Source organism: Ruegeria sp. AO1 (assembly GCF_056535985.1).
In genome coordinates this window covers 2,760,001-2,817,671 of record NZ_JBQFJC010000001.1, presented here as the reverse complement: position 1 = coordinate 2,817,671, position 57,671 = coordinate 2,760,001, and the positions used below count along the sequence as shown (strand labels likewise).

Below are 57,671 nucleotides of genomic sequence, written 5' to 3'. Positions count from 1 at the left end.
TTTAGTCGATATGCAGTATTCGGTATTGAGGGCTCTTTTTCTTCTTTCACCGCATGCTGGCCGAAGGGCCGCTTTACTACTAGATACACAAACGCTGCCTGAGAAAGGCAATCTATCTAGGCGCAGGGTTAAGCTACGTAGCCATTCACATCTAGATCGAGCTATACCTGCGGCGGCGCGCCAAAGGCGCGGATCACGGTACGGGCAGCAGCTTCGACCGGGTCGTGGGTCTCTTTCAGGATGGTCACGCGGTCGAACCGCTCAGGGTCGGCGTTAACGGCGTCGCGAAGAGCGTTGCCAAAGGCCATGCGCAGTTCGGTCCCGATGTTGAATTTGCAGATCGAGGTGCCTTTGGCCAAGCGCGTGCGCTGCTCGACCGGCACGCCCGAGCCTCCGTGGATCACCAGCGGCACCTCGGTCAGCGCGTCGATCCGAGCGATCCGGTCTTCGTCAAGACCGCCTTCTTTGTTCTGCTGCAGGTGGACATTCCCGACCGAGATCGCCATCGCATCCACGCCTGTTTTTCGAGCAAATTGCGCGGCTTCCTCCGGGTCAGTTCCGTTCGAGCCTTCTCCGCCGGAATAGCCGACAAAACCGATCTCACCTTCACAGGAAATCCCAGCCGCATGGGCCATTTCGGCTATGGCGGCGGTCTCGTCGATATTCTGCTGCAGCGGCTTGCGCGACCCGTCGAACATCAGCGACGTAAATCCGCTGTCCAACGCGATCTTGCAGTCCTCATACGTGTAACCATGGTCCAAATGCGCCACCACGGGGACCGAGGCCCCCTCGGCCAGATGGCGGAACATTTTACCAAGGATGGGCAGGGGCGTGTGTTCGCGACAGCTGGGACCGGCTTGCAGGATGATCGGTGCGTTTTCGGCCTCGGCGGCGGCCACATAGGCGCGCATGTCCTCCCAGCCCAGGGTTACCAAACCGCCGACGGCATAGCCCTGTTCATAGGCAGGTTGCAGGACGTCTTTCAGGGTGACGAGGGTCATTTAAACTTCGCGATCATGTCTTTAATGCCCGGAATCGTCTCGACCTGATAGGCATGGGTGGGTTGGAAATACTGCACCAACGATCGCTGCGTCAGCCCGCCGAGGATGGTGAAATAATACATCTCATAACCTGGCAACACGCAGCAGGGATGATAGCCCTTGTCGATACAAACGGTCGAGCCATCGACGATGTGATAGGCATCACCCGGTTCATTGTCTTCGCGCTGCAACATCTGCAGGCCCGAGCCCCAGTTGGGTTTGAAGCGGAAGTTATAAGTCTCGTCGTGGCGCGTCTCGTCCGGCAGGCGGTTGGTGTCGTGTTTGTGGCTGGGAAAGCCTGACCAGCCGCCCTGACCAACGGTGAACAGCTCACTCACCAAAAGGCGGCCGACCTTATCCTGTTGTTTTTGACCCAGGATATGTTTGATCTTGCGATGCGTTTTGGTGTCGTCGCTGCCGTATTGCACAAGGTCATGCTCGCGTACATCGAACGGGTCCAAAACCTTGTCATACTTGGCCCCGGCGATGAAAACCTCGGCCTCGTCCGACAAGCAGACCAGCTGTGTTTTGGCGCCAACCGGGACATAGACGCCCTCTGGCTCACCATCCCAAACGTCCTCGCCCCGGTTGCCCAGTTTGGCGAATTGCACGCCTTCGACGTCAACATCCACGGAGCCGGTGGCGGGGACGATGCAGGTCTCATAGCCCGGCACCTGGTATTCGAACGCCTCGCCGCGCTTGAGTTTGACGATGTTGAAATAGTTCAGCGGAACCAGCGGGTCGTCGACATCGACGATGGCTTTGTTTTGGTTGTCATGGGGCGCGATGTGCATGGGGGCCTCCTATTTGGTCGGGCCGGGGTGGTCGGCCAGAAACGCATCCAGCTCGGGCGTTGTGGGCATGGCGGGGGCGCATCCGGGTTTCGAAACCACAATGGATGCACAGGCCGAGCCGCGCATGACGGCTTCTTCTAGCGAATAGCCAGCAGCGACAGAGGCCAGCAAACCTGCCATAAAGCTGTCCCCTGCTCCGTTGGGTTTGACTGCGGTAACCGGGTAGATGCCCGTGTGAATCTCATGGCCGTCCATCATCGTAACGGCACCTTTTTCACCCATCTTGTATATGACGATGCGGCCCGGCTTTTCGGCCAATTCTTTGGCCTTTGCGAACCCTTTTTCGATACCGCCGGCCATGAAGCCGAATTCCTCGTCATTGCCGACAATCAGGTCGCTGGCCTCTCCGGCCCGGGACAGGACATCGGCCGCCGCTTCGGGCGATGGCCAGCTATAAGGGCGATAGTCGATATCGAAAATTATTGGCAACCCTGCGGCGCGGGCATTGTCAAAAGCCCGAAACGTGGCGCTGCGTGACGGTTCCGCTGCAAAGACAGTTCCGGCGGATATCACGGCTGAGAATGCCGAATAATCGATCCGGTCCATGTCCTCTTCGGTGACTTGGAAATCGACTGCCCCATTGCGGTATATAACGTTCTGAAAATTCTCGATCCGGCTTTCATAAATCGCCAGGGATATGCGGAACTCACCGCCGACAACGCGGATGAAAGAGGTGTCGACACCGTAGTGCTGCAGGCGGTTCAGACAGAATCGACCAACTGCATCGTCCGATACCGAGGTAACCAATGATGCCTGACTGCCGAGCTTGACCAGACCCGCGCAAATATTGGCCGAGGACCCGCCCAGATCGGCATGGAATGTGTCGGCATCCTCGCTTTTGACGCCGATTGGATCGGCAAACATATCCATTCCGGCACGACCGAAAACCGCAAACCGATTTCCTTTGATGCCCTCGACCAAAGCGCTCACGTAATGTTCCTCCGGCGTAACGTCGTCGGCAAAGTTTGGACCTTGCGTTGAATCGATTCACACGATACTGATTTTGCAACCGGTTGCAAATAGTATGTTCGGAGCCGCGACAGATGCCTGAAATCGGAATTGGAATTGTTGGTGGCGGCTATATGGGCAAGGCGCATTCTGTTGCCATGTCCGCCGTGGGCGCTGTGTTCAACACTGATCTGCGTCCGCAGCTCGAGGTGATTTGCGCCTCGTCCACTGAAAGTGCCGAACGATACCGTGCGGCCTATGGGTTCCAGCGCGCGACCGACGATTGGCGCGCTCTGCTTGAGGATCCGAAGGTCGAAGCGATTGTCATCGCATCGCCTCAGGAAACGCACCGCCAGATCGCCGAGGCGGCCTTTGCCATGGGCAAGCCGGTCCTGTGCGAAAAACCCTTGGGCGCATCACTCGAGGACAGTCAGGCAATGACGCGCGCGGCTGAGGCTGCCGGCGTGGTCAACATGGTGGGTTTCAACTATATCCGCACCCCTGCCAGCCAATATGCACGCAAGCTGATTGCAGACGGCGAGATCGGCGACATCACCTGGTTTCGCGGTGAACATACCGAGGATTTCTATGCCGACCCCGACGCCCCCGCCACGTGGCGCACGACCGGCATGGCCAACGGCACGATCGGAGATCTGGCACCGCATATGGTGAACGGCGCGTTGGCACTGATCGGCCCAATTTCGCAGGTTATGGCCGATGTCGAAACCGTTCATCGCACGCGCCCGGGCGGGGAGGTTACTAATGACGACCATGCCCAGATGATGTGCCGCTTTGAAAACGGTGTGATGGGCAACCTCTATTTCAGCCGCGTCGCGACAGGCCGCAAGATGGGTTATGCCTATGAGATCTCGGGCACCAAGGGCGCAATCCGGTTCGATCAGGAAGATCAGAACGCCCTCTGGCTCTATCGCCGCGAAGGGCCGGAAGGGCAGCGTGGCTTCACCAAGATCCTGACCGGCCCTGCCCATCCGGATTATGAGCCCTTCTGCCAGGGCCCCGGTCACGGTACCGGCTATCAGGACCAGATCATCATCGAGGCCAAGGATTTCCTGCAGGCCATTCACACCGGCAATCCGATCTGGCCCACCTTCCGCGATGGGCATGAGGTCAACCGGGTGCTGGCTGCTGCGCTGGCCTCGTCGGACCAGCGCCAGTGGAAAGATATCAGCGATTTCTGATCGCTCTAGCTGCGTAAAATTGAAGAGAGACAAAGACCATGGCAAAGCTGAAATGGGGCATGATTGGCGGCGGCGAAGGCAGCCAGATCGGACCTGCCCATCGGTTGGGCGCGCAGGCGGACGGGATGTTCGAGTTCGCAGCCGGCGCTCTGGATCACCGGCCCGAGGTGGGCCGTGAATATGCTCAGCGGTTGGGTATCAACGCCGACCGCGCCTATGGCAGCTGGCAGGACATGCTGGCAGGCGAAAAAGACCGCCCCGACAGGATTGATCTGGTCACGATTGCCACGCCGAACTCCACCCATTTCGAAATCGCCAAAGCGTTTCTAGAGGCTGGCTTCAATGTCCTGTGCGAAAAGCCCATGACCATGACGGTCGAAGAGGGCGAAGAGATCGTGCGCGTGGCCGAGGCCTCGGGCAAGATATGCGCGGTGAACTACTGCTACTCGGCCTATCCGATGGTCCGGCAGGCCCGTGCGATGGTGCGGGCAGGAGATATCGGCAAGGTGCGGTTGGTCGTGACCAATTTCAGCCATGGCCATCATGGCGATTCGACGGATGCCGATAACCCTCGGGTCCGCTGGCGCTATGATCCCGCGATGGCGGGTGTCTCGGGCCAATTCGCCGATTGCGGCATTCATGCGCTGCATATGGCCAGTTTTGTCTGCGATGATCAGGTGAAATCGCTGTCCGCCGATATGGCCTCGACCATTTCCAGCCGCGAGCTGGAAGATGACGCGATGATCAATTTCCGCACCGAAGGCGGCACGGTTGGTCGCCTGTGGACGTCGTCCGTTGCGATCGGGCGGCAACACGGGTTCGACATTCAAGTGTTTGGCGAAACCGGCGGTCTGCGCTGGGCGTCCGAGCAGCCCAACCAATTGATCTACACCCCAGTCGGAGGGCGCACCCAGATCATCGAAAAGGGCGAAGGTGGTCTGCATGACGAAGTGCAACGACTGTCGCGCGTGGCCATCGCCCACCCCGAGGGCTTCCCTCTAGCCGTGGCCAATATCTATTGCGATCTGGCCGATGCGATCCGGGGTGAGGCCCGCGACGGTCTGCCCGGCGCCTCAGACGGTGTGCGTTCGATCGCCGCCGTTCATGCCGCCGTCGCGTCAGGCAAAGAGGACGGCGCGTGGAAAGACGCTCGTCCGCCAATGTTCCGTTAATCATGGACGTGGTCGCAGCGTGCCTCTCTCGATCACCCGACATGGGAAAATACGGGCCTCAGGGTATCTCTGAGGCTCTTTCAACATCTCCTCGACCAGATCCACCGAGGCGTTGATGATCTGTTTGATCGGCTGGTGAATGGTGGTCAGGTCGACGCTTTCCCAACGGGCCATTTCCATATCGTTCAGGCCGATGACGCCGATGTCGCGCCCTGGCGTCAGCCCATGATCCTTGAGGGCCGACAGCGCGCCAATGGACAGGATGTCATCGCCGCAGAAATACCCCTCGGCCGGGGTTTCCCCCAACAGCCGCAGCATCTCGGCCCTGCCAGCATCGAATGAGTAGTTCTGCGCGAAGGAATAGGATACCTCGAGGTTCGCATATTGCGCGGTTTCCTCGATGAACCCTCGATACCGGTCCATGGCCGAGGTCGCATCCTTCGGCCCCCCAAGATACCCGACGCGTGTGTACTCACGCGCCACCAGTTCTCGCGCAGCCATACGCCCGCATTCCACGTTGTCGATCCCGACCACATGCACCTCGGGCGAGGTGGCCGAGCGGCCAAATGTATGCACCACCGGAACCCCGGCATCGTGGAAAGCCTTGGCAAAGCTCGGCGGCAAGGTCGATGAGGCGACAATGACCGCATCGACCGAGTATTGCCGCAACATCCGGACGGAATTGGCAGGCTCGGTCTCATCAGTCAGGTTCACGATCAAAGGACGCAGCCCTCGTTCTTGCAGAGCGCGGGTGAACTGGTCGAACACCTCCAAAAAGATCGGGTTGTGGAAGTTGTTCGAGATCAGCCCGATCAGCTTGGTCCGCCCGGTTGTCAGCGACGAGGCCAGCGCATTGGGGCTATAGCCCAGCTCTTTCGCGGCTTTTTCCACCTTACTGCGGGTTTTGGCTGAAACCGAAGCCCCTTCGGTAAAAGTGCGCGAAACGGCTGATCGCGACACACCCGCCAGTGCAGCGACATCTTTGAGGGTGACGCTCATGGCAGGTACCTTGCAGGCAATTGGGCGGGGAAGTCGCTGGATAGTATCATGGTGCCCGTATTATGCACCAAGACCGCATTGCTGCAACCGGTTGCAACAATGCCACAGGAAGGTCGGGCGAGGAGTCGCATCTTTCTAATGAGGTATCTTGGGTGATGAGAGACACGAACCCCCAACGAATCTATGCGAGCGCATTGCTTAAGTAGGGTACCGTAGTTGTGCAACCGACTACACAATGGTTCTAGTGACCGAAGATCAGGCTATGTATCCAACCATTCCGTATCCTGATTAAGAGCGCGACATTTAATCTCGATCCCGATGCTGGGTACGTGGGTATAACCGAAAGGGCCATCGGACGATCGAACAGGTTCGTCGCCGGTATCGCAAGTTGCACGACATCGTCATCATGTTAGGCACTGGTTTAATTGGAGCTTAGACGCCAACACAGAAGAAAGGTGTTTCGGTTTGTCCGGGGCAAGCGGACCTGAGCTGCATCCGCAAGAGCAACTCACTCGATCATGAAAGGCGGCCGTTCGCAGCAGGGAAGGCAAGACAAAAAGTCTAGCGGAGCATCCAAGTAGGACTGCGCAAACGCAGGCTTGCACAGTCGCCATAAATGGCCCTTTGCCAAATCGATTGGTGATGTCTGACATAAACTCGAGCGATATGGGGCCTTTTAGGGGCTGCAACACGCGCCCGTGTTTTTGAATCCGTTCAATCGACCATGTACACCGTTTCGCCGGTTTCTATTGCCCGTTGCGCCGCTTGTCCCATTCTGACCGCCCAGAGGCCGTCGTTCAAACTCACTTCTGGTTGAGCTTTTTCGCCACGAAGCACGGCCAAGAAACCTTTGTGCTGATAGTAGGTCGACCCATTATGATCACCAGCCGCCAATAGGTTCGGGTCCACTGGAACGTCCATTGATACGGGGCCTTTGGGATTGCGCGGACTCACGATTACGCGCGGAGGTGGAGGAGCGCCCAAGTGATCCTGCCAAAAGCGCACCGGTCCTGGAACCAGCGCTTCGATTTTAGCGTCTGGTCCGACGGCTGATATCTCTTCCTGATAGCGAGAGCCTTCGGCAAACATGCAGAGTTCCAACATCGCGCGCGCACCCGAGGCAAAATCCACAAGAACATAGCCGTGATCCAGAATATCTGGGGTTTGACCATCGTAGCTCTCGTCCAAATGGTTCACTGCCTGCCCACCACTTGCCGTTATGCGTACCGGGTCGGATTGCAATATTAGACGCATGAGGTCGAAGAAGTGGCAGCATTTTTCGACGAAAGTACCGCCAGTATTGCGGTTGAAGCGGTTCCAGTGGCCGACCTTGTCCAGGAACGGAAAACGATGCTCGCGGATCGATAGCATTTTAATACCACCTGTCACCTGAGCCTTCTCGATCAGAGCAGCAACTGGGGGCATGTACCGGTATTCCATCGCAACCCAAATCGGGTGAGGGTAATCGCTCTGCAACTGCTCGAGACGGGCCCCGTCTTGCGGGTCGGTGAACAATGGTTTTTCCACCAAAAGCGGAAGCGGACGTGTTTCAGCGATCTCGCAAATCTGGTCCACATGAAGGTGGTTTGGGCTTACAATGACGACGCAGTCCAGTTCTTCAATCGCCAGAAGCGCTTGTAGGGAACCCACCATGGCCGCATTTGGCGCAATTGCCTTGGCGGCATTTGCCATTTCTGGATCGGGCTCAAAGATCGCTGCTACATTGGTGCCTTCCAGCAATCCGATGTTGTGCAGGTGCTCTTGCCCCATCATGCCGCATCCAATCAGCCCGTAATTGATGGTCCGGGTCATGTGCGATTCCTTTTACTTCAAACGTTGTACGTAGTTGGCCCGATCTGGGTCGAACCATGTTTTTGAGAATTCAACGGGTTCGGCGTTTTCCGACCAGCTGAACCGCTCGATGTAGCCTACCGATTGGCCCGCGGGTTTGGTGAAGTCAGGAGGTGTCCAGTCCGGTAGCGGCTGGACCGAGACTCTGTCTTCGGCTCTTGCGATCCAAAAGCCCAATTGGCGCTGATAATAGCGATAGAGTGAGTCGGAGAGTAGGCTCTGGTCGATCAGGCCCGCTGATTCGTCTAGCCAAATTTCCTCGACTGCGATGATTGTATCATTCAGGTAGCGCATCCTCCGGACGCGCGAACCGGCATCAGAAGCCCCGAATTTCGGCAGATCGACGGGCTTCTTCAGATGGTCAACTGAAAGGATATCCGCACGTGGCAGGCCTCCACCTTCAGGTAGTTCCAGCCTGAACATTGCATAGACGCTATTTTGTGTGCCGGTTTCGCGGATGTAGTTGCCTGAGCCCTGGATACGCTCCAACATCCCCTTTTTTTCTAGCTCCGAGAGCGATTTTCGGAGCGTTCCAACCGAGACATTCAACTCCGCCGCCATCTCACGCTCGGGCGGCAAACGCTCACCATCAATAAGACGCCCGGCAGCGATGTCGCGGATCAGAAGTTCCGCGATCTGAATATATACCGGCAGGGCATTGGGGTTTCGGTTGGAGGCAGGCACGGCAGACGCTTCACTCGGTCGCAGGAGAAATTGATACACTATTGATCTACATCAAAGCGATTGCTACGCAAGAGGAAAGTCAAAGATGTACGGAGCGTGAATCAAATGAGCATCGTCCCCATCACATCCCCCGATCTGGATGCGGCCGAAGTTTCGTGGTTTGCCGCGCTGTGTTCCGATGACTACCAGTTCCTTGGCGTACCCGATGGCGACCTGCGGTCAAGTTGGGAGCATTGTTCCGGCATCGTGAAAGAGGCCGAAGCGCAGGGCTTCCGCAACATCCTATGCCCGTCCTCCTATCAGGTCGGTCAGGACACGCTTAGCTTTGTCGCGGGCTGCGCCCCAATCACCGACCGGATCAACCTGCTGGCCGCTGTACGCTGTGGCGAGATGCAACCGATCATGCTGGCCCGCACCATTGCGACGCTGGATCACATGCTGAACGGGCGGTTGACGGTCAACATCATCTCCTCCGACTTTCCCGGTGAGAAAGCTGACAGCGCGTTCCGCTATCAGCGCTCGCGCGAAGTGGTAGAGATTCTGAAGCAAGCCTGGACGCAGGACGAGATCAATCATGCAGGCGAGGTCTATAACTTCTCAGGTCTGACCACTGACCCGGCCAAGCCATACCAGGTTGGAGGGCCGCTGCTCTATTTCGGTGGTTATTCCCCCTCTGCGCTGGACTTGTGCGGCGAGCATTGCGACGTCTACCTGATGTGGCCAGAAACCAAGGACCAACTTGCCGAGCGGATGAAGGCCGTTCATGCGGTCGCCGAGAACTACAACCGCACGCTGGACTACGGTTTGCGTGTGCACATGATCGTGCGCGATACCGAGGCCGAGGCGCAGGAATATGCGGATTTCATCGTCTCGAAGCTGGATGACGAATATGGTCGTGCAATCCGCGAACGGGCGCTGGACTCGACCTCTCTCGGCGTGGCGCATCAGGCCAAGAACCGTGATCTGGCCGATGAATATGGTTATGTCGAACCCGGTCTCTGGACCGGCGTTGGCCGTGCGCGGTCTGGCTGTGGCGCAGCGTTGGTCGGGTCGACCGATCAGGTTATGAGCAAGATTGAAGAATACCAAAAGATGGGCATCCGCGCCTTCATCTTTTCGGGCTATCCGCACATTGACGAAGCCAAACATTTCGGCGCCCGCGTGCTGCCCAACCTGAAAACCTGTTCGCTGCCCGAAGCTTATGGGCGCGTGCCTGCAACTACCCCGGCGACCCCGCTGGGCAACGGAGTTCGTCGCTGATGCAACGTGTGAAACTATCTGACTCGCTGGAAATGAGCCGCCTTGTCTATGGCATGTGGCGCTTGGGCGACGATGCAGACACATCGGCGGCGCATGTCGAAGCCAAGATTCAGGCCTGTCTGGATCAGGGTATCACCACCTTCGATCAGGCCGATATCTATGGCGACTATGGGGCCGAGGCGGTTCTGGGCAATGCCCTGCGCGCCAATCCCGGTCTGCGCCGGCGAATGGAGATCGTTACCAAATGCGACATCGTCGCGCCCTGTGGCCGTTATGCAGACGCCAAGGTGAAATACTATGACACCTCGCGCGCGCATATCGTGAAATCGGTGGACACGTCCCTGTCCGAAATGGCGATTGACCATATCGACCTGCTGTTGATTCACCGCCCTGATCCCATGATGGACCACCATGAGACCGGAGCGGCTCTGGACGAGGTCGTCGCCAGCGGCAAAGTCGGCGCGGTCGGCGTTTCGAACTTCCGGCCTTGGGATTGGTCCCTGCTGCAATCGGCGATGAAAACCCAACTGGTCACCAACCAGATCGAGGTCTCTCTGGGTGAGATCAGCCCCTTCACCAATGGCGATCTGGCATTTCATCAGCAACATGGCCACCCACTGATGGCGTGGTCTCCGCTGGGCGGCGGTTTGTTGATGGCCGGAAACCCGCCGGTGGGCGTTGTCGCGGATGAAATCGCAGCCGAGTTCGGCGTGGATCGCGCCGCCGTTGCCGTGGCCTTCTTGTTGGCGCATCCAGCCAACATCCTGCCGGTTCTGGGCACCAACAATCTGGGCCGGATTAAACGTGCCTCGGACGCGTTGAAAGTCAAACTGGATCGTGAAAGCTGGTACCGCCTCTATGAGGCGGCGCTGGGCCATGAGGTGCCATGATGAATGCAATCTCAAAGGACATGACCCACACCTTCGTTCCGCATAAGGACGACACCCGCACTCTGCGCGACGCTTTCGGGCGTTTTGCGACCGGTGTCACGATCGTCACCTGCGACAGCGCGGACGGGCCGGTCTGCATTACGGCCAACAGCTTTTCGTCGCTGTCATTGGACCCGCCCTTAATCATGTGGGCTGGCGACCGCAACTCGCGCCGCTTCCCCTATTTCCACAACGCCCGCCATTTCAGCGTGCATGTGCTGTCCTCGGAACAGGCCGAGCTGTGCTTTGGCTGTTCTAAAGACGCCTTTGCCCTGCGGGACATCAAGCATGAGCGGTGCGAAAACGGAACGCCGATCCTACCGGACTGCCTGGCGCGGTTCGAATGTGAACAACACGCGTATCACGATGCGGGCGATCACGTTATTGTGGTGGGAAAGGTTCTTAAGGCCAGCATGGCGGACGGAGACGCGTTGACCTTTTACGCCGGGAAACTCGGCCAATTCGCGCAGCACTAAGCGCGATTTGACGACCGCGGGACATACCCGCGGCTGAACAAGGGAGGATCCGCATGAGCGGACTGGCATCGGTGCTTGCACCGATTGCATTCGTGAACGAAACCGTGCTGCGTCTGGGCCGCGCAGTTGGTGTTGTTGCGATTGCACTCATGGTGATCGCAATCCTGATACAGGTGTTCTTCCGATACGTGCTAGGCAATGCTTTGCCTTGGCCGGATGAGGCTGCGCGGTTTTGCATGTTGTGGATGACCGGCCTTATGGCCCCCACCGCGTTCCGGCGTGGCGGCTTTGTGGCCATTGATATGCTGGAGCGCTTTCTGCCGCGCTTGATCGGCCAATCGCTGAACCTATTCCTGCTGCTGATTTCGCTCGCCGTCTTGCTGGTCGCGGTCAATATCGGCTGGTCTGAGGTCACTGGCTTTGGCGGCAGATTCGCCACCGCCGCGCTGTACCTGCCCACCTCTTTCGGGTTCGACGAATGGTACCGCATCCCCCGCAGTTGGATGATGGCCTCGTTGCTGGTGGGGATCATCCTTCTGATTTCGGTGAATATCGAGCTGATCCTGCGATCCTTCATCACTCTGCTGGGCGGGGGTCACCTGTTGCCCGAAATTCCTGACGCGGCAGTGGGGGCCGAATAAATGCTGATCTGGTTCCTGCCCACCTTCCTGGTTTTCCTGCTGATCGGCCTGCCGGTCTTTTTCGCCCTTTTGGCCGCGCCCGGTATCCTTCTTTGGCTGAACGGCCAGACCAACGACATCACGTTGCTCTATCGGAATGTCTATAACGGGATTGACAGCTTCCCGCTGATGGCGATCCCCTTTTTCATGCTCGCCGGAGAGCTGATGAACCGCGGCGGCATCACCATCCGCTTGGTCGAGTTCAGCCAGGCCCTGATGGGCCACCTGCGCGGCGGTCTTGCGCATGTGAACGTCCTCAGCTCGATCCTCTTCGCGGGCCTCTCGGGGTCCGCCGTGGCGGATACCTCGGCGCTTGGGTCGATGCTGATCCCGGCGATGGAGAAACAGGGCTACACCCGCAAATTCGCCGCCGCGATCACGGCGGCCAGTTCGGTGATCGGACCGATTATCCCACCTTCGGGCATCATGATCATCTACGCCTATGTCATGGGCGAAAGCGTCGCCGCGCTGTTCCTTGCGGGCATCGTGCCGGGCGTGATGGTCGGCGTTGGCCTGATGCTGATGATCAAACTCATGGCCGACCGTTATGACTTCCCGGTGGCCAGCCGAAAATACACATGGCCCGAACGGCGTCAGGCCAGCCTGAAAGCCTTCTTCCCGCTCATGACACCCGTGATCATTCTGGGCGGTATTCTGGGCGGTATCTTCACACCAACCGAGGCTGCCGCCGTCGCCGTGGGCTACGCCTTCATCATCGGCTTCTTCGTCCTGCGCACGCTGACATGGAAAGAAGTGCCCGAGGTGCTCAGCAACGCAGGCATGACTTCCGCCGTCGTCCTTCTGCTGGTCGGCGCGGCGATGGCGTTCAAGACGGTTGTCAGCCTCAGCCATGCGCCGGAACAACTGGCCTCGCTGATCCTCAGCTTGTCGGAGAACCCGCTGATCCTGCTGTTCCTGATCAACCTGCTACTGTTCATCGTCGGCATGTTTTTGGATGCAGGACCCGCGATCATCATCCTTGGTCCGATCCTTGGTCCGATCTTCACCAGCCTCGGCGTCGACCCGATCCACTTCGCCATCATCATGAGCGTCAACCTGACCGTCGGCCTCGCCACACCTCCAATGGGCTTGGTGCTGTTCGTGGCCGCCGCCGTGTCGCGCGAGCGGGTCGAAACCATCGCCAAGGCGATCCTGCCGTTCCTGGCCGTTGAAATCATAGTGATCTTCCTGATCACCTATATCCCCGCACTATCCATGACGATCCCGAGGATAACGGGATTTGCAAACTAACTGAGTTCCATAGGGAGGAAACGCATGCTCAGAGATTTTATCAAAACCGCAGCGGTGGCCACATCGCTCGTGGCCGCGTCCGCTATGGCCGCCACAGCCGCCGACTACACGCTGCGCGCCACTGCCAACTCGAACGAAAATGACGAAGACTATGATGGTCTGATTGTCTTCAAGAACTATGTCGAGGCCGCCTCGAACGGCGCGATTGAGGTCGAGCTGTTCATCGGCACCCAACTTTGTTCGAACGGCGCGGAATGCCTGCAAGGCGTGGCCGATGGCACGATCGACATCTATATCTCCACCTCGGGCGGGGCCTCGGGCATCTTTCCTTACGTGCAGGTTCTGGACCTGCCTTACCTGATGGCTGATGACCGCATTGCCGAGCATGTTCTGTCGGGTGATTTCACCCGCACCATGCGCAACATGGCGCTGGAGGACTCGGGCGGCGCGATCCGCTTGATGACCATTGGCAACACCGGCGGCTGGCGCAACTTCGCCAACACCCAGCGTCGCATCGCCGAGCCTGCCGATATGGAAGGTCTGAAGATCCGCACTGTGGTCGCCGACCTGCCGCAGGAGCTGGTCAAAGCCTTGGGCGCGTCGCCGACTCCGATCCCGTGGCCGGAACTGTTCACAAGCTTTCAGACCGGCGTGGTCGAAGGCTCCAAGAACGGCATCACCGACATCATGGGCATGAAATTCCCCGACGCGGGTCTGCAATATGTCACGCTGGACGGCCACGCCTATATGGGCGCACTGTGGTGGATGAACAACGCCAAGTTCCAGGAGATGCCTGAGGATATGCGCCGCGTCGTGGTCGACGGTTTCTATGCGCTGCAACAGGCCACCTTTGCCTCGCCCAAGCGCAAGTCGATTCAGGCCTATGAGGATTTCGTGGCAGGTGGCGGCGATCTCTACGTCCTGACCCCTGACCAGAAAGCCGCTTTCAAAGAGGCTGCAACGCCAGTCTATGACTGGTTCCAGTCCAACGTGGCCCGCGGGGACGAGATCTTTGCGGCGCTGACCGAGGCAGTTGCTGCGGCTGAGGCCGATGTGAACGCCTCACGCGATGCGGATCTGAACTAAGCGAACAGGGCCGGGCGTCGCGTCCGGCCCTCACCGAAACGGGTACATCCACCCTTTGTAGTCGTTGACCAGCACATGCGCCCTTTCGATCTGCTCTGGCGACATTTTCTTGACCACTTCCTCAAGGCTGATCGCTGCATCGGGGTCGCCGCCGATAGCGCTGAGCGTGTACCACATATAGGCACGCACCAGATCGGGCGCGGGCATACCCAGACCCAATTCATAGTACCAGCCAACGCCCGACTGCGCCCCCGGATGCCCCTTCATCGAGGCGCGCAGATACCATTCAAAGGCGCGCTCGTAATCCTGCTCGACCCCGAGACCCAGCCCGTGCATCACGCCGATCAGCTCCTCAGCCTCGGCGTTGCCCGAGCGAGCGGCTGGAAGAAGCTCCTCACGCGCGGCTTCGAACTGTCCGGCTTCCATCATGTCGCGCGCTTGCTCCAGTTCCGCCAGAGCCGGAGACGCAAATATGCAAAGGGCAAAAACAAGCTGACGCATGGGTTGGTTGCTCTCTTCTGGGTCGGGGCCGCTGCGGCACAGGATTTGCCGCGACCGTTAACCGATGATGACTTTATCCCATTTGATATGGAACAGGCCGCCGTTGGTCATCAACTGTTTTACGACCCGATCCTGTCGGGCAACCAGAACATCAGCTGCGCCCATTGCCACCACCCGGATTTCGGCACCTCTGACGGGTTGTCACTGGGCATAGGAGAAGGCGGGCAGGGGTTGGGACTGGACCGCACACCCGGCACCGGGGCAGACAGAATACGCAAACGCATCCCTCGCAACTCTCCGGGCTTGTGGAACCTTGGGGCCAAGGAAATTCACACAGTCTTTCACGACGGCAGGCTGAGTATTTCAGACGTCTACGGCAACGGCTTCAATTCCCCAGCGCAGGAGTGGCTGCCCGAGGGCCTGAATTCCCTTCTGGCGGCACAGGCTCTGTTTCCCCTGACCTCACAATTCGAGATGGCAGGCAATGTGGCCGAGAATGAGGTCACAGGCGCGGTGCATGATCGGATAGACAAAGGCTGGCCTATTCTGGCGAAACGCGTCCGCACCGATCCACGGTATGGTCCGGCCATCGTCGCCGCCTTTGACGAGGTCGAGACGACCGAAGACATCACGATCACGCAAGTCGCCAACGCTCTGGCCGCTTTCATGGCGATCGAGTGGCGGAGCACCGACAGCCCGTTTGATCACTACCTCGAGGATGACACGAATGCCCTTTCGCTGGCCCAATTGGATGGGATGGAGCTTTTCTACGGCAAAGCCCGTTGCTCCAGCTGCCACGCCGGACCTCTCATGTCAGATCAGAAGTTCCATGCTTTAGGTTTGCCGCCCTTTGGACCGGGCCGCACCCGGCAGTGGGATCCTTTCGTCCGAGATGTCGGCCGCATGGGCGAAAGCAACCGCCTAGAGGATGCCTATAGGTTCCGCACCCCTATGTTGCGCAACGTTGCCCTGACCGCGCCCTACGGTCACAATGGAGCTTTCCCCGATCTTGAAAGCATCATTCGCCATCACTTGAACCCACAGGCAAGCCTAGACAGTTGGAGGCCTGAAATGGCTGCTTTGCCCGAGGTGCCATGGTTGCAAAAAACCGATTTCATAGTGTGGGAGGACGACTATGAAATGGAGCGTCAACGCAATAGAAGCGACATTGTTCCAATCCAACTCACGGAGGTGGAAATTCAAAACCTGATTGCTTTTCTGCATTCGTTGACAGGTACCAGCGTAGATTCATTGAAGTTCGGAGTGCCGAATGGATTTATTCCTTAGCCATCCCTCACATCGGCAAGGCTCTGTCGGAGAAGTCGTACCCTGCCGTCCTTTTTGGTTTTCTCTTTTGGGAAGATCTTGGGATGAAATGATTTGCAGAGAAGAAGACTCTGTCGAGCGTCGCGATACAAAAAAAGGTATCTAAAACGGTATCAAACCAATTTGATCTGACAAGATAGGTCTAGACATCTGACGCACTGTTCTTGTGAGTGGCGTGTTTCCAGTATGGGGCAATTTCCCCACTGCGATCCTTGAATAGGGCTCCAAGAATCCGTCGCAAATTCTTGTCGACCCGCACTTTATATGAGGGTGCAAGCGGTCCCAAAGTTGCAACGAAATTACGCACCAAGGCGGAATTTGGTCGGTGTCATTCCGGTTTGACCTCGGAAAAAGCGAGTGAAATGGGACTTGTCGGAGTAGCCAAGGAATAGACCGATCTCCGCAATTGTCATCTTGTCATCTCTGAGGTGCTCTTTGGCGACATCGACACGCAGCCGTTTGATTTCGCGGGGGAGTGTTGTGCCTTGTTGTTGAAGCGCTTTCAGAAACCGTTCCGGCTGTATTCCCAGTAGTCCGGCCACAACCTCTGGTCCCAGATCGGTTTCGTCCAGTTTGTCGCGTAAGACGGATCGCAAAGCGGCCACCACCGTTACTTCTTCGTTTTGTCGAGCTGAGGCTATGTGTTTAGCAGAACCCTCAGAGGCATGATGCAGAAACAACCATTCCACAGGAAAACTGATTTGCATTCCGGGATCAGGTCCCAAGCCAACCTCGATCCCTTTGTAGTTGACCGGTAGACCCGTAATATACCGGCTTTCCCACCGCACACGCGAGGAATCCCAGGACTCTCCGACCACAGTCTCCAGAAGCCGTACATAGATTGCGGCTCCAAAACCGGTCACTTGAATGGGTGGGACAGCGGGTTCCTGTTGCCTCTCGATACGATAGGTTGCTTTGTCTGCTTCGATTACAAGGCTGTGCCGCACGGAATTGGACTCCTGCGGGACAAGCCCAACAAAGCGGGTAAAGAACTCGAACAGCGAGTTTGTCGATTGTAGGGCCTGAGCGAACGGAGGCCATCCCCGCAGGTCAAAAGTCTCTCCTACATTCAGGCCAAGGTATCGGTCGCCTGACACATCAGAGAAGGCGTTTAGCAGCCCGTAGACCAGCTCTGAGTGGACATAGACAGAAGGGTCAGACAACAGTTCGGACTTCAAGCCGACCTGATTCAAGGCGGGTTGCGGATCGATCTCGCGGTCAGTGAGATACTCCAGAAACGGAGCCGCCAATGCGAGGCGAATGAACCCTTCGCTATGCTCTTGAGAGGTGGAGTTGAACGGCAATCTCGTAACCCTTTCAGGATCAAATGCTGTGATCAGTGGCCATTTTTGCAGTCACATTCGAACATCCTAATGCGAAACTGGCAACCGAGGCAAAATTTTCCGGGCTACAGTTGGCAAAACACGAATATGAAGGGAGTACTTATGTCCGGTCTGCGAATGTCTCTTTGCTCGGCGGCAATTGTCGCTGCAGGTCTCTCTGTTTCAGCGCCCGCACAAGCTCAGGATCAGGAAGAACCCCAAACGCTGTTTACCAACGTGCATGTCTTCGACGGTGTGAATGAACAGCGTATCGAAAATACCAGCGTTCTGGTCGAGGGCAACCTGATCAAGGCCGTCTCAACTGATGCGATTGATGCCCCCAATGCCACGGTCATTGACGGAGAGGGACGCACACTGACCCCCGGCTTCATTGAAAACCATGCACACCTGATGCTGCCGGGGCCCACATTACCCGCGATGGAAGCCAACAGCACTTGGGAAGACCTTGCGATTCACGGCACTCAAATGGCTGAGATGTACTTAATGCAGGGTTTTACCACCGTACGAGATGCAGGTGGAGCTAACGGAGGTCTTCGTCGCGCAATAGACTCTGGGACCATTGCCGGGCCGCGTTTTTACCCTGCGGCTGCTTTCCTAAGTACGCGTGGTGGTCATGCTGATTTTGCCAACTTTACGGCGCCTGTCGGCCAGTCTTCAAACTTCAGCCGCCTGAACATGGCCCAAGAAGTCGATAGTGTCTCTGAAATGTATAAGTTTGCTCGAAACAACTTCCGGATGGGAGCAACACAACTGAAGTACATGCAATCAGGCGGTGTAGTTTCAGCATTTGACCCGTGGCAGTTGTTGGCTGGATCGACGGCAGAACTAGAAGCGGCCGTTCAGGTTGCTAGCGAATACGAAAGCTATGTCATGGCCCATTCCTATCGCAAGGAAACGATTATGGCGGCGCTGAATGCTGGTGTTCGATCAATTGAACACGGGTTCATGTTTGATTGCGAAATATCGGCTCTGATGGACGAGAAAGGGGCCTATATCACGACCAATCTCACCGCATTTGATCCAAATCTCTTCGATATTCCTGCCATTCGAGATGTCCCAGCCAGCTTGCGAAAGGCACAGTCAGCTACGCAGGCTTTTGGCGGGTACATTAAAAATATGAATGAGTGCCCAGCTAAAAGAGGGTTTCACACGGATTGCGTAGGTTCCGTAGCCGCCTGCAATATTCAAATTGCCTATGAAAAACATCTCAATAATGAGTTCTTTGGCTCTCACGCCTCGCTGGTCGCAATGACATCTACCGGCGGTGAAATCGCCGCTTTATCCGGCCCGTTCATGAACCCCTACCCCGAAGGCAAGCTGGGTGTGATCGAAGAAGGCGCCTATGCGGATATCCTGCTGATCGACGGTAACCCGCTCGAGGATTTCTCGGTGGTTGGTACGGGTGATCAGTGGTTCGGCGCCGACCCGAGGCCTGAAAGCCCTGATACGATTCGACTGATCATGAAAGATGGCGTTATCTACAAAAACACACTGAATTGACCTGTCTAAGTAGCCGGAGAGAATTTATGCACCATTGGTTCCGCTGGGTCGTATGCGCAGGGTTTTTTTGGTGTGGGCATTCTGCGTTGGCAACGCCTGAAACCGCATTAGATTGGGCCGACCTGCCAGACCCTTCTGCGCAGGTCTTTGAAGACCCCTATCGCGAGCTCAGCCCTGAACAATTCGACGATGTTCTTTACGTCGTTCGATTGCGCGGCAGGCTGCAGCAGGATGGTGGCAGCGAAGAAGAGCGGCAAAAGTGGCAAGTACTTTTGACCGAGACTGAGGATGCCTTGGCTGCTGATGGAATTGATATCGACTGGCTGCTCGATCAGCGCGAAGTTGTGATGGAACGTCGGAGAAAGGCGGGGACAAACGGAAATCCGCAATTCGATGGTCAAACAATCACACTGGCTGGTTTCGCCATTCCTGCTCCGAATGATCCAGACGGGCGGCCTGTTGCGTACCTGGTGCCGGAACGCGGGATGTGTAGTCACATGCCTCCCCCTCCGCCCAACCAGATGATCCGTGTGCGGTTGAACGGGGACTGGGCGCCCAGCTATTTTCATGAACCTGTTCGGCTGACGGGCATGCTGACCATCGATCCGTCTGTTCAGAATATGATGGTTGTGGATGGCCAGATGCCGATGAACGCGACTTTCCAGTTGGAAACGGAACGTGTCGAAACTCTGGAAAACAAGGCGGACAGGCTGGAATGGAAGCAGCGTGCCGCTGATCGCATCCGTGCGGCGGGCAATCGCAAGACCGGTGGGGCAAGGGCGTCTGAATGATAAGACTACTGGCTGCTACACTAAGTATTGCTGTCGCTGGCGCCGCCTCGGCGCAAGGACTGTCCGGGCCCTCTTCGGTCGAAGCTGATCTTACCCCCGGAGATGGGCTCACCGACCCACAATACCGTTCCGATTTTCCACGCAACATCGCACCGGGTTGGTTTGAGTGGAAAGACCGGCTGGCTGAGGGTGGGTTTCGGTTCAATATTGATTACCTGGCGCTGGGCCAAACCACGAATGCTGCTCTGGGAACCGGCGAAGCGTCCAGCGGAATCGCGCGTTTCTACGGGAGTTGGCAGGCAACGGAACGGGGTTCCCTGACATTCAAGATCGAAGACCGGCACAGCTATACCGATGTGGCCCCGCAGTTTCTTGGGCTGGATGGCGGAGCGCTTTCGATCACCGGGACAGCCTTCAACGATAGCGGTTTGCTGTTGACCAATCTGTTCTGGACCCAAAGGGCCGAAAACGGTTCGTGGACGCTGCAATTCGGGCAGATTGATGTAACGGACTTTGTGGACATCTATGGGTTGGTAAGCCCCTATAGTGGCTTCCAAAACCTGTCCTTCAACACCAACCCGACACTCAACGCACCCAACCCTGGCCTAGGTATTGCCGGTGGGATCAAGCTGAGTGAAAACTTCTACGCTGTCGCGAGCGTTGCAGATGCAAACGCCGATCCGTCTGATCCAAACTTTGATGTGTTCAGCGACGGCAACCTCTTCAAATCGCTCGAACTTGGGTACACGTCAGGCTTTGATCGCATTTATTTCGACAATGTCCATCTGACCCTCTGGCATGCGGATGCGGCCGAAGATGGCAGCCGGGCGGAAGACTATGGCGCTACGTTTTCTGCCGCATGGTTTGTTGACAACAAGTGGATGCCGTTCTTTCGGGCAGGGGCCTCAAAAGGGACCGCAGCGCTGTATGACCGGTCGGTTTCTGCCGGTTTGGGTTACTATGGCCGCAATACCGATCTGGCCGGTCTGGGCCTGAACTGGGCCGAGGCCCGAGGCATAGATGGCGATCAATTCACTCTGGAAGCCTTCTACCGGTTTTCAATCTCACCCGGGCTGCAGATCACGCCGTCCCTGCAGTACATTTCGAACCCGCTGCTGAACCCCTCTCAGGATAGCATTACACTGTTCGGCCTGCGAACCCGGATCGTTTTCTAGTGTGGGTCGAAAGCAGACATCAAAAGCGTTGAAATATGCAATTCTGCTGATCAAAGGGAGGATCTATCTATGCGTACCCTGTTTCTGGCTGGCACGTTGTCCGTGTTTTCCACTTTCTGCGTCGCGCAAACCTACGACGTGGTGATCCTCAACGGTCGGGTAATGGATCCGGAAACCGGGTTCGATCAGATCGCCAACGTTGGAATAAGCAATGGCTGGATCACAGCGATTACCGACGAAGATATTGACGGCAGAGAGTCCATCGACGCGACAGGGCATGTTGTGGCGCCCGGGTTTATCGACCTTGAACAACACGGGCTGGATCCTTGGGGTATCAAGGTCAACCTTCGCGATGGCGTTACGACGCAAATGGATTTTGAGGTCGGAGCCGCGAATATCGACCAATGGTACGCTGCGCGCCAAGGCGTGACGCAGGCAAACTATGGCACAGTCGTTGGACAAGAGTTCGCACGGATGCGGGTACATGACGGCCTTGTTCTGGAAGGTGGGGACATCGACTTCCGGAACTTCTTCGCACTGCGGGCACAATCCGTGGAAGACGGTGTCGAAGGCTGGTCATCGGTTCCAAGCAACCGCGAGCAGATGAACGAAATCACCGCCCAACTGGATGAGGGGCTTCGTCTTGGAGCCCTCGGCGTGGGATCGACCATCGGCTACGCCCGCGAGGGTATCACAACCTATGAGATGTTCGAAGCACAACGGGCTGCGTCGCGTTATGGGCGGTTAACATCTGTGCACCACCGGTTTCATCCCAGTGCTTCGACGCCCACCGAGACACAGACCGGCGTTAACGAAATCCTGGTCAATGCGATGGTGCTCGACGCGCCGCTGCACATTCACCACGACAATGATTATGGGTGGTGGGAAAATCAGGAAAAGCTCCAGATGGCCCGCGACCAAGGCTATAACGTCTGGTCCAGCTACTATCCCTGGACTGCTGGATCGGGAAACTACGGCGCTTCAATCATCGCCCCCGAAAACTGGGAAGGGTCGATGGGGTACAAATACGAAGAAACGATCTTTGACCCCCAGCTTGATCGCTTTGTGACCAAAGACGAATTCTTGAGCTTCGCTGAGAATGAACCGGGACGGACGGCCATTGTCTTTAGCCCGCCAAGAGAGCAATGGTTGAATGATTGGATCACCATCGCGGGCTATGGCATCTCGGGCGATGGTATGGCCGGGTTGGATATTGAGGGCAATCTGATGAGTTGGGATGCCCCTTACGAAGACTATGCCGGGCACCCTCGGTCCGCAGGCAGCCACGCGCTTGTCTTGAGGCTGGCTCGCGAAGCGGATGTGCCGCTGATGCTCACGCTCACGCAGCTGAGTTACATCCATGCGAAGCGACTAGGTGACACAGGGTTGCGCGCAATGCAGGTGCGGGGTCGTATGCAAGAAGGCATGGTCGCGGATATCACGATTTTTGATCCGGAGACTGTGACCGAAAAGGCGAACTATACTCTTGGTCAGCAAGGTCTGCCGTCAGAAGGCATTCCGTATGTGCTGGTTAGTGGAACGATTGTTGTCCGGAACAGCGAAGTGCAGCGTGATGTTTATGCCGGGCAGCCGATCCGGTTTCCAGTCGAAGAAAGTGGGCGTTTTGTACCGGCTGGCCGCGAGCAGATCATGGGTATCCTCACACCGGACACCGGCACGGTCCGTCCAACACTGCTTGACGATATCACAAATAATGAAGCCAGTGCCGCACCCGCCGCGCCATCAACCAACCAGTTTGCATCGGTAAAGCCAACCGACCCGTTTGATTGGTTTACGCCTCGCAACGGTTTAGATGACGGTGCCCTTTTCTTTTGCGTCGTGCATGCTCGCTTCGAGGACCCTGCGCAGGCAAAACGCGACTATGCGAAGGCTATGATGTCAAAAATGGGAGGGTCTAGGCCCAATCAGTCGGAACAACGCAGAGCAAACTAATACGCAGAGTCTTGGAGCAGTAAGAACCGAAAGCCTACTTTAGGCTGAAGTCGATCATCAGTAACCAGTCAGCCTAGGGCTGTTTTGTCCGCATCGCAGCTCTTCTTTAGATCGCATCAGAATGACCCCTTCGAACCTCAAAATGCTAAAAGCTGAACCGAGGCTAAATGATAGCTTTGCTTGTCTTCACGAATCGCTCTCCTTGTCGCGCAACTCAGTCTCACGCGGCCACTTTGCAATGACCGGTCCATAGTTGACCTGACCCGTCAGCAACCAGTTTTGCAGTAGGCTCCGCATTAGCTGAGATGGCATGTAGAGCGTTGTACTGCGTTTATCTCCAGTGTTGGAGACATTGTTTTCCGTTTAAGCTCAGCTGAGACGCAGCGGACATAGTTTCATGCGCAACGTATCAAGAGGCGCTTGTCGCGTAAGACCTTGATGCATCGTAGGGAAAGGATGGTGGGTGATGAGAGACTCGAACTCCCGACATCTTCGGTGTAAACGAAGCGCTCTAACCTAATCCGCACGTGCAACAAGGTGCTGTTTTCCACTGCCGCCACCGACACCCCATTGAAAGATGTCTTGCGTTGCCAGTAGCTTGACGCTCTCACAGTCGACAAAGCAATGCAATGCTGTAAGTGTGTTTGCCCCTACCTAAACGCTGTAATTCAGTAAGATCTGTAGCGCGTTTGCAGCGGAGGCGCAGCGGTCGTCACCCGTCGTGGGGGGTATGGGGGCAACTGGCTACACAGTTAGTATAGATACCCTCCCAAAAAAATGTGCTGCAAACTCTCGTCCGGTCCCAAAGCGGATGTTCTTATAATCGGTAGCGAACGACCGCTGGGAGCCAATTTTGAACGATGCAGCGTGATGTCCCAATGACAGCAATGCGCCCAAAGCGGACTTGGTTAACCATCATCTGCATGACAGTGGGGAAAATTGAAGTCGACGCGCAGCTGCATTGTCAGCACTATGCCTCGACAAGGCAAATGGGGGTGTTCATGGTCGAAACGCGCAAGATTGTATTAGTGCGAGAGCACATAACGTGTGATGCCTTTGGCGAGCCATGCGAACAGGTTTGCCGCGTTGCGGCTGCTGCAGTTTTTCGAAACCCGATTGCAGGCCGTTTCGCAGCTGACCTTACAGCGCTTTTTGAGATCGGGGCTGAACTTGGGCAACAACTCGCTGAACAAGCCGTTTCGCAGCTTAAAGGAGCGCCCGAATCCTATGGGAAGGCCGCGATTGTTGGGGTCTCCGGAGATATGGAGCACGGTGGCGCAGTCATACATTCCAGACTCGGCGGTCCGATGCGAGCCGCAGCCAATGGAGGCGACGCAGTCATTCCATCCAACGTAAAGATTGGAGCGGCTGGAACTGCAATCGATTTGCCGCTTGGCCACAAAGACAACCCCTGGTCCTTTGATCATTTCGATACAATGACGCTTTGTGTACCGGATGGGCCGCGCCCCGAAGAAATAGTCAGGTTTTTGGCATATGCTGATCGCGGTCGCCCCATCCCGAGATGCGGAAGTGGACCCATTAAAACATAGAAGTTTCTTTTGCCATTCTCTTCCCATGAGTGGTCTTCGAATGGTCGGTGTAAGTGCGTGTGCACACTGCCCACACTTAAATGAGAGGTATCAAGGCAATGCACCCCACGGAGAAAATAGTTCGGCAGTTTCACGAGTCATGGGATATGCGTGACCCCGACCGAGGCGCAGCTGTAATTGCTGAGGATTGCGACTTTGAGGACGTCGCGCGTGGCGAGAAACTTCCCGGAAAGGCAGCATACAAAGCAGACTACCACCGTTGGCGCGAGGCTTTCCCAGATGGGCTGTGCAAAGTTGAGAATGTCGTGGTCAGCCAATGCGGCGAATGGGCTACTGTCGAGTTCCGAAACACGGGCACGCACACAGGTACACTGCGCTCAAGCCTCGGAGAATTTCCACCAACTGGAAGGCGGGCTGAAGTCCGCTACTGCTCGGTGATGCGTGTTAAGGACGGGAAGGTGGTTGAGGGACGTGACTACTATGACAGCGCCACAATTGCGCAACAACTTGGACTGGTCAAATAGGGCGCTGACTCGAGCTTCGGTAAAATCCAAATTCAAAGGTTTCTTTTCTCGGATAGCAGGTTTGTCCGCACTGCGGTCGTTTGTCTGAGTTCGTCGAATGACTACTGCGAGCCTAAACTGGCAAATGCCGCACAATGTGTTTACTGGTTGGCACCACGCAATGCTGTCCTTGACGTGACAAAGGACGGTCTAAAGCTGCCGCTTATCGGTTTTTCAGATCATACATGTGATCAAATTGCATCATGTAAGAGGCCATTCAGAAGTTTGTTAATACATCGTTAATTGGAACATCAAAAAGCCATCATTTTTTTGCCTCTGACATGTGCGCGGAGAGTTCCGCCAAAAAAAACGGTAGTGGTTTCCAAACCACCCTTAAGTGGTGAACAAGATGTTTCGAGTATGCGGTTTGAACCGTAGAGCGCTCCGTCATGCGGCGGCGCTTTCCAAATCACAGTCTACTAACAACCATCGGGCTAGACCTGGCTTATTTTGCGTCTTCGCGGTTCCGGTTGCGGCCGGCGCGATAGGTTTGGGGGCAACGATCGGAGTGGCAACTCCATTGGGTGCGCAAACGGTTGTTCCTCCGTCAAACGGTCCGTGCACTGTTGCGGATGACGTCGCCACCTGCACGGGAGATGTTTCGTCGGGTGTCCAGGCAAGCGGACCCACAATCGAAACGCTCAATATCAATAGTGTTACTGCACCAGGAATTGCACCTGGCGGTGGAACCGACGGCGTTACTTTTTCCACACCATCAGGGAACGCAACCCTTAGTATCCAGACGAATGGAACCGGCGGCATTATTACCACGGGCAATGGCGCGGATGGGATTGTTGTAGATGCAAACGGCGCCGGGGAAGTTTCGATTACTTCGACCGGCGACATTGCAACAAACGGACGGCGCTCCTTTGGTATTCGATCCGAACTTGAGGATGACGGTGCCGTTTCGGTGAACTCGACTGGCAACGTTACAACTTCCGGACGCAGCAGAAGCGTCGGAATCGGCGTCACTCAACAAGGTGGTGATGGCAATGTGTCAGTTGTATCGGATGGTCGTATCAGCACATCGGGCAGCCGTTCAGACGGAATTAGCGCCAATCAAGGCGGTGGAGACGGCGCAGTATCAGTCAACTCAGTGGGCGACATCAACACAGCTGGAAGTCGGTCTACAGGTATCACCGCTCTTCAGAGTGGCGGCGAAGGGGATGTCTCGGTGGTGTCCGATGGCAATATCTCAACGGAAGCTAACAACTCTGGCGGGATAGTTGGACAGCAAAGCGATGACGATGGCGATATCGCGATCCAGTCGACGGGAAATATCACGACAGAAGGCAACAACTCGAATGCCATCTTGGCGCGCCAAAATGGCGGCGAGGGGAATATTACTGTTGAATCCGAGGGCGACCTCTCGACTACCGGAAACAACGCCCGGGGGATATTTGCCCGGCAGGACGACGGCGACGGCTCTATCACAGTCCGTTCGACTGGAAACATCACGACGACCGGGAACAATGCGGATGGTATCTTTGCGCGCCAAAGGGGCGGAGAGGGAGATATCAATGTCACCTCGTCGGGCAACATTTCGTCAGCACGGGACGCTATCCGCGCGCTTGTGACCAATAACGGCGACATTTACATTACGAACCGGGGCAACGTGAGCGGTGAAGCAGCAGGCGACGGCATCAACGCAACGGTGAATGACGTGGGTGACGTCGTCATCGACAGCTCCGGGGATGTTACCGGCAGGGAATATGGGATCTACGGTGCATCCAATGGAACGGGCAACGTAACGATCACCTCCAACGGCAACATTTCGGCTGATGAAGAACATGCGATCTTCGCCAACGCAGAAGACGGGAATGTAACCGTCGATGCGACGGGCGATATCGAATCTCGTGACAGTGATGCGATCGATGTGGAAACCGGCAGCCCCGGAGGCGTGATTGACGTCACAGTGGCGGGCAATATCTCTGGCAGCGCTATTGGCATTGACGCAGATGCCGAGGATTCCGGCGATATCAGTATTCAGGTCACGGGCGATATTCGAGCTGGTTCGGATGACGGTATCGAAGCCGAAGTTGATGGAGACGGCAACATCTCGATCACGATGAATGGCGATATCGATGCTAACGAACACGGGATCCGTAGCTTTGTGGCTGACGACGGAAACATCTCGGTTGAAGCGTCTGGTGATATAGCGGCAGATAGCATTGACGGCATCAACGCGGAAATTGACGGAAGCGGTGATATTGCCATTTCGGCAACCGGCACCATCGATGCCGAAGTTGACGGAATCTTCGCCCATGTGACCGACAACGGAAACATACGCATTACAAATTCCGCATCCATAACCGCCAGAAACGACGAAGGAATTGACGCCGAAGTCTTCGGAGACGGCGATGTCTTCATAACAAACTCGGGTCGGATAACCTCTCGCGAAGACGATGCGATTGAAGTGGATGTCGAAGGAAGTGGCGACGTCAGCATTGAAAACTCTGCCCAGCTTACCGCCGATTCCGACGCGATCGACATTGAGCTAAACGGCGACGGCAACGCGAGGGTCACCAACAGCGGGGCGTTGCGTTCGCTGGACAATAACGGGATCGAAGTGGACGTAGATGGAACGGGTTCGATCACCATTGTGAACACTGGAAATATTGATGCGTTCGAATACGGTATCGAGATCGAGGATCGTGATAACACTGCCGCCGCAACCATCACAAACTCGGCTCGTATCACCGGTCGCGAAGGCTTTTCCATCGTATTCGGCGGGGACGGGAACGACACGTTGACGCTCGAACCCGGCTCAGCCCTGATCGGTTCGGTCGATTTCGGCAATGGCAATGATGGCATGGGGGGCACGAACCCGAATGACATTGACACGCTGAACTTTGCGCCCGGGGTGAATGCGGTTGTCAACTTTGCCGATGCATCGGGTAGCGATAGTGATCTTGCGTCTGCCCCCGAAGTCGTCAATTTCGATGGTACAGGCGTTTTGATCAACAATGGCCTCACGGCGGTTTCGGTGGATACGACAGGATTTGTGGCCCAAGGCACCTTTATCAGCGATCTGACCGACGCAGTGTTCAATACGATTGAAACCGCCAGCGCCTATGACTTTGGCTCATCCGATGGTCAGGTCAGCAGGAATGTGAGTCCTTTCGGGTATGCCGAACAGGATGGTGGTCCCTATGTTTGGGGTTCAGCCTTCGGCGGAGATCGCGATGTTGAAGAAGAAGGCTCAAGCCTTGGTTTCAGCCATAGAATGTACGGTTTTGTGGTTGGTGCTGAAACGAATGAGATCATCGGAAACAGCGATTTTGGTGTTCTTGTTGGCTACGACGATAGCCGCGTCTCGCTGAATCAGGATGCAGGTGATACTGATATCAAGTCATATTTTGGCGGTGTTTACCTCGAAAGGGACTACGGACAATATCGCATCAACGCAGCTCTTCTTGCTGGCATAACCGACAATGAAGTGACTCGAAACGTTGATGGCGGCGAAGCGCAAGGCGATTTTGATGGGACGTTCGTTGCTCCATCGCTCTCGATCTCGGCCCCCATCAACGCTTTGCCAATACCTGCCTTCTTCAGTGCTCGCGCCAGCTATGTATTTCTGAAACTTGGCGAGTATACCGAAACAGGAACCGCGTTTCCTCTTACGGTCGAAGATCGGAACGTTTCGGTCTTCAACACGCGGGCGCAATTGAACTTGCCCCGCCTCTACGAGGGTGCAAATGGATCGAGCACCTACCTGAACTGGGCAGTTGGAGTTGACGCAACTTTCGATGCAGGTTCCGACGATGTAGACGCGATCGTAGCGGCGACGCCGTTTTCTTTCGTGGCGTCCACAGAAGATGCAGCTGCTGGGTTTCTTGGCTTTACGCTTGAACATATTTCTGCCGATGGAAACAGAGCGGTAGGCTTCAGCGGTGAGTTTCAATCAACCTTTGGTGGTGGATCCAGTATTGTTGGAGAACTCACAGCTTCCATAAGGTTTTGAACCTACGGACGGCTGCACAATTGGTCGATTGTTGTTGCCGAAAAGCCTTTTCAATCGGGCTAGCTTCCCAACCATGGGAGCGCCCGTTTCGTTTCGTCAGGCGTGACAAAGAGATCTCCATTCACGATATCAGAGAGATTCTTTGTGTATCGGCAACTAGCCGAAATCGTCGTCGCAAAGGTCGATTTGCGCCTCCTGCCAAATGGACTTGCATCTGCAGCGAGTGTCCGCTTCCCGACGTCTTGAGGTTTTTCGTGGCATTCACAAATTGCTGAAAGCTGCCGTAAGGTTATGCGCTGCGAAAGCACGCTTTGTCGGGCAGGCTGAAGAACACACGGGACTTGTTTTGTTCCATCGCAGCCGAAACAGCAGCACGTTAACACGCGCGGGGCAGGAGTTTTTGCCAATCGCTCAGGCGCTGCGCGAAGACCTGAACCGCTATACGACCCGTGTGGCCGGTTTGCGTGAAACCGGGCCGGGTACTTTGCTGATTGGTTGCGGGCCGCTAACCACAAGAACTTTGATCCTGCCAGTCTTGCGCGCCGTACGAAGGGCAATGCCTGACCTGCGCTTCCGAATTCTGGTGAGTGCCTATGCACGTCCGCTCGACTTATTGCAGTCAGGGGAATTCGACGTGTTCCTTGGCGATCTAACCTACACACCTGAAGCCGAAGATGTCGAGATCATGGTGATGGAGAAACAACCCATCCAGTTTGTTGCTCATCGAGATCATGAGATTCACCAGCGCGGCCCGCAAACCATGGCAGGCATATTCGATTTTCCCTTTGCATCACCCCATCTCCACAAACATTGGAAAGCCGCTTTGACAAAAGCACTTGGTAACGGTGCCGAGGCTGTCGAAAAGGTCAATGCACAGCCGCATATCGAATGCGACGACTACAACCTCTTGACCGGACTGTTGGCGGAGCCTGACTTCATTGTGGGAGGTATGCCGGACACGTTCGCGGAGCTAATCCGTGCAAAGGCTGTCAAACCCGTGTCGATGAAACAGAACCTTACATGGAACATTTGCGCAGCGCGCAAGTCGCAGAACACGTCTGCCGCGGTTGAGTTGGTTTGGAATGAACTTGCCAAGTATCGTGCGTGATCCGTGGCAGGAGGCACAGGGAGACCTGTAGCTGAAGCATTTTTCTGGTCCAAATGTAGGTCGTTTTCTTAGGCTCGGTAGAATTGCCGAAGTTCCGCATAGGTACCCAGAGCAGCTTTTTGAATGCAATTGACCAACGGCAGCAAAGTCCGCAGAGCGGTCATTAGTGAAAATTCTGTGAACGTCTGCACCGAGCCCAAAGTGGACAAAGTTCGGTGCTCCGTCTGTTGCTTCGACCTAAGCTCTTGAAAAACTATCTGTCGATAGGCCAATCTCAACTGTAAGGCAAATCCGACCTGCCATTCACGGAGCCCGGAATGCGGCTGATCAGAGTATGTTTGACTTCGGTTGCGCTGATGGCAGTGGCCATAGTCGGGTTAAGGTGGACCTTTCCACTTCCTGAAGAAAATTTTTCTCAGCCAACGTTTAAGCAAGATGCCGATTGGGACGGACCATTAGGCGCAACTATTAGAAATGCACTTGAGCGTAACCCCGGGCTTGACGGTGTAAGGCCTTTGGGCAATGGACGCGCAGCTTTTGCGGCCCGGGCGATCCTTGCGAGAGAAGCAACATCATCAATCGATGCTCAGTACTACATCTGGCAAGATGACGTTACCGGCCTGATGCTTCTTGAAGAACTTAGGGCAGCAGCAGAGCGCGGCGTGCGCGTCAGATTGCTGGTCGACGATAACGGTATCTCCGGATTGGATGATTTGCTTGCCGAACTGGACGCCTTGCAACATGCAAATGTACGCATCTTCAATCCGTTCACTTTGAGGAACCCAAAACTTCTGTCCTATGCATTTGACTTTGGTCGCCTGAACCGGCGGATGCACAACAAGTCAATGACTGTGGACGGGGTCGCCACGATAGTTGGGGGACGCAACATTGGTGACATCTATTTCGACTACGGTGCGGGAACGCACTACCTGGATGTAGACGCGATAGCGATCGGCCCGATTGTGGATGAGGTGTCGCAATCCTTCGACGCATACTGGAATAGTGCCTCCGCTTACGACGCTGGGCTCTTTTTGGATCCTCCGTCAGAAAAAAGTCTGAAAGCAAAGGCAGACGCCGCGCGCCAGACTGCGGTTGGCGCAGGCTATCAAAGGGCAATTCAGGATAACGAACTGGCCGACCGGATAGCAGCACATGATCTGAAGTTCGAGTGGAGCGAAGTCACTCTTTTTGTCGACGACCCGTCAAAAGGTTTGGGCGAAGTCGAAAGTGAAGACCTGATTGTTGAACAACTGATCGAGTTCGCCAAAACCTCTCAATCCTCATTGGACTTGGTCTCTGCGTATTTCATTCCGGGGGAACGAGGGGCGGAGGTTCTGGAAGGGTTGGCAAAGTCCGGAGTGAAGGTCCGCGTCTTAACCAACTCACTGGATGCCACGGATGTGATGCTGGTTCACGCGGCCTATATGCGATACAGGGAAGACTTGCTGAACAGCGGTGTAGAGTTGCTAGAGCTTCGAGCTTTGCGGCGTGAACATCGCGAGCGCAGCCTGCCAGAGATGCTGGCTGGATCGGCATCTGGTCTACACGCAAAAGTCTTTGGATCGGATGGAGAACGAATCTTTATAGGCTCTTACAACCTCGACCCCAGATCGGCGCGGCTAAACACAGAGATGGGCCTTATGATCGCAAGCCCAACGATTGCTGCGTCGCTTGCGGAGCAATTGAACAGGCCTGAGTTTTCTTACCGCGTCGAACTCAACGAAAGCGGCGAGATGATCTGGCTGCAAGAAGAGCAGGATGGGACAGTCACCATTCATACCGCAGACCCGGAAACCACCGGTTTACAGCGTGCCCTGACGGCCGTTGTCAGGTGGCTGCCGGTCGAATGGATGCTCTAGTCACCAAACGACCGACAATCCATTGACCTGCGGCCAGAGACGCCAGTGCGTGATCTGACCTACAGTGAAGTCACAATGGCTCTGGCGTAGGCTTCCATGTCGATACTGGCACCTCCGGTTGCGTACCAAACCACGACGGCGTCTTTTCCTGGCGAGACATAAATTCCTTGGCCATTCATCCCACTTTTGTAGAAATCGCCATCGGCAAAAACGGCATCCCATTGGTATGCGTTTGCCATTGGTTGTTCGCGGAATGCGTCAGAAAGGTGCGGGCCAAGCGTTCCTTTCATGTAGTTTTCAGCGACACCCGCTGTTTGGATCATGTCGATCATCTTTTCAGACACAATGCGGTCTGACGCTGTCTTGTCCCAGCTCGGCGTGTAGAGCAGACCTATCTTTGCCATGTCGATCAAGCGGCTGCTGATCAGACCGTGTATGATGCCGTTTCCTTGAGGTGACAGCGCAAGGTTGGCGTCGCCAGTCATTCCCGCTTTGCTCCAGACCCGCTTGACCGTCACAACAAAGAAACCAAAACAAACACTGATTAAGACCTGTGCGCAGCAGGCCATCAAGAGACTCAAACAAGAAAGAATGACGCTATTCACCCACAATTCAGGCGATGGTATACCGTTTTGCACCGGCAGGATAATTCCCGGCTTCATATAGTGAGTAGAAAGCAGGAATATGAGCTAACAGCAAGTCGCTTGGGAAATGTCGGCTCAAAGCTATTCGGCGGGAAGAAACGTCAGATCACACATGTTCGTAAAATAGGCGTCATAGTTTGCCACACATCCTCTTGCTGACAGTGAAGGACCAAGATAGGGTAGCGAGCTACGGTCGGCTTGGTTTCTTGGTTTCGCCCTACCCCATTTACTTGTCTTTTCTTATTGATACATGATGGCACATGATCAGCCTAATACAGGCGCCAGTTCCTCGGAAACAACTGCGTCAATTTTTTTGTTTTTGATTTCCGTGGTGCTTTTTGTGCTTCGCGGGTATTCCCCTTGGGGATGGCCTAGCCTAGACATGGCTTACTACTACGTTGAAGTTCAAACGCCTGGATTTATTAATGGTGACTTTGTCACTGGTTGCTTCAGTTCCGACAATGGGCGTGCTCTTTTTGGTCGCTTGACGGATTGGCCCATTCGGCTGGGATTGGAATGGGATCAATCGCTATATCTCTGGATGTACCTCAACAGTGCTTTGTTACCGTTAACCTTGTTCCTGGGCCTTGGAAGTATTTTGCCCCGCGATCTTCCAGCGTTGCGTCCGATTTTGTTCGTATTTGTTCTGGCTGCGATCGCCGAACCCGAAAAAATTCAAAGGTTTTCTGTGGCTTGGTGGCAAGGTTGGGGATACTATTTCCACCCGTCTTTGCTGAGTTTGAGCGCATTCTTCGGCGGGCTGTTTCTTACTAGCTTAAAGTTGCGACGCTTTATTATTCTGGGGTACCTGTGCATTTTTTTATCTGCTCTATTGCATCCCGCCTTCGCAATCGGAGCCAGCATATTTGTGATGATCATTTCAATCGCCAAGCGCGGCGGTTGGGCACTTGGTGGCAAGACCGCTGCTACCGTGCTTGCTGGTGCTATCTTTCTGAAACTCAATTCGGCCTCTGGAGCCCTCTCGGCGCAAGAGTACGTTCAGTATTTCGTCAATTTACATCCAGAGCACTACCTGCCAACGCGCTTTTTCCCACTCGGCCCAGATCATTGGTACGATCCAGTATGGTTCCTCATGGTTTGGTTTCTCGTGGCAAGCACTGTGCTGTTCTTAAGCAGTCGACGGTACCTGTCTATCTTACCGCTTGGGTTTAGTCTGTACTATGGTGGCTCACTTTTGGCGCAGTATGTTCTAGTGGAACTCTATCCCGTATCAACAACGATCATCCTGCTGTCGCCGTCACGTTTTCTAGCGTTCGGCTATTGGATGTTTGTTGTATCGGTAGGCCTGATGATTGCTGTGGTTCTGGCAGACTGCATCGCGTTGAGCCGCCCGTTGTCACAAGAAGAACCCGCGCCGTCAAGGCGCGTACTCTATCTGCAACTTGGTTTGATCGTTTTGACGGCAGTTGTGTTTCATGAAGTAATGCGTGGATTTGACGAAATTGTCGCCTTGATCGTTTTCATTCTACTAATCGGGTTGGCCATACAATTTTTGGCAAGACCCTTGCTGGTGCGTGTGTCTCAGCCGGTTCTACCTATCTCAGCCGGTTCAATCTTTTTAGTCGGCGTGGTATTGCTTTCCGTCGGGGCGCCTTGGGCACTTCGTCATCAGAAAAAAGACACAGCTTTTCTAAGTCAAAATGATCGAGATGTCATCGATTGGATTGCCGAGAACACAAAACCGGGAGACGAGGTTGCAGCGCCTGTAAAGTTGAGCATCGTGATTCCTTTGATCAGTGGGCGCGGAACATATAGCGGCAATGGATTCCCTTTCGCTGACATGTGTCTTCGGGAAAATTTTGTCCGGTATGTGAATTTGAGGGGTGATCCGAGCGGGTCCGAAGGGCGCAGCGCATCCGCCTCATACTATGCGGCGCTGGAACTAAGCCAATTTGAGACATTTGTGCCATTGCCCGACTGGGTTATCATGTTATCGTCAGACGCCGTGGCAAATGGTTCGATAGCAGAGGCAAAGCCGACCTATAGTGCGGGCGGCTGGGTCGTCTTCAAAAACACTGGAAGTCGCTAGCTACCAACAACGGCATTAGCAAGTTGTTTGCCAGCGGTTGCAAAGAGCCGTTGCCGGCGCGGCCAGACGGATAGCTCGAGCTTAGAAAACATCGCATTTCCATGTCCCTCCGGCGATCCTGATCCCTGCTGGTCGAGCGGGTCTTGGACCAGGTATGCCCGGAAAAGGGATATAGGATTATCTCAGGATTTCTGATACCATTGATTGCCTTGTCGTTTGGCAGCTTTAGTCCGAGTGTTAGGGCAGGTTTTTGGCGGTCAACATCCTCAGCGCTCTCGTGCTTGCCCTGGATGTTCTCGCGCTGGATTGGGTGTTGCTGCTGCATCGGCTCCCCTTAGCGTTGTCGCCATACTGGATAATGCAGTCTTATCGCAAACAAGGCTTCGTTATGCATTTGCAGGACGCCTGCTTCGTTCGGAACACCAACCTCTGCCCTGACAAAACGCCCATATGGCGTATCGGCTTTGCGCGAAAGGGGGTTCTCTTCCAGATCCAAACCAGACTGCATGTTCAGGACGTCGATGACTTTTATGTTCTCCCAAGCTGTTCCTTTGGTGCCATCCACATAATCGCCAACGGTTTTCTGAACATCGATCTTACCCTCATCTTCCAATTGGCCGATAAGCAGGCTCGAGAGGATCTTTGCATTGGACATCCAAACGTGATTGTCCGTCCGGCGCTTTCCTGGGTAGGCCTCGTAAGCGATTTCGCCGTTGTGAATAACCATAACGCCCTGCACTGTGGAAGCATCGGTATTAATCATCTCGTCGAGCGAGACGGCATTGCCATCAGCGCCTGGGACACTCGTCGCGCCTATGGCATCGTTAGGGTTTTTCGCAAGCATCGCGACGGCCCCGTCGCGGCGAATAACCGAACTCGGCAGGAACTCGGCGAGGTTCATGTATGAAAACGCCCCGGCTTCGGTAATGTCGAGAAACTTCTGCAAATTCCATTCAGAACTCAGGTGGTAGGCTTGCTCGGCCGTGTAACCATTCCGTAGGTCACGGATGGAAAAGTCTTCTCGCGGCGTCGCATATGGGTCGTCTTCAGCATGTGCAGGAGATGTTCCAAGGCTTTGCATAATCAAACCTCCAATAAGCGCAAAAACTGGAAAATTGGACTTTGAAAGTAATAAAGTGTTTGGCATGGCAGTATCGCTCCAAATGAGTTGCAACTGAAGTACGGCCGCGGACGGCTTATCAAAATCTGATTTTCAAAGAAATGAACACCGTAGTTTTGCCCGGCAAAGCATGGTCCGATTTATCGGGAATTCGACAATTAATGCCGTTCTCCGTTGCCTGGTGAAATATACACTTTGTTCGCATTGCAGTCATTCTGTGAATTTGGGCGAACGTCTGCCACGAGACTACAGCGGGCAACGTAAGTCGCCTTCAAGTTTATGTTGCTCAGTCAGTATTGAGTGATTGACGGCTTAGGTTGACACATCACAGACCGGCCTGCTCTGATCGAAGCAGTTTATTATGTCCGCAATCCTATTCGGAGGCATCAATGAGTTTCTCTAAGTCTCTAACCATACTCGCTTTCGCACTCATGCCGCTTCACGGCGCTGCGCAGTCTCCCTCTTTGCAAGACGCCTTCGACCGTTTTCCTGAGTTTCCCGGCACAACTGTCTACGTCGGTGGAGAAGTTCTCACAATGAACCCGGACGCCCCGTTGGCCGAGGCAGTGGCTGTCAGAAACGGTCGAATTACTGACGTCGGAACCCTGGAGGAAATCGAGGGCCGCCTACCTAAAGGTAGCTATGCAATTGAGCGCAGTTTTGAAGGCAAAGTCATTGTGCCTGGGTTCATTGAACAGCATTTACACCCGCTTCTGGGCGCGCTTGCGATGATGTCGGATGCCATCATTTCCATCGAGGACTGGCAATCGCCGGCCGGATTTGCGCCTCTTGCCAATAGCGAAGAGGAATTTCGCGCACGCCTGTCCGAGGTAATCGACACATATGATCCCAGCAGCGGGCGGCCGTTGATGGTCTGGGGGTATCATGCGTCATGGCATGGCGACATGAGTCGCGCGATTTTGGACGAACTGGCCCCCGACATTCCACTGGCTGTATGGCAACGCTCCACCCACGAGATGTACTTCAACTCCGTGGCCCTCGAACAACTGGAAATCACCGAAGAATACATTGCCAGCTGGTCGAGCGAGTTGGCTAGGTCTCAAGCCAATCTGGAAAAAGGCCTCTTCCTTGAAGCTGCATTCTGGGAGCATGTGTTCTTTGAGAAATTTGCTCCGGTCTATGCATCCATCGACAGGGTTATGGAGGCGCTGGAGTTCACAGAGGACTATTATCATCGCAGCGGGATCACGACCCTTGCAGAGCCTGCTGGCCCTGTGGATCAGAACGCCCAAGCACTCGTAGCAGAAGCATTCGGGCCAGACGACACACCTTTCAACTTTTACTTTATTCCGGACGGTCGGACTCTTGGCGGTTTGTTTCTGAACACAGAGGGCCCCGAAAAAGTACTAGCCGAGACCGAAGCCATGCTGGCGTGGAGCGAAGGCCGAACCCAGTTCCTACCAAAGCAGGTCAAGCTGTTGTTGGATGGAGCGATCTTCAGTGAATTAATGATCATGCGCGACGGCTACCTGGACGGGCATGAAGGTCAATGGATTATGACGCCCGATTTCTTCAAGCAGGTTTTCGACCTTTATTGGGACGCAGGCTTTCAGGTCCATGTTCACAATCTCGGAGACGGCGGCCTAGACATTCTTCTGGATGCTCTCGAAGCAGCCATGCAGCGCAATCCGCGATATGACCATCGCACCGTCGTCGTGCACTTTGGCTACGCTCAACCTGATCAGATCGCACGCATTAAACGTCTTGGCGCGATTGTCAGCGGCAACTCCGTTTATACTCCGACCCTCGCAGATCGCTATGCCGCAGGCAGCGTCGGTAGCGAGCGTACAGAGCGCATGGTGCCTTTAGGCGATGCCGTTCGAGCAGGTATCCCCTTCTCGATGCACTCGGACATGCCGATGGCTCCTGCGGAGCCGTTGAAATACATGTGGGCTGCTGTCAATCGGATAGCCACGAGCGGTCGCGTCGTTGGTCCGGACCAGCGCATCAGTGCCGAAGACGCTTTGGAAGGTATCACCATCGGCGCAGCCTATTCTCTGCAATTGGAGGATGAGATCGGTTCCATCGAGCCCGGCAAACTAGCCAACTTCACAATCCTCGAGGAAAATCCGCTAACTGTGGATCCTTTGACGCTGGCCGATATCAAAGTGTGGGGCACTGTGCTTGAAGGCCGTCTACAGCCCGCTCCTCTTGCAGCGGGAGAAGACAATGACGAAGCCGATGCAAGCCAGCGCATCAATAATCCGGAACGTGTACTGATGGCGTCACTACGCCACGCACGCAGTAAGGCCCACTACCACGATCACTCGCAAACGACGCAGTCTACCGTCTATGATCCACTCGGAATTTCGGCCTATGGTTCTCGTTGATTGTCGCTAGAACAAGTCGGATGATTGTCCCAGCTCGCTTCGAAAGGCGCAGTGCCTATTCTGACATTTTGCGCAGACGCAGAACCGTCACACCCGCTGCGTTGCTGAGCGCCAGGTTTGTTCCGTTTGTCACGTAGCCCACTGCCGCGGACAAGGCTTCTATCGTATCTTGCTCAAGCTTTTCCCGATCCTCAGGGCACGCCATCTTCGTTCCTGCGAAGTTGCCTGGCATGCTGAACTCACCGTTCGCTGCGTCGAGTATTCCTGTAAACCGGTTACACCCACCGTACAGGCCAAACTGGCCATCTTGATCTATTGTCAAGGAGGGAGGGTTCTCAGCAATGAGCATACGCCCTGCGATCTCGTAAATTTCCCAAGCGGTATCGTAGATCGATTTGTCTGCGTCGTTGCCCCCGGCTCTCCTTGGCATCATCTCTAAAACGAGTTCAGCAGAATCTGGTGCGCCACGGGTGAGTACAGATGTCGCTGTCGTTGAACGAAATATCACGTGATCGTCAGAAATGATCCTGGCAGCCACTGTGTAGGTATGGCGCTCATCGATGAGATCTGTGTCGTAGGCAATTTCCACCGTTCTGGGGACACTCGCGAGTTTGAACCTCTGAGAAGACAGTCGAACCGAAGGTGCATCTGCAAGCGAAGTGTCAAGAAGTTCGACTTCCAAAACGGCGTCAGGCGGAAGCGCGATCCGTTCCAGGTAGGTCACAGTGGTCTTCACATGCATTGTCTCGGCGACTCCAGACGAAGCGATGGAGAGTAGGACAGCTGAAAGTACCGCAATTAGAACGTGTTTAAGCATTGAGAGAGTGTCTCCAAAAATGTTCAGAAACCAAAAGACTACGCTGATCCAAGAAGCGCAAGAATAGACTCTCGGACATGTCTCCTTGTGCCCGCTTTGTCCGCAGAACGGACGGTCGGCCTAAAATCAGGGATGTCGGCTTTGCCTTTTTTTCCTTAGTGGTCGCTATCGGTGCGGAATTAACCAATTTCCCAAAAAGCTTTGTGCAAAGAAGACAGATGCTAGCCCGCACGGGCGAGGCTTATGCCCCGCCCTTTGCTAAGTTGTCCCGTTTCCAAAGAGGCTGCAGGTTGCTGTAGTGGCAAAGTTTGATGAGGTGCTCCAGTGACTGGGCAGCCGAGAGAGGGGTGATGTGGTCCACCTCCCATTGACCATACCGATCCCATGTCATGCCGTCTGAGAACCGAGCCTCTATGTGCCGCGTTAGTGTATCCTTAGAACAGCCAACCGAATTGGATGGTCTCTCCCGACCCATCAGCACTTGCCCTGACCGGTTTAGTACCGACCGAAACATACGGTAAGAAGGATCGTTTGCACGACACTTTCGATCCCTCTCCACCGTTTTCTCGGCGTTGCACTTAACGCACTGGCGATTGCTGACGTATCGCTCTGCTGTGTGTCCGTACTTACACGGTCGACCCGTCCAGAAACGAGAAAGGCCGCGCAAGGCGGCCTCTTCACGAGTTAGGAACATCTGTTCCTCTGCTATGTCAAAGGGCATTAGGCTACTGCCGCCACCTGACGACCCTCCAACCGGGCAAGCAACTCAACCTGTCTCTGTCCTTTCGCATTGACCGGTCCACTGTTGACCTGTCCCTTCAGCAGCCAGTTTAACAGCAAGTTCCGCATTCTCTGAGAAGGCATGTAGAGCGTTACCCGGCGCCGCGGTTTGTAGGCGTGTCCGGTTCCGTTTAGACCTCCCACACGTATTGCTGATCGGAATAGCCACTGCACCAGTTCGGTCAACGCATAGGCATCTGAGAACCTACGAGCCTCAGTGCTGTCGCGCTTCATGCCAAGGAACGTGAGTAGTTGTGGGTTGGGGTTTTGGTCATAGAGGTACACCGCAGTTGTGCACCCGATATGATCATTGGTCCCACGTGTGGTGTTGGGCACGAAGCTAACTCCGTCTGTGGTCCACACTGCATCAAAGATCTCTGTGTCCTTGTTGTATACCTCTTCCTTTAAGGCACGACCAAACAACCGTGTGTGCGTTGCTAGCCTTCCTGCCTTTGGCTTTTGCCCGGTCGCAGCGTCATGCCACAGGCGACGTGCACACGTCAGCATGACCGTTTTGGGGTCTACGCCTTGCAGTTCTCTTGCCTTGAACTTGCGTAGCCTGTGTCCAATCGAGAAGCACTGCTGGTGCGTTTTGATCGTGTTTAGTTGGGCGCAATGTGACCACTTTTGGTTCTCTAGTTCCAGTATGGGTAGTACCGTCAGCGCGTTAGCAACATCTTCTCGCCATGCCGCCTCGACTTCCTTGGCCAGACGCTGCACGTCCAAAGTGAAGGAGCCGGGATGGTCTTTCTGCAGTTTTTGCAGATATTGCAGCAGCACCGATCCTTCCGAAAGGTACGTATAAATTGTCACAGATTTGGGCTTGAGCAAGAGTTCTTTGGGAATGGAGAGGACGAACAGCTTCTCGCTTATGCGATACAGTGCGCCCGATTTGGCCTTGTCATAGAGTGATCGGTCAAATGTCTTGTTCCCTTTGTGGTATAGCTCATCCCACATTTCTGTCGGAACAATACGCCCGTCAGGCTCCTCTTTTGCCATGCCAAGGCCTAGGTAAGCTGTGTCAAAGTCAACCTTTCGGACTGTCTGCTCCACCTCGAAGGGGTTTACGACCTCGTCGATGATGAGATTGTATCCATCAAGTAAGTGATCGACTTCAATTTTCGGTTTGTTGCCTTTGGTGAAATCAATACATCTCGCAATTCCTGTGCTTTGGGTTGCCAGAGTTCCAAGCCGGTAGAACAGTGCGTGCGTACAAGCGATTGATTTCCCAGCCCGGATCAACTTCTCGCAGTGATCGCTTTTGTTCCCTCCGTTGCAAATAGGCTGTGTGAGGATGAAGTCGGAACCTGTTCGGGCACCTTTGATGAACCTCTCTACCTCACTTAGGTAAGGGACAACGGCGATGTACTTTTCCGGTTTTTTGAAGCTGCGGTTGATCTGTGTAGATTTGCCATAGCCACAAGGCATGTCGACGATACGAATATGGGACATGAAAGTCTCCTGTGTTTGGTCCATTGGACCCGTTTTGGGGATAGTGCTCTAGCGGACGCCGAGCGGATGAAATTGCCCCATTGGGGCGGCGCGGAGAGAATCCTGGTGAACTAGCAATGGCTGAATCGAAGGGCTAATAGTTCCCTGTTTTCAGTACCTTTGTTTACAGGTCAGCTTTATTTCGTATTTATTTATAGATACTTATAGAGCGATTGCTCCACTCGCACTGGACTGAAGGAAGTTCCCGACATTAAAGCTACCCGTTCAGCACGGACCAATCGAAACCAGTTTTCTCTATAGACGGAGGGGTTTCGCTTAATTGAGGGAGAAAACGTCCGCGAGTTCATTAGAGGAATGACTGCTGTCATTGCCAAATGTAAGACGGACGTTAGGCCAGCCACCGGACATTTAAGACGCCGAAGGGCACTTTGTCTTTAGATGGGGCTTAGGGTGGTACAAGCCTGCACATCTGGAGACTACGACCACCCTGCAACGTATCAAGGCGATCTAAGTAAGTTCTGCGGAAGCCAGCTTTGCCACGATGTCATCGGTCTGCAGGTGGGTGTAACGCATCAACATCCACAAATCCCGATGCCCGCTGATCATTTGCACCTGTGCTAGCGAAAGCCCACTTTCCACGAAGCGCGACACCGCCTCGTGCCGAATGTCATGAAACGTAAGGTCAACCACGCCCGCCCGTTGTCTGAGACGTTCAAAGGCTAATCGCACAGAGTTACCAGACAGGGGCAAACACCGCTCGTCACCGCGTGGCAGGTCCATCAACACGGCAACGGCATTTGGGCTGAGAGGAACAGTACGGGCGCGACCGTTTTTTGTTTGGGGCAAGAACACTGTCCGACGCTCAAGGTCTAAATGCTTCCATTGCATCGACAGTAACTCCCTACGTCGCATCCCGGTAGCTAAAGCCAGCGTCAACAATGGCTTCATCAACGGGGACCGAGATTGGTTCACGGCTGCCAACAAAGCTTTCCATTCTCCTTCCCGCAATCGTCTCTCGCGGCGATTGTCAATCTTTGGTCGTCGGACAGACTTGACCGGGTTTCCTTGAGGCACGTTTTGTCCCCCGTCCTCACAGGCGACATCAAGGGCGTGCTGCAACCAACCCAGTTCCCTAACGACAGTCGCTGCCTTCATGGTTTTGATGCGCAGGTCACGATAGTGGACAAAATCTGAGGATCGCAGCTTGCTGACCTTCCTGCTGGCTAACTTGGAGCACTTGCGCAGGAACCCGTTGATTGCATAACTCTCATTGTCTGCGCACCGTTTCTCGCTCGTGACGTTATCCCGGTACTTGCGCAGCACCTCACCAAGGTTCATCTCGGACGCGCTCGCACCGAGGGTTGGAGTTAGCAATCCTCTGTCCGCGCTCAACTCGGTCTCTCGCGCCCACTTCGTCGCATCAGCGCGCTTTAGAAAAGACTTGGATCGGGATTGTCCGTCCTTCCGCACTGTCGCCTGCCACTTTCCGCTAGGCCTTTTTACGATTGTTGCCATGGCCCATATCTCCTGTGTTGGAGACATCTTTTCCGTTTAAGTGCAGCGGAGGTGCAGCGGACACAGTTTCACACGCAGCATAGCATGAGGCGCTAATCGCGTAAGACCTTGAAGCATCGTGCGTAAAGGATGGTGGGTGATGAGAGACTCGAACTCCCGACATCTTCGGTGTAAACGAAGCGCTCTACCAACTGAGCTAATCACCCGTGACGCTGCATGTAGCCAAGCCTGAGGACGGGTGCAAGAGGGTTCGCACGAATTTCTTGCCTTTCTTCAGGTGTCGCGTCAGCGATGGCTGCCTGTTCCGCCAAAGGCATCACTGCACACCCGATTGAAGGCAAAGTCTGAAAGGCGCTTGCGCGACGCCTGTTGCCTCCGATATCTCCGTTAGGGACCGAAACCCCTCAGGCTGGAGAGGACATGGCCCGACACTCCCCTCGCCGTTTTCTTGTGGCAGCGCTGGTGCTTGGCGCGTGTTTTCTGGCTCCGCTTCGGGCCGGGGCAGATGGGATTTTGGTGTTTGCGGCGGCCAGTCTGAAAACCGCTTTGGACGAGGTTTCGACCGCGTATCAGCGCGAAACCGGCAACGATGTCACGATTTCATATGCCGCGTCCTCGGTTCTTGCGCGTCAGTTGCAGCAAGGCGCTCCGGCTGATCTGTTCATTTCCGCGAATGAGGATTGGATGGATGTGTTGCAGCAGGATGGTGTGATCGAGCCCGAAACCCGAGTCGCCCTACTGGGCAATGGGTTGGTTCTGATCGGAGCCGCGCCGCAGACACATATTGGCGAAGTCTCAGCGGGTTATGATCTGGCCGAACATCTTGAGGGCGGCTTTCTTGCCATGGCGTTGGTCGATGCCGTTCCCGCAGGGATCTACGGAAAGGCCGCGTTGCAGAGCCTTGGCCTGTGGGACGCGGTGCAGCGTCAGGTCGCGCAAACCGACAATGTGCGTGCGGCACTGGCTTTGGTTGCAACCGGGGCGGCACCGATGGGTATTGTCTACCGGACGGACGCTCAGGCTGACGCGCGGGTTGGTATTGTCGGCAGATTCCCAGAGGACAGCCACCCGCCCATCATTTACCCGGTCGCCGAGACGTCCTTTGCCAAGCCAGAGGCGCAGGATTTTCTGACCTTTCTTCAAAGCGAATTCGCGTCAGATGTGTTCAAGGGGCAGGGGTTCTCTCTGCCTGAACGGTGAGCCTTGTGGATTGGTTGGGCCCTGCCGAGATTGAGGCGTTGAAATTATCCTTGCGGGTGTCGTTCTGGGCAACGCTGGCGACTTTGCCATTTGGGATACTCGTAGCCTATGCTTTGGCGCGCTGGCGCTTTCCGGGACGGCAGGTGTTGAATGGTCTAGTGCATTTGCCCCTGATCCTACCGCCCGTGGTTACTGGCTACCTGCTGCTGTTGACTTTCGGCATTCAGGGTCCTATCGGGCGCATATTGGGCGAGTTCGGGATCGTTGTTGCTTTCCGGTGGACGGGCGCTGCGATGGCGGCTGGGATTATGGCGTTCCCTTTGATGGTGCGGGCCATCCGTCTGTCAATCGAGGCCGTTGACCCTCGACTTGAACAGGCTGGGGCTACGCTGGGGGCTTCGCGCCCTTGGGTGTTTGCGACGGTGACATTACCAATGATCCTGCCGGGCGTCATCGCGGGGGCCATTCTGGCCTTTGCCAAGGCGATGGGTGAATTCGGTGCCACGATCACCTTTGTGTCGAACATTCCGGGCCAGACCCAAACGCTGCCATCAGCCGTCTACGCCTTCCTGCAGGTGCCGGGGGGTGAGGCAGCGGCGACCCGGTTGGTTGTCATCTCGATCATAATCGCGATGGGGGCTTTATTGTTGTCAGAATACGTAGGGCGCCGTGCGGCGGCACGGGTGGCCGGGTCATGAGCCTGTCCGTTCGACTGCGTCACAGCCTTGAGGGGCTGGATCTGGACCTCAACTTTGAAGCTCCGCCGGGCGTGACGGTTCTGTTCGGGCGTTCGGGGTCGGGCAAGACTACGGTGGTGAATGCCGTGGCGGGTCTGTTGCGACCCGAGGCCGGGCGCGTCGCCGTGGATGATTGGGTCCTGTTCGATACGGACACCAAGCTTTGGCTGCCGCCGCACAAACGCAGGCTCGGCTATATCTTTCAGGAAGGACGTCTGTTCCCTCACCTGACCGTGCGCCAGAACCTGTCTTTCGGGCGCTGGTTTGCTCCGCGGTCTACAAAGCGTGAGGACCCGGACAAAGTGATCGAGATGCTGGGCATTGGTCACTTGCTTGACCGTCGTCCGGCTGGTTTGTCCGGGGGGGAGAAGCAGCGGGTCGCGATCGGACGCGCCTTGCTAGCCAGCCCACGCCTAATTCTGGCCGACGAACCTCTGGCTGCGTTGGACGAAGGCCGCAAGGCCGAAATCCTGCCTTACTTTGAGCGTCTTCGGGATGAGGTCTCAGTTCCAATTCTCTATGTCACGCATTCCGCGGCCGAGGTCGCACGTTTGGCGACCTCGGTTGTTGCACTGCAGGATGGCAAGGTGGCGCGCCATGGTCCGGCCTCTGAGGTGCTGGCCGATCCGTCCGTAACCCCTGCGGGTGTGCGCGCGGTTGGCGCGGTGCTGCAGGCACGTGTGCGGGCCCATCATGAGGACGGTTTGACCGAGTTGGACGCGGGTGGAGAGTCGCTGTTTCTGCCGCGTATCCCGCATCAGATCGGCGCAGAGCTTCGCATTCGCATCCCCGCGCAAGAGGTGATCTTGTCCAACCAGCCTCCGGCGGGGCTGTCGGCCCTGAACGTTCTGTCGGGCACGGTCGAGACGATCCGCGCCGGAGACGGGCCAGGTGCGATTATCTCGATGGATACGTCGGCAGGTATCGTGCTGGCGCGGATTACCCGACGCTCAGTCGCCGGGCTTGGCCTGCAACCGGGTGCGCGATGCTATGCGGTGATCAAGACTGTTGCGCTGGCGCCGCAGGATGTTGGCGGACGGATCGGCCCGACAGGTTAGAGTCAGGCCAAGGCGCGGGCCTCATGCTCGCGCAGGATCATGCGAGCAGCGCGTCCGAAGCCGGTGGATTTATCCGGGGTATGGTCCGGGAAGATCGAGGCCAGCTCCTGCAGCCCGTCCGAGGAAAGGGAATGCAACGCTTCGTCACCCAGAAACAGGCTCTCTGCCAATGCGCCCTCGGCGGTCAAAATCTCATGCTGATCCAGCAGGATATGCAGGTATTCGACCGGCTGGTCTGAGGTGTCGACGAAGATACCCGGCCATGAACACAGGTGTTTTGCGGCGACCAGAACCTCGGCGGCGCCAAACAGCAGCTCGACTTTCGGCCCCTGAATCAGGACGCGATGTTGCTGCGACACCAGAAGATCGCGCGAGGGTATGTCGGGCCCAAGGCTGCCGCGCAGGATACGCACGGGCCGCAGGTCAGGGTCACGACGCAATCGCTCGGGTGGGATCGGGCTGGCCTCGATCCACCGAATAGGCTGCAGCCCGTGATCTTTGGTCTGGACCAGATCGCCGACTGTCAGGGCCTCGACGACCTCTGGTCCGGTTTCGGTTTCGATCAGCGTCCCGGCGGTAAAACAGACGCCTTGAATAGAAATGGTGATGGTCGCCTGACCAAAGAAGAACCCGTCAGACCCCTGAATGACGAACGTGTCGGTCGCGATTTGGTTGAAGTCGAGGCTGTCAAAAAAGGTGGGATCGACCGTGTAGGTCCATTCGCCGGTATCCGCGTCTATCGTAGCCGTCCCATTGGCCGCAGGGGTCGCGATTGCCCAATTGTTGACGTCGAATGTTCCCGGGGTGTCGCCAAGAATGACCTGGCCGGTAGCCACGTTTGGCGGTGAGCCCGTGACATCCCCTGTCAAATCACCCGTGACCGGAACCGAGACCATGCTAGCCCTCGCTCTGTTCCAGCAGACGTTTGAAATCCTTCTTACGATAGAGCTTCATGTAGACCTCGCCCGCGGCATCCCGGCTCCATTCTACGATCCGGTTCTGACCCATGTCACCAACCAGACGATTCGTTCGGACGCGGGGGTGTGGTATTTCTGCCTTGAGAATGTCGACAATTTCATTCGTCTGCCCGAACGGCGCAACCAGATCGACGATCCAGAACGAGGACCCGCTGGTGAAATCCTTATCCTTCAAGGGCTTTTCCTGAATGGCATATCTGTTTTCAGCCTCACGGTTGAGGCCAGCAAAGGTTACGAACCCTCGGGGAAAGCCGTTCTGGCGGAAGATGTGATACTGCCCCAGCCGCAACGGCGTTTCAAAGGCATAGAGAACCTGCGCCAAACTGCGTTTCTGATGCGTTGGGGTCAGGCCTGCCAAGTAGAACATAGCTCCGAAATCGGCGTATTTCTCTGGCGAGAGGTCAAACCAGTCTTTTGGAAATGTTTGGCTCACAGGGACACCAGACTTGCAATAAATATCATGATGATATGCGCCGCCATGTCAGTTGCATATAAGTATTTTGATGTGTTTGCGGTCTGTTGCCGAGCCCCCTCTCGACCCAACCTCCAATTGTGTTACTCTCATGGAACAGAGTTTATTTTAGGATGTTCGGATGATGCGTATTGCCAAACTCATTGCAGCCTCGGCGTTAATTATAGCACCCCAGCTTGCGCAGGCTGTCGGCTTCGGTGTCCGCGTGGGGCCGCAGAACCGGACCGAGATCACGCCACTAGAAGGCGGCATCTTTGAGGTCAGGGCCATCGGATCATCGGCACCGGTAAACTACTGGTGCGGGATCGGTGATTTTGCTATCCGAACTCTGGGGGTGCCGGGCCCGACGCGAATCTATATCTATCGCGCCTATGAGCCGGGCGTGCGCACTGTGCAATTCTCGCTGACGCCGCCTCCGGGCGCAAATACCGATCCGGGCTATTCAATTTCCGTCAAAAAAGTAGGAATGAACATGTCCGCTACCAAGGCCCAGAACTACTGCTATGATAACTTTCTGGATTTAGCGTTCTGATCCTCAGACCCATTTCGCCAAGGGCGGCAGGCTCATCAGCACTGCGTCCGGATCGTGGCCGGTCTCAAGCCCGAACTTGGTGCCGCGGTCGTAGACCAGATTGTACTCGGCATAGAGGCCCCGATGCACCAACTGGGTGTCTTTGTCCGCGTCTGAAAAGCTCTGAACCCGGCGTTTTTCGACCAGCGGCAGGAAAGCGGGCAGGAAAGCTTTGCCGATATCCTGCGTCAGGGCGAAATCCGCCTGCCAGTCATCGGTGCAGTAGTCATCCATGAAGATACCCCCAACACCGCGCGCGCGTTTGCGGTGGGGGATGTAGAAATACTCATCCGCCCAGTCCTTCAGGCGCGGATAGTGGCTTGGTCCGTGCGGGTCCAGATGCGCCTTCTGGGTCGCATGAAAACGGGCGGTATCGTCGTCATATTCGATGCAGGGGTTCAGGTCCGACCCGCCGCCGAACCACCAAGCATGCGGTGTCCAGAACATGCGCGTATTCATATGAACGGCGGGCACATGCGGGTTTTGCATATGCGCAACCAGCGAAATGCCTGAGGCCCAGAACCGTGGGTCCTCGGTCATGCCGGGAATGCCTTTGCGCGCAGCCATGGCCTGTTGCGCGCGCTCACCCAGCGTGCCGTAGACGGTTGAGACATTGACGCCCACCTTCTCAAACACTCGCCCGCCCCGCATCACAGACATCAGCCCGCCGCCCGCGTCCGAGCCGTCCTCGGACTGGCGTTTGGTTTCTTTTACTTCGAAACGACCGGGAGTTGCGTCAGCAAACGGGCCGGTGTCGTGGCTGTCCTCCAGCGCTTCAAAAGCAGCAACGATATCGTCGCGCAATTGGCGGAACCAGGCTGAGGCGGTGGTCTTTTCGGTATCAAACATGGTCAATGCGCCGGGGCTGCAACGGGGTCCAGCAAGGTGCGGCCGCCGTCAATTGTCAGGATCTGGCCAGTGATGAAACCTGCTGCGTCCGAGGCCAGAAACTGCGCTGTTTCTGTCAGTTCGGTCGGGGCGGCGATCCGGGCCAGAGGGGTGTGTTTCTCGATGTCGTCGCGGAAATCGCGATTTTCTTTCAGCGTTGATTGCAGCGATGCGCTCATCACTGACCCCAGCGCGATCGAGTTCACGCGGATACGGTTGGGGGCCAGTGCAACCGCCAGCGAGCGGGTCATTTGATCCAACGCGGCGGTTGAGACGGAATAGGCCATCAGATCCGGATGGGTGCGCCGTGCTGCGATCGAGGACAGGTTGATGATGGAGCCTGCCGGGTTTTCCTCATCCTCGCCGGATTGTTTGATCATCCGTTTGGCCACCAATTGGCTGAGGCGCAGGGCCGGCATCAGGTTCTGGTTCAGCAAGGTCCGGACCGAGTCGTCATCGGGGTCCAGCGGATCGGACGGGATCACCTGACGCGCGCCGTTGATCAGAATGTCGACCTGATCGAACGCATCCAGCGTGGCCGAAAGCAGGTTGGCGATGGTCAGCTTTTCGCGCAAATCACCGGCGAAATAGCGGATGTTGCCATCGTCGGCCTGCTCGCCCAATTCCTCGGCCAGCCGTTTTTCATCCATATCTGCAAAGACGACATTGGCCCCGGCATCTGCAAAATGCCGCCCGATGGCCAACCCAATCCCGTTGGCCCCGCCGGTTACAATCGCTGTCTTGCCAGCTATGGAAAAGGACATCCGAATCCTCCTGATTTGGGGCAGGTTAGCCGGGCTTAGGCCCGGGGGCGAGAGGCTTGAAACACCTTGAACCGATTGTCGCCTGCCACTTCCTGAACTTGGGCGAAGGATTCGGCCAGTGTTGCCTCATAGGGCAGGTGGCGGTTGGCAACCATCCACAGGGTGCCGTTGCGGGTCAGGTTCTTCGCGGCGGACTTGATGAAGCCCTGCCCCAACGCCGGATCGGCACTGCGTGAGGTGTGAAAGGGCGGGTTCATGATGACGGTGTCGATAGGCTCGGGCGCGGTCCAGGTCACCGCATCCGCCCAGTGAAACTGAGCACGCATATCGGGGACGTTTGCTTGCGCGCATGTCAGCGCGGCGTGATCCGCCTCAACCAGATGAAGGGCTTTGACGCGGTCATTCTGCAGCAGACCCGCTGACAGATACCCCCAACCTGCGCCCAGATCAGCCACGCGGGGGCCGATCTTGTCCGGCAAGGACTGCGCCAGGAGGGCCGAGGCTGGGTCGATTCCGTCCGCGGAAAACACACCCGGAGCGGTTACGTAGCCATTGACGCTTTGATTCTCGGGGGCGGCCCAATCGGCGAAGGCCTCAGCGTCGGCCTGAAACCAGAAGATCTTGCCATGGGCCTTGGAAATAGGGCCTTCGACGGCAACGCGCTTGCGGATGTCTTTCAGAATGCTGTCAACACCATTGGTTTTGGCGCCATCGACAACGATGGTTCCGCTGGCATAGCTGCATGCCTGCTGGACAAGCGACCGAGCCAGCGCCTTGGCGCGCGGCAAGAACACCAGAGCATCGCTGCAAGCGGCGTCAAGCGCGGGTTTGGTGGCAAAGCCCTGACCAGCGAAATGATCATGGAAAGGTTTGAACGGCTGAATCACCTGAGCCTCGCGCGACAAGGCTGACAGATCCACTTCTGGTGTCGGGCCGATCACCACCAGCGGTTGCGACAGGGTCAAACCGCTGTTCAGGGCAAGATCAAGACGAGGGGACATGATAAATTCCGGGCGGCCCAGCCTGCGTTATTCTTCGCGTTCCATCGTGCATTGCAGCGGATGCTGATGCCGGCGTGCGAAATCCATCACCTGGCCGACTTTGGTCTCGGCGATCTCATGGCTGAAGACGCCAACCACCGCTACGCCCTTTTTGTGCACGGTCAGCATGATCTCGAACGCCTGCGCATGGGTCATGCCGAAGAAGCGCTCCAACACGTGAACCACAAACTCCATCGGGGTGTAGTCATCGTTCAGCAACAGCACTTTATACAACGGAGGGCGCTTGGTTTTGGGTCGCGTCTGCAGCAGGACGGACGAGTCGCCGTCGTCATCCGATTTGTCAGACATCATCCAGGGGTTTTCCAGCATCGCGCGCAACTGTCCGATTCAGGCATTGGGTTTATCTGAGGGCTTATATAACGTTGACGCCATCAGAATAAAGAGGCAGCGGACCCTTTCGGAATGGACAATAAACTGACCACTATCGCCTTCGATGCGGATGACACGCTGTGGCATAACGAGCGGTTTTTCCAACTGACACAGGCCCATTTCGCCCAATTGCTGGCAGACCACGCAGAACGGGACCACCTGATGGAGCGTCTGCTGGCCGCCGAAAAGCGGAATATCCAGCACTACGGCTATGGAATCAAAGGCTTTGTCCTGTCGATGATCGAAACGGCAATCGAGGTGACCGAAGACCGGGTTCCAGCCTCGGTCATCCGCCAGTTGATCGACGCGGGGCAAGAGATGCTGGCCCATCCCATCGAACTTCTGCCCCATGCACGCGAGGCGGTTGAGGGCGTGGCCGAGACCTATCGCGTCATTCTGATCACCAAAGGCGACCTGATTGATCAGGAGCGTAAGCTGGCGCAATCGGGTTTGGGGGATTTGTTCGACGGGGTCGAGATCGTCTCGGAAAAGACAGCCGAGACCTATCGGACGATCTTCGAACAGCATGGCGAGGGGCCTTTGAGCGCGATGATGGTGGGCAACTCAATGCGGTCGGATGTGGTGGCGCCCATTGCCGCCGGGTGCTGGGGCGTTCATGTCCCGCACGGGCTGGCGTGGGAGGTCGAGCATGCCGAAACACCCTCTGACCATCCCCGATTCCGAGAGCTGTCGGATCTTGGCGGACTTTCGGATCTGGTGCGCGCTCTAGGCTGATGTTGCCGTTCGGCCTCAGTTTGAGAAAAAACCGCGCAACCTTTGCGTTGTTCCTGTCATCATCGCTCATCTGGTAGGTCAGTGCAGGGGCTTCGCCTATATATAGAAGGGGTCCCCGCCCCTCACGATGCCGGGAAAACCCCAGCTTTTGGTTTATTTTGCCTGGGTCCTGTGTTAGCCTTAGCGATAATCAATAAATTTCATCCGACCGGGAAAACCCGGCGGAACGAGGCAGACAGAGGCGAAGATCGTGCAGAGTCGGTGGACAGTCCCGGCCCGGATGGGCGTATTCCTCACAGCGTTTATTTTGGTGCTTTCTTTCGCGCCGCTCAAAGCTTTGGCCGCGCCTTACGCGGCGATGGTGATCGACGCGCGAACGGGGGAGGTCTTGCACTCGCGCAATGCCGATACCCGCCTGCACCCGGCCTCACTTACCAAGATGATGACCCTCTATATCGCGTTCGAGGCAGTTCGGAACGGAGAGATCACGCTGGATACTCAGGTTCGCATCACACGGGCGGCAGCGGCCGAGCCTCCGTCGAAGCTGGGCTTGCGTTCGGGACAGACGATTGCGTTCCGCTACCTGATCCGCGCAGCGGCTGTGAAATCGGCCAATGATGCCGCAACGGCTATCGGGATTGCGATCAGCGGGTCCGAGGCCGCCTTTGCCCGCCGCATGACACGCACCGCCAAAGCAATGGGGATGAGCCGCACAACCTTCAAGAACGCGCACGGCCTGACGGAATCGGGGCATATGTCGACCGCGCGTGACATGACCACGCTGGGGCGGCATCTGCTGTATGACTACCCGCAGTATTACAACCTGTTCTCGCGCCAATCGACCAATGCCGGGATCAAGACGGTTCCCAACACGAACCGCCGCCTTTTGGCTGCGTATAAAGGCGCGGACGGGATCAAGACAGGCTATACCCGCGCGGCCGGTTTCAACCTTGTGGCCTCGGCCAAGCGCAAGGATGAGCGTATCATCGCAACGGTCTTTGGTGGCAAGTCAGGTGCTTCTCGGAACGCCAAAGTGGCTGAGTTGCTGGATCTCGGGTTCCGCCGCGCACCGTCGCGCGCCCCGATCCGCCGTCCTGCGCGCCCGGCTTACGCGGGCAATGCTGGTTTGGGTGGCACGCAAGTTGCTCGTTTGACCGGCGCACCCAAGACCAGCCTACGCCCGGCGATGCGTCCGACTGCGGCGACACAGGTTGCAAGCGCGGTTGTTGACACCGCCGATGAAAATCGCGACCGCATCAAGGATGGGATCGCCGCAGCTATTGCACAGGCGGATATTGCGCCGACGGCACCTCCGGTCGAAAGCTCGGATACACGTCCGGCCTTGCGGCCTGACAACCTGGTTCTGGCTTCCGCTCAACCGGCCGAGCAACCGGAGCCGGAACAAGAGGTCGTCACGCGGCTGTCCACCTCGGGCGGGCATCTGTGGGGCGTGAATGTTGGCCGCTATACCACGCGCTATGAAGCCGAGAAGGTGCTGCTGAAAACCGCCCTGTCCGAGATGACAGCGCTGGACGGCACGCTGCGCAAGGTCAATCAAAGCTCCAAAGGGTTCGAGGCCACGTTCCAGGGCATGACCCGCGAACAGGCAGATCTGGCATGCCGCCGCCTTCAGGCGCGCAATGTCACCTGTTTCATGATCGGGCCGTCATAAGACCCGACATATACTCTCCTGATGGGTCTGGGCTGCGAAGTTTCGCAGCCCTTTTTTTATGAAACCAATTCAGTCGAACACATGGCCGTGTTCGTATTGCTCATCCTGGCCGGCGGCGGCTGTCAGCGCGGCGACGTTGTCTTTGGTGAAGAACCCGTCGTAGTGGTGGCACCGCTCGATATATTCGGTGATCAGCAGCGTATTCTTTGAGTGTTTCGAGAAGATCTGTTTCAGGTTGGGATCGTCTTTGCATTCCCCCACCACATGGGCCAGGAACGGCACGCCCTTGTCCTTGAGCGTATTGACGACGAAATCCACGTTCTTTTCGCCAGCCCCATGGTCGCCATCCTGAATCTCAACCGCCATATGATGCAGGCGGCGGCCGAAATTGCGCACGAAGTCTTCCGTCGGCATTGGCAGTTTGGCAAATGAGTTCACGAAGGACGGCGTGTTGTTTGCCGTAAACACCTTGGCCGGGGATTTCTTGTCGTCATCCACATTGGCGTTGCGGTTTACATTGGTCGACGAATTCATGTCGAAGATGTTGTAAGCTCCCCAGAAGTAATAGGGCACCATCGTCAGAAACTCGAGGATCGCATCTTCCCGCTCGCCCGCCAGAACCCGGGTGGCGAGGTGGTCGATCCCCAGCATCAGCGGCGCAATTTTCGAATCCGTGCCGAAACTTGCAGCCTCTTCCAATCGCGCTTTCTCGGTATCGCTCAGCAAAACGCGATCGCCAAGGCCCAGACTGTCGGGGTCGTTGAAATCGAGGGTGGAATAGCCAACGCGGTTGCAGGTGAAATCCGAGGGCGTGGTGAAGCGAAAGCCATCCAGCGTGTAGAACGGGTTTTCTGTGTCACCTGCGTATTCAAACCGGATGTTTTGCTCTTCGAGAGTTTTGCCAAGATCTTTCAGATCGCAGGCGGCAAAGACCTCACCCACATACCGCGTTTGCGGGGTCGGGCGGGCCAAAGGATACATCCGATTGATGCGCGGGATGAAGTCCTCGAAAGTGTCGCTCAGCGGGGCCATCAGGATCAGAGCTGGATAGTCGGGATGCGAATGCAGGACCGCGAACTTGTGTGTCTGCCCCAGATAGCTGGCCGAGTGGCGGTAGGGCGTCATCACATAAAGCTCGACCATCGTATCGAACAGCGCCTTGGATTCGACCTGGATGACAATCGCGCGCATCGGCCCGACCTGATCCGCGACGCCCGAGCTGGTCCTGCGTTCGTAGATCATCGGAAGGTATTCGTGAAAGAAGTCCGAGTTCTTCTTGTCACCTCGGGGTGTGTAAGACATCAGATCGAAAGACATGTGCGCCTCCTTGCCGGGCATCTGGCGGCGAGCGCGGGGCCAGCCAATAGCGTTGCTAGAAATACGGTATTCAGAACATGCACTTGCGGGCATGCTATGCGCTGAACTGAATTCAGGCAACAGTCATAGGATAGGGACCCAGGATTACGGGCTGATGTCTATCGGGTGAACTTTGTCACCTCGACCCCGCCCTCGATCAGGTTTTCCCGAACCGACCGGGCGATCTGTACGGCAGTTGGGCCGTCTCCGTGCAGGCAGATCGTGTCGATCGACGTCTCCAGCCGTTTGCCGGATTCGGTGATGATGGCCCCTTCGCGCACCATGTTCAGGATGCGCGGGCCGGCAATCTCAGGGTCGTGTATCACTGAGCCGGGCAGGCTGCGATCCACCAAAGTGCCATCGTCATTGTAGGCCCGGTCGGCGAAGATCTCGCCCACCCATTTGCAGCCAAGCTCTCGTACGGCGTCTTCCTGCTTGGTGGCCGCCAGCACCATGATGATGATATCCAGATCGACATCCAGCGCACCTTGGTAACAGGCGCGCGCCATGTCGAGGTCGACCGAACACATATTGGCCAAAGCGCCGTGCAGTTTCAGATGCCGCACCTTTGTGCCGGTGGCTGCGGCCATACCCAATGCCGCGCCCAGTTGATAGCGCACCAGATTGCGCAGGCTGTCATGGGGCACTTTCATATTGCGCCGCCCAAATCCCTGTAGGTCAGGAAAGCCGGGATGCGCCCCAATGCCCACATCATTCTCAGCGGCCAGTGTCATGGTCTTGGCCATTACATCCCAGTCGCCGGCATGAAACCCGCAGGCGATATTGGCGGATGTAATGATCTTCAGCAGGTTTTCGTCATCGCCCATCTTCCAAGGGCCAAAGCTCTCGCCCATATCGGCGTTCAGATCCACGCGCGGCATCAGATAGTCTCCTTAGTCGGTGGCAGAGATCACTCCGCCGATCAATTGGTAGGACAACAGGTCCGGTATGTCATGAGGGTCGCGGACGAGAGGCTCCACGCGTCCAGGAAGGCGCGCAAGATCCGCGCGAAACGCAGCATCAATCTCTACAGCCTGTTCCAGAGTCACGAATTCAAACCGAACCGTCCCGCCCGCCGGGGTCTGCGCCGCCTTTGGCATGTCGCAGGGCAAGACGGTTGCAATCCGGGGGTAGCCTCCGGTCGTCTGGCATTCGGGCAGCAGAATGAAAGGGCTGCCGGTGCCGGTCATCTGAATGTCGCCGGGCGTGATCACCTCGGACAGGATATTGAGCTGATTTTTGGCCGCAAAGCCCGGTCCGTCACTTTCCAGCTGCATCCCCATACGGTTGGCCCGCGCGCCACGCGTGAACTCTGTCTGCGCAAAGCGATCCAGCGTTTCATCATCGAACAACGCGGTTTGAAAGCTGGCGACGATGCGAAGAGTGCCGCCGTTGAACCGGTCCGAAGGGGACAGCTTCATTCTGCCACCGCCCGCAGTCTTCCCTGCGGGCAACACATCACCCACGGCTACGGTGCGGCCGATCTTGGCGGTCAGATGCGTCGCGCGCGAGCCGAGGAACAGTTCGGCCTCAATGCCGCCCTCCAAATGCAGGTAGCCGTAGTTGCCCTGCACGGTCGCACCGATCGTCAGCGTTTGCCCTTGCTCAAGAACATGGGATGCGTTCCATACGATCGGGGAACCGTCGATGCTCGCCTGCATCGTCGCACCAGTCAGAGCTACCCTTGTGCGTTGCGCCGCTTCGAACGTGCCACCCATGCCTGCCATTTCCAGCGCGGCTAGATCGGGGCTTTGTCCCAGCAAGGCCGCACCCTCATGCAGCGCCAGAATATCGGCTGCTCCGGACCGAGAGAGACCCTGATCCAAATAGCCGATGCGCCCCTGATCTTGAACCGTACAAGACGGTCCAATGCGATGAACCATCAGAGTCATCAGGCGAACTCCTGACAGGTTGCGCCACCAAGGCCGTCGTCATTATTGGCGCGGATTGCCTCAAGCTCATCGCGCGAGACAGAGGTGAACTGAAGCTCATCACCGGGCCGCAAGGTAAATGCTTGATCCTTGTCTGGCTGAAAGCAGCGAAACGCCGTTTGGCCGACATGCCGCCACCCAGTCGGTGTTGGGCCGGAGAACAGTACAAATTGTGAGATCGCCAGAACGAGAGCGCCCTCGGGCACCATGGGCGTCAGCTCCTGCAGGCGCGGTATGTTGAATTCGGGTCCCAGCGGCCCGAGATAGGGTTGCCCCGGCGCAAAGCCGATGGTCAGCACCCGCACTTGTGTCTGACTAAGCCGCCGGACAGCCTCGGCCGGATCCAGCCCAGCAACATGTGCGGCGTCCTCCAGCTGTGGGGCAAGGTCCGTGCCATATACGGTTGGCACCCGCCATAGTCTTCGGCCCTGTGGTAGAAGGGCACTATACCAGTCCTGCTGGTTCAGGATCTGCTGCAGTTGGCTTGTGATCTCGAGATGTGAAACCACCTGAGGGTCAAAGCGCACATATGCAGACCCCAGAGAGGCCGATGTCTCTATAAGCCCGTGCAGCGCTAAGCTGTCCACCTGCGCCCGAAACGCCAGGGCCGCGCGGTTTGCGGCCTCATCCATCTTGTCTGCAAATGTCACCAAAGCCCCGTCGAGCCCGACGGTGCGTACCAGTGGGTAGGAAAGACCTTCAGTCATACTTGGGCCGAGATAGGATTATTTCTTGTCATTCAGGAACCAGACCGCATCCCAATGAAATGCGCAAGTACAGGTAAAGAGCGATCCACACCGACGCGCAAAACGGAGTTTTTGAAGCCTGTCACCGGATTCGACTCGCGGGCGCGAGTCGGGCTTTATTGTATCCAAGAGTTAACATGGCCCAAGATGTTGTGGTTTGCCATTGTGGAGTTCCGGTCGGGCTATGTAATTCCTTTGTTGGCGTGCTTGTATCTGGCTGATTTGGCGCTAGACGACGCCAATTAACCTATTGATCTTAATTCAATAAATAAGAAATCGCAAAAAAATACGCCGATATGTAATTTTCCGCTTGCGGCTTTGTGGGGTAAACCTTAGAACCCCC

The 57,671-nt window shown here is 56.1% G+C and carries 50 protein-coding genes and 1 tRNA gene; 26 read left to right on the top strand and 25 right to left on the bottom strand.

Translation table 11 applies throughout. From position 1 onward, the window contains the following. Positions 1-161: 161 nt before the first annotated feature. From ACR3FB_RS13980 to iolC, 3 genes are read right to left on the bottom strand one after another with little or no spacing between them, the layout of a single operon-like run. Positions 162-1,001, bottom strand: a complete 840-nt coding sequence (locus tag ACR3FB_RS13980; RefSeq protein ID WP_425084224.1) for a class II fructose-bisphosphate aldolase — start codon at positions 999-1,001, stop codon at positions 162-164. Further along, positions 998-1,834, bottom strand: coding sequence for a 5-deoxy-glucuronate isomerase (locus ACR3FB_RS13975; RefSeq protein ID WP_480565838.1), 837 nt, complete (start codon positions 1,832-1,834; stop codon positions 998-1,000). Before ACR3FB_RS13975 ends, ACR3FB_RS13980 begins: the two co-directional genes overlap by 4 nt. Before the next feature lie 9 nt (positions 1,835-1,843). Further along, a complete protein-coding gene (gene iolC / locus ACR3FB_RS13970; protein ID WP_480565836.1) occupies positions 1,844-2,824 on the bottom strand; it encodes a 5-dehydro-2-deoxygluconokinase in 981 nt (326 codons plus the stop codon). Positions 2,825-2,937: 113 nt separating this feature from the next. Between iolC and ACR3FB_RS13965 the strand changes: the two genes are divergently transcribed. Both ACR3FB_RS13965 and ACR3FB_RS13960 read left to right on the top strand, forming a co-directional pair. After that, entirely contained in the window at positions 2,938-4,041 is a 1,104-nt protein-coding gene (locus tag ACR3FB_RS13965) for a Gfo/Idh/MocA family protein (protein WP_480565835.1), read from the top strand. Between the two features lie 38 nt (positions 4,042-4,079). Then, on the top strand, positions 4,080-5,213 hold the full coding sequence (locus ACR3FB_RS13960; protein WP_480565834.1) for a Gfo/Idh/MocA family protein: 1,134 nt from the start codon (positions 4,080-4,082) through the stop codon (positions 5,211-5,213). On the opposite strand, the gene ACR3FB_RS13955 is transcribed toward ACR3FB_RS13960, so the two are convergent. From ACR3FB_RS13955 to ACR3FB_RS13945, 3 genes are all read right to left on the bottom strand, one after another. Beyond that, on the bottom strand, positions 5,214-6,212 hold the full coding sequence (locus ACR3FB_RS13955; protein ID WP_480565833.1) for a LacI family DNA-binding transcriptional regulator: 999 nt from the start codon (positions 6,210-6,212) through the stop codon (positions 5,214-5,216). Positions 6,213-6,926: 714 nt separating this feature from the next. Further along, positions 6,927-8,024: a Gfo/Idh/MocA family protein gene (locus ACR3FB_RS13950; RefSeq protein WP_480565832.1), complete on the bottom strand. Its 1,098-nt coding sequence runs from the start codon at positions 8,022-8,024 to the stop codon at positions 6,927-6,929. Between the two features lie 12 nt (positions 8,025-8,036). Then, a complete protein-coding gene (locus tag ACR3FB_RS13945; protein ID WP_480565830.1) occupies positions 8,037-8,747 on the bottom strand; it encodes a GntR family transcriptional regulator in 711 nt (236 codons plus the stop codon). A gap of 105 nt (positions 8,748-8,852) precedes the next feature. Between ACR3FB_RS13945 and ACR3FB_RS13940 the strand changes: the two genes are divergently transcribed. The 6 genes from ACR3FB_RS13940 to ACR3FB_RS13915 are packed head-to-tail and all read left to right on the top strand — an operon-like array spanning position 8,853 to position 14,429. Then, positions 8,853-10,007, top strand: a complete 1,155-nt coding sequence (locus ACR3FB_RS13940; protein ID WP_480565829.1) for an LLM class flavin-dependent oxidoreductase — start codon at positions 8,853-8,855, stop codon at positions 10,005-10,007. After that, on the top strand, positions 10,007-10,897 hold the full coding sequence (locus ACR3FB_RS13935) for an aldo/keto reductase (RefSeq protein ID WP_480565828.1): 891 nt from the start codon (positions 10,007-10,009) through the stop codon (positions 10,895-10,897). Before ACR3FB_RS13940 ends, ACR3FB_RS13935 begins: the two co-directional genes overlap by 1 nt. Then, positions 10,897-11,412, top strand: coding sequence for a flavin reductase family protein (locus ACR3FB_RS13930; protein ID WP_480565826.1), 516 nt, complete (start codon positions 10,897-10,899; stop codon positions 11,410-11,412). Before ACR3FB_RS13935 ends, ACR3FB_RS13930 begins: the two co-directional genes overlap by 1 nt. 53 nt (positions 11,413-11,465) lie before the next feature. Next, positions 11,466-12,053 (top strand): TRAP transporter small permease subunit, encoded by a 588-nt coding sequence (locus ACR3FB_RS13925; protein ID WP_170378747.1) that lies wholly within the window; start codon positions 11,466-11,468, stop codon positions 12,051-12,053. Beyond that, complete coding sequence (locus tag ACR3FB_RS13920) at positions 12,054-13,343, top strand: TRAP transporter large permease (RefSeq protein WP_480565825.1); 1,290 nt, start codon at positions 12,054-12,056, stop codon at positions 13,341-13,343. Between the two features lie 24 nt (positions 13,344-13,367). Next, entirely contained in the window at positions 13,368-14,429 is a 1,062-nt protein-coding gene (locus tag ACR3FB_RS13915; RefSeq protein ID WP_170468684.1) for a TRAP transporter substrate-binding protein, read from the top strand. A 30-nt stretch (positions 14,430-14,459) separates the two neighbouring features. Here the strand turns inward: ACR3FB_RS13915 and ACR3FB_RS13910 are convergent, their stop codons facing one another. Continuing rightward, complete coding sequence (locus ACR3FB_RS13910; protein ID WP_480565823.1) at positions 14,460-14,930, bottom strand: tetratricopeptide repeat protein; 471 nt, start codon at positions 14,928-14,930, stop codon at positions 14,460-14,462. Positions 14,931-14,933: 3 nt separating this feature from the next. Between ACR3FB_RS13910 and ACR3FB_RS13905 the strand changes: the two genes are divergently transcribed. Continuing rightward, positions 14,934-16,217 (top strand): cytochrome-c peroxidase, encoded by a 1,284-nt coding sequence (locus ACR3FB_RS13905; protein WP_480565822.1) that lies wholly within the window; start codon positions 14,934-14,936, stop codon positions 16,215-16,217. A 338-nt stretch (positions 16,218-16,555) separates the two neighbouring features. On the opposite strand, the gene ACR3FB_RS13900 is transcribed toward ACR3FB_RS13905, so the two are convergent. After that, positions 16,556-17,560 (bottom strand): AraC family transcriptional regulator, encoded by a 1,005-nt coding sequence (locus tag ACR3FB_RS13900; protein WP_480565821.1) that lies wholly within the window; start codon positions 17,558-17,560, stop codon positions 16,556-16,558. Positions 17,561-17,701: 141 nt separating this feature from the next. Between ACR3FB_RS13900 and ACR3FB_RS13895 the strand changes: the two genes are divergently transcribed. The 9 genes from ACR3FB_RS13895 to ACR3FB_RS13855 all read left to right on the top strand — a co-directional run bounded on the left by ACR3FB_RS13895 (position 17,702) and on the right by ACR3FB_RS13855 (position 32,062). Beyond that, complete coding sequence (locus ACR3FB_RS13895) at positions 17,702-19,099, top strand: metal-dependent hydrolase family protein (protein ID WP_480565820.1); 1,398 nt, start codon at positions 17,702-17,704, stop codon at positions 19,097-19,099. A 26-nt stretch (positions 19,100-19,125) separates the two neighbouring features. Further along, complete coding sequence (locus tag ACR3FB_RS13890; RefSeq protein ID WP_170661098.1) at positions 19,126-19,890, top strand: DUF3299 domain-containing protein; 765 nt, start codon at positions 19,126-19,128, stop codon at positions 19,888-19,890. After that, entirely contained in the window at positions 19,887-21,065 is a 1,179-nt protein-coding gene (locus tag ACR3FB_RS13885) for a carbohydrate porin (protein ID WP_480565819.1), read from the top strand. Before ACR3FB_RS13890 ends, ACR3FB_RS13885 begins: the two co-directional genes overlap by 4 nt. Positions 21,066-21,134: 69 nt before the next feature. After that, positions 21,135-23,018 carry an amidohydrolase family protein gene (locus ACR3FB_RS13880; RefSeq protein WP_480565818.1) on the top strand — a complete coding sequence of 628 codons (1,884 nt, stop codon included), beginning with the start codon at positions 21,135-21,137 and terminating at the stop codon, positions 23,016-23,018. A gap of 860 nt (positions 23,019-23,878) precedes the next feature. Continuing rightward, the gene (locus tag ACR3FB_RS13875; RefSeq protein WP_480565816.1) at positions 23,879-24,568 is read left to right on the top strand and encodes an amino acid synthesis family protein; all 690 of its coding nucleotides are present in this window, start codon (positions 23,879-23,881) and stop codon (positions 24,566-24,568) included. A gap of 80 nt (positions 24,569-24,648) precedes the next feature. Further along, complete coding sequence (locus ACR3FB_RS13870; protein ID WP_425085829.1) at positions 24,649-25,092, top strand: ester cyclase; 444 nt, start codon at positions 24,649-24,651, stop codon at positions 25,090-25,092. A gap of 559 nt (positions 25,093-25,651) precedes the next feature. Continuing rightward, positions 25,652-29,095, top strand: coding sequence for an autotransporter domain-containing protein (locus ACR3FB_RS13865; RefSeq protein ID WP_480565815.1), 3,444 nt, complete (start codon positions 25,652-25,654; stop codon positions 29,093-29,095). Between the two features lie 202 nt (positions 29,096-29,297). Then, a complete protein-coding gene (locus ACR3FB_RS13860; RefSeq protein WP_480565814.1) occupies positions 29,298-30,203 on the top strand; it encodes a LysR family transcriptional regulator in 906 nt (301 codons plus the stop codon). A 317-nt stretch (positions 30,204-30,520) separates the two neighbouring features. After that, positions 30,521-32,062 (top strand): phospholipase D-like domain-containing protein, encoded by a 1,542-nt coding sequence (locus ACR3FB_RS13855; RefSeq protein WP_480565813.1) that lies wholly within the window; start codon positions 30,521-30,523, stop codon positions 32,060-32,062. A 59-nt stretch (positions 32,063-32,121) separates the two neighbouring features. On the opposite strand, the gene ACR3FB_RS13850 is transcribed toward ACR3FB_RS13855, so the two are convergent. Further along, positions 32,122-32,667 (bottom strand): hypothetical protein, encoded by a 546-nt coding sequence (locus ACR3FB_RS13850; protein ID WP_480565812.1) that lies wholly within the window; start codon positions 32,665-32,667, stop codon positions 32,122-32,124. 421 nt (positions 32,668-33,088) lie between these two features. Between ACR3FB_RS13850 and ACR3FB_RS13845 the strand changes: the two genes are divergently transcribed. Then, positions 33,089-34,756 (top strand): hypothetical protein, encoded by a 1,668-nt coding sequence (locus tag ACR3FB_RS13845; protein WP_480565811.1) that lies wholly within the window; start codon positions 33,089-33,091, stop codon positions 34,754-34,756. On the opposite strand, the gene ACR3FB_RS13840 is transcribed toward ACR3FB_RS13845, so the two are convergent. Together ACR3FB_RS13840 and ACR3FB_RS13835 are read right to left on the bottom strand one after the other, a co-directional pair. Beyond that, on the bottom strand, positions 34,734-35,081 hold the full coding sequence (locus ACR3FB_RS13840; protein ID WP_480565810.1) for a hypothetical protein: 348 nt from the start codon (positions 35,079-35,081) through the stop codon (positions 34,734-34,736). The genes ACR3FB_RS13845 and ACR3FB_RS13840 overlap by 23 nt on opposite strands. Positions 35,082-35,090: 9 nt before the next feature. Further along, the gene (locus tag ACR3FB_RS13835; protein ID WP_480565809.1) at positions 35,091-35,903 is read right to left on the bottom strand and encodes a serine hydrolase; all 813 of its coding nucleotides are present in this window, start codon (positions 35,901-35,903) and stop codon (positions 35,091-35,093) included. A 362-nt stretch (positions 35,904-36,265) separates the two neighbouring features. On the opposite strand from ACR3FB_RS13835, the gene ACR3FB_RS13830 reads away from it, so the two are divergent. Next, a complete protein-coding gene (locus ACR3FB_RS13830) occupies positions 36,266-38,227 on the top strand; it encodes an amidohydrolase (RefSeq protein ID WP_480565808.1) in 1,962 nt (653 codons plus the stop codon). 55 nt (positions 38,228-38,282) lie between these two features. Here the strand turns inward: ACR3FB_RS13830 and ACR3FB_RS13825 are convergent, their stop codons facing one another. The 4 genes from ACR3FB_RS13825 to ACR3FB_RS13810 all read right to left on the bottom strand — a co-directional run bounded on the left by ACR3FB_RS13825 (position 38,283) and on the right by ACR3FB_RS13810 (position 42,997). Then, positions 38,283-39,044: a YbaY family lipoprotein gene (locus ACR3FB_RS13825; protein ID WP_480565806.1), complete on the bottom strand. Its 762-nt coding sequence runs from the start codon at positions 39,042-39,044 to the stop codon at positions 38,283-38,285. 720 nt (positions 39,045-39,764) lie between these two features. Then, positions 39,765-41,276 carry a hypothetical protein gene (locus ACR3FB_RS13820; RefSeq protein ID WP_480565805.1) on the bottom strand — a complete coding sequence of 504 codons (1,512 nt, stop codon included), beginning with the start codon at positions 41,274-41,276 and terminating at the stop codon, positions 39,765-39,767. A gap of 507 nt (positions 41,277-41,783) precedes the next feature. After that, complete coding sequence (locus ACR3FB_RS13815) at positions 41,784-42,791, bottom strand: tyrosine-type recombinase/integrase (RefSeq protein ID WP_480565804.1); 1,008 nt, start codon at positions 42,789-42,791, stop codon at positions 41,784-41,786. Positions 42,792-42,921: 130 nt separating this feature from the next. Then, positions 42,922-42,997: transfer RNA gene (locus ACR3FB_RS13810), tRNA-Val, on the bottom strand. A 214-nt stretch (positions 42,998-43,211) separates the two neighbouring features. On the opposite strand from ACR3FB_RS13810, the gene modA reads away from it, so the two are divergent. Genes modA through modC form a run of 3 tightly spaced genes read left to right on the top strand, consistent with a single transcriptional unit; the run spans position 43,212 to position 45,786 of the window. Continuing rightward, positions 43,212-43,991, top strand: coding sequence for a molybdate ABC transporter substrate-binding protein (gene modA, locus ACR3FB_RS13805; RefSeq protein WP_480565803.1), 780 nt, complete (start codon positions 43,212-43,214; stop codon positions 43,989-43,991). 5 nt (positions 43,992-43,996) lie between these two features. Next, positions 43,997-44,689 carry a molybdate ABC transporter permease subunit gene (modB, locus tag ACR3FB_RS13800; protein WP_480565802.1) on the top strand — a complete coding sequence of 231 codons (693 nt, stop codon included), beginning with the start codon at positions 43,997-43,999 and terminating at the stop codon, positions 44,687-44,689. Continuing rightward, positions 44,686-45,786, top strand: coding sequence for a molybdenum ABC transporter ATP-binding protein (modC, locus tag ACR3FB_RS13795; protein ID WP_480565800.1), 1,101 nt, complete (start codon positions 44,686-44,688; stop codon positions 45,784-45,786). The genes modB and modC overlap by 4 nt, the downstream gene beginning before the upstream one ends. Positions 45,787-45,788: 2 nt before the next feature. Here the strand turns inward: modC and ACR3FB_RS13790 are convergent, their stop codons facing one another. Further along, complete coding sequence (locus ACR3FB_RS13790; RefSeq protein WP_480565799.1) at positions 45,789-46,682, bottom strand: Hint domain-containing protein; 894 nt, start codon at positions 46,680-46,682, stop codon at positions 45,789-45,791. A 1-nt stretch (position 46,683) separates the two neighbouring features. Further along, positions 46,684-47,196, bottom strand: coding sequence for a toxin-activating lysine-acyltransferase (locus ACR3FB_RS13785; RefSeq protein ID WP_425085803.1), 513 nt, complete (start codon positions 47,194-47,196; stop codon positions 46,684-46,686). A 160-nt stretch (positions 47,197-47,356) separates the two neighbouring features. On the opposite strand from ACR3FB_RS13785, the gene ACR3FB_RS13780 reads away from it, so the two are divergent. Next, positions 47,357-47,767: a hypothetical protein gene (locus ACR3FB_RS13780; protein ID WP_425085804.1), complete on the top strand. Its 411-nt coding sequence runs from the start codon at positions 47,357-47,359 to the stop codon at positions 47,765-47,767. 3 nt (positions 47,768-47,770) lie between these two features. Here the strand turns inward: ACR3FB_RS13780 and hemF are convergent, their stop codons facing one another. The 4 genes from hemF to clpS are packed head-to-tail and all read right to left on the bottom strand — an operon-like array spanning position 47,771 to position 50,828. Beyond that, on the bottom strand, positions 47,771-48,655 hold the full coding sequence (gene hemF / locus ACR3FB_RS13775) for an oxygen-dependent coproporphyrinogen oxidase (RefSeq protein ID WP_480565798.1): 885 nt from the start codon (positions 48,653-48,655) through the stop codon (positions 47,771-47,773). A gap of 2 nt (positions 48,656-48,657) precedes the next feature. Continuing rightward, entirely contained in the window at positions 48,658-49,458 is an 801-nt protein-coding gene (locus ACR3FB_RS13770; RefSeq protein ID WP_170378722.1) for an SDR family NAD(P)-dependent oxidoreductase, read from the bottom strand. 35 nt (positions 49,459-49,493) lie between these two features. After that, positions 49,494-50,459: a class I SAM-dependent methyltransferase gene (locus ACR3FB_RS13765; RefSeq protein WP_480565797.1), complete on the bottom strand. Its 966-nt coding sequence runs from the start codon at positions 50,457-50,459 to the stop codon at positions 49,494-49,496. Positions 50,460-50,486: 27 nt separating this feature from the next. After that, complete coding sequence (clpS, locus tag ACR3FB_RS13760) at positions 50,487-50,828, bottom strand: ATP-dependent Clp protease adapter ClpS (protein WP_170378718.1); 342 nt, start codon at positions 50,826-50,828, stop codon at positions 50,487-50,489. Between the two features lie 93 nt (positions 50,829-50,921). On the opposite strand from clpS, the gene ACR3FB_RS13755 reads away from it, so the two are divergent. Both ACR3FB_RS13755 and ACR3FB_RS13750 read left to right on the top strand, forming a co-directional pair. Continuing rightward, entirely contained in the window at positions 50,922-51,623 is a 702-nt protein-coding gene (locus ACR3FB_RS13755; protein ID WP_480565796.1) for an HAD family hydrolase, read from the top strand. Positions 51,624-51,903: 280 nt separating this feature from the next. Beyond that, positions 51,904-53,295: a D-alanyl-D-alanine carboxypeptidase family protein gene (locus tag ACR3FB_RS13750; protein WP_480566489.1), complete on the top strand. Its 1,392-nt coding sequence runs from the start codon at positions 51,904-51,906 to the stop codon at positions 53,293-53,295. Positions 53,296-53,364: 69 nt separating this feature from the next. Here the strand turns inward: ACR3FB_RS13750 and ACR3FB_RS13745 are convergent, their stop codons facing one another. The 4 genes from ACR3FB_RS13745 to ACR3FB_RS13730 form a co-directional block, all read right to left on the bottom strand. Then, positions 53,365-54,612, bottom strand: a complete 1,248-nt coding sequence (locus ACR3FB_RS13745) for a hypothetical protein (protein WP_480565794.1) — start codon at positions 54,610-54,612, stop codon at positions 53,365-53,367. Between the two features lie 158 nt (positions 54,613-54,770). After that, positions 54,771-55,532: a LamB/YcsF family protein gene (locus ACR3FB_RS13740; protein WP_480565793.1), complete on the bottom strand. Its 762-nt coding sequence runs from the start codon at positions 55,530-55,532 to the stop codon at positions 54,771-54,773. A gap of 12 nt (positions 55,533-55,544) precedes the next feature. After that, positions 55,545-56,543 (bottom strand): 5-oxoprolinase subunit C family protein, encoded by a 999-nt coding sequence (locus ACR3FB_RS13735; protein WP_480565792.1) that lies wholly within the window; start codon positions 56,541-56,543, stop codon positions 55,545-55,547. Next, entirely contained in the window at positions 56,543-57,289 is a 747-nt protein-coding gene (locus ACR3FB_RS13730) for a 5-oxoprolinase subunit B family protein (protein WP_480565791.1), read from the bottom strand. Before ACR3FB_RS13730 ends, ACR3FB_RS13735 begins: the two co-directional genes overlap by 1 nt. Between the last annotated feature and the right edge of the window lie 382 nt (positions 57,290-57,671).

Bases quoted from the DNA above. Each gene is read 5' to 3' on its own strand.
- ACR3FB_RS13980 (WP_425084224.1), bottom strand. From the start codon at position 1,001: ATGACCCTCGTCACCCTGAAAGACGTCCTGCAACCTGCCTATGAACAG.
- ACR3FB_RS13975 (WP_480565838.1), bottom strand. From the start codon at position 1,834: ATGCACATCGCGCCCCATGACAACCAAAACAAAGCCATCGTCGATGTC.
- ACR3FB_RS13965 (WP_480565835.1), top strand. From the start codon at position 2,938: ATGCCTGAAATCGGAATTGGAATTGTTGGTGGCGGCTATATGGGCAAG.
- ACR3FB_RS13960 (WP_480565834.1), top strand. From the start codon at position 4,080: ATGGCAAAGCTGAAATGGGGCATGATTGGCGGCGGCGAAGGCAGCCAG.
- ACR3FB_RS13955 (WP_480565833.1), bottom strand. From the start codon at position 6,212: ATGAGCGTCACCCTCAAAGATGTCGCTGCACTGGCGGGTGTGTCGCGA.
- ACR3FB_RS13950 (WP_480565832.1), bottom strand. From the start codon at position 8,024: ATGACCCGGACCATCAATTACGGGCTGATTGGATGCGGCATGATGGGG.
- ACR3FB_RS13940 (WP_480565829.1), top strand. From the start codon at position 8,853: ATGAGCATCGTCCCCATCACATCCCCCGATCTGGATGCGGCCGAAGTT.
- ACR3FB_RS13935 (WP_480565828.1), top strand. From the start codon at position 10,007: ATGCAACGTGTGAAACTATCTGACTCGCTGGAAATGAGCCGCCTTGTC.
- ACR3FB_RS13930 (WP_480565826.1), top strand. From the start codon at position 10,897: ATGAATGCAATCTCAAAGGACATGACCCACACCTTCGTTCCGCATAAG.
- ACR3FB_RS13925 (WP_170378747.1), top strand. From the start codon at position 11,466: ATGAGCGGACTGGCATCGGTGCTTGCACCGATTGCATTCGTGAACGAA.
- ACR3FB_RS13920 (WP_480565825.1), top strand. From the start codon at position 12,054: ATGCTGATCTGGTTCCTGCCCACCTTCCTGGTTTTCCTGCTGATCGGC.
- ACR3FB_RS13915 (WP_170468684.1), top strand. From the start codon at position 13,368: ATGCTCAGAGATTTTATCAAAACCGCAGCGGTGGCCACATCGCTCGTG.
- ACR3FB_RS13910 (WP_480565823.1), bottom strand. From the start codon at position 14,930: ATGCGTCAGCTTGTTTTTGCCCTTTGCATATTTGCGTCTCCGGCTCTG.
- ACR3FB_RS13895 (WP_480565820.1), top strand. From the start codon at position 17,702: ATGTCCGGTCTGCGAATGTCTCTTTGCTCGGCGGCAATTGTCGCTGCA.
- ACR3FB_RS13890 (WP_170661098.1), top strand. From the start codon at position 19,126: ATGCACCATTGGTTCCGCTGGGTCGTATGCGCAGGGTTTTTTTGGTGT.
- ACR3FB_RS13885 (WP_480565819.1), top strand. From the start codon at position 19,887: ATGATAAGACTACTGGCTGCTACACTAAGTATTGCTGTCGCTGGCGCC.
- ACR3FB_RS13880 (WP_480565818.1), top strand. From the start codon at position 21,135: ATGCGTACCCTGTTTCTGGCTGGCACGTTGTCCGTGTTTTCCACTTTC.
- ACR3FB_RS13875 (WP_480565816.1), top strand. From the start codon at position 23,879: ATGCAGCGTGATGTCCCAATGACAGCAATGCGCCCAAAGCGGACTTGG.
- ACR3FB_RS13870 (WP_425085829.1), top strand. From the start codon at position 24,649: ATGAGAGGTATCAAGGCAATGCACCCCACGGAGAAAATAGTTCGGCAG.
- ACR3FB_RS13860 (WP_480565814.1), top strand. From the start codon at position 29,298: ATGGACTTGCATCTGCAGCGAGTGTCCGCTTCCCGACGTCTTGAGGTT.
- ACR3FB_RS13855 (WP_480565813.1), top strand. From the start codon at position 30,521: ATGCGGCTGATCAGAGTATGTTTGACTTCGGTTGCGCTGATGGCAGTG.
- ACR3FB_RS13845 (WP_480565811.1), top strand. From the start codon at position 33,089: ATGGCTTACTACTACGTTGAAGTTCAAACGCCTGGATTTATTAATGGT.
- ACR3FB_RS13840 (WP_480565810.1), bottom strand. From the start codon at position 35,081: ATGCAGCAGCAACACCCAATCCAGCGCGAGAACATCCAGGGCAAGCAC.
- ACR3FB_RS13835 (WP_480565809.1), bottom strand. From the start codon at position 35,903: ATGCCAAACACTTTATTACTTTCAAAGTCCAATTTTCCAGTTTTTGCG.
- ACR3FB_RS13830 (WP_480565808.1), top strand. From the start codon at position 36,266: ATGAGTTTCTCTAAGTCTCTAACCATACTCGCTTTCGCACTCATGCCG.
- ACR3FB_RS13825 (WP_480565806.1), bottom strand. From the start codon at position 39,044: ATGCTTAAACACGTTCTAATTGCGGTACTTTCAGCTGTCCTACTCTCC.
- ACR3FB_RS13820 (WP_480565805.1), bottom strand. From the start codon at position 41,276: ATGTCCCATATTCGTATCGTCGACATGCCTTGTGGCTATGGCAAATCT.
- ACR3FB_RS13815 (WP_480565804.1), bottom strand. From the start codon at position 42,791: ATGGCAACAATCGTAAAAAGGCCTAGCGGAAAGTGGCAGGCGACAGTG.
- modA (WP_480565803.1), top strand. From the start codon at position 43,212: ATGGCCCGACACTCCCCTCGCCGTTTTCTTGTGGCAGCGCTGGTGCTT.
- modC (WP_480565800.1), top strand. From the start codon at position 44,686: ATGAGCCTGTCCGTTCGACTGCGTCACAGCCTTGAGGGGCTGGATCTG.
- ACR3FB_RS13790 (WP_480565799.1), bottom strand. From the start codon at position 46,682: ATGGTCTCGGTTCCGGTCACGGGTGATTTGACAGGGGATGTCACGGGC.
- ACR3FB_RS13780 (WP_425085804.1), top strand. From the start codon at position 47,357: ATGATGCGTATTGCCAAACTCATTGCAGCCTCGGCGTTAATTATAGCA.
- hemF (WP_480565798.1), bottom strand. From the start codon at position 48,655: ATGTTTGATACCGAAAAGACCACCGCCTCAGCCTGGTTCCGCCAATTG.
- ACR3FB_RS13770 (WP_170378722.1), bottom strand. From the start codon at position 49,458: ATGTCCTTTTCCATAGCTGGCAAGACAGCGATTGTAACCGGCGGGGCC.
- ACR3FB_RS13765 (WP_480565797.1), bottom strand. From the start codon at position 50,459: ATGTCCCCTCGTCTTGATCTTGCCCTGAACAGCGGTTTGACCCTGTCG.
- clpS (WP_170378718.1), bottom strand. From the start codon at position 50,828: ATGCTGGAAAACCCCTGGATGATGTCTGACAAATCGGATGACGACGGC.
- ACR3FB_RS13755 (WP_480565796.1), top strand. From the start codon at position 50,922: ATGGACAATAAACTGACCACTATCGCCTTCGATGCGGATGACACGCTG.
- ACR3FB_RS13750 (WP_480566489.1), top strand. From the start codon at position 51,904: ATGGGCGTATTCCTCACAGCGTTTATTTTGGTGCTTTCTTTCGCGCCG.
- ACR3FB_RS13745 (WP_480565794.1), bottom strand. From the start codon at position 54,612: ATGTCTTTCGATCTGATGTCTTACACACCCCGAGGTGACAAGAAGAAC.
- ACR3FB_RS13740 (WP_480565793.1), bottom strand. From the start codon at position 55,532: ATGCCGCGCGTGGATCTGAACGCCGATATGGGCGAGAGCTTTGGCCCT.
- ACR3FB_RS13735 (WP_480565792.1), bottom strand. From the start codon at position 56,543: ATGACTCTGATGGTTCATCGCATTGGACCGTCTTGTACGGTTCAAGAT.
- ACR3FB_RS13730 (WP_480565791.1), bottom strand. From the start codon at position 57,289: ATGACTGAAGGTCTTTCCTACCCACTGGTACGCACCGTCGGGCTCGAC.